Source organism: Microbacterium sp. (genome assembly GCF_047606385.1).
Lineage (GTDB): Bacteria > Actinomycetota > Actinomycetes > Actinomycetales > Microbacteriaceae > Microbacterium.
In genome coordinates this window covers 1-57,671 of sequence record NZ_JASGEL010000062.1, presented here as the reverse complement: position 1 = coordinate 57,671, position 57,671 = coordinate 1, and the positions used below count along the sequence as shown (strand labels likewise).

The 57,671-nt window shown below is 67.5% G+C and carries 45 protein-coding genes and 1 pseudogene (1 of these 46 running past the window's edge); 17 read left to right on the top strand and 29 right to left on the bottom strand.

What is annotated here, in order from left to right; all coding sequences use genetic code 11:
• Together manA and QM626_RS06235 are read right to left on the bottom strand one after the other, a co-directional pair.
• Nucleotides 1-497, bottom strand: partial view of a mannose-6-phosphate isomerase, class I gene (manA, locus tag QM626_RS06240; RefSeq protein ID WP_415075092.1) — the start only. Its footprint begins 637 nt before the window's first position; only the first 497 of its 1,134 coding nucleotides appear in the window; it begins with the start codon at nucleotides 495-497; its stop codon lies beyond the left edge, outside the window.
• 9 nt (nucleotides 498-506) lie between these two features.
• The gene (locus QM626_RS06235) at nucleotides 507-1,895 is read right to left on the bottom strand and encodes an LLM class flavin-dependent oxidoreductase (RefSeq protein ID WP_415075090.1); all 1,389 of its coding nucleotides are present in this window, start codon (nucleotides 1,893-1,895) and stop codon (nucleotides 507-509) included.
• A gap of 141 nt (nucleotides 1,896-2,036) precedes the next feature.
• Between QM626_RS06235 and QM626_RS06230 the strand changes: the two genes are divergently transcribed.
• The 4 genes from QM626_RS06230 (at nucleotide 2,037) to QM626_RS06215 (ending at nucleotide 7,132) form a co-directional block, all read left to right on the top strand.
• Entirely contained in the window at nucleotides 2,037-3,263 is a 1,227-nt protein-coding gene (locus QM626_RS06230) for an acyl-CoA dehydrogenase family protein (RefSeq protein ID WP_415075088.1), read from the top strand.
• 14 nt (nucleotides 3,264-3,277) lie between these two features.
• Complete coding sequence (locus tag QM626_RS06225; RefSeq protein ID WP_415075086.1) at nucleotides 3,278-4,732, top strand: APC family permease; 1,455 nt, start codon at nucleotides 3,278-3,280, stop codon at nucleotides 4,730-4,732.
• A 163-nt stretch (nucleotides 4,733-4,895) separates the two neighbouring features.
• On the top strand, nucleotides 4,896-6,107 hold the full coding sequence (locus QM626_RS06220; RefSeq protein WP_415075084.1) for an O-antigen ligase family protein: 1,212 nt from the start codon (nucleotides 4,896-4,898) through the stop codon (nucleotides 6,105-6,107).
• 44 nt (nucleotides 6,108-6,151) lie between these two features.
• Nucleotides 6,152-7,132, top strand: coding sequence for a glycosyltransferase family 2 protein (locus QM626_RS06215; RefSeq protein WP_415075082.1), 981 nt, complete (start codon nucleotides 6,152-6,154; stop codon nucleotides 7,130-7,132).
• A 196-nt stretch (nucleotides 7,133-7,328) separates the two neighbouring features.
• On the opposite strand, the gene QM626_RS06210 is transcribed toward QM626_RS06215, so the two are convergent.
• On the bottom strand, nucleotides 7,329-8,630 hold the full coding sequence (locus QM626_RS06210) for an alpha/beta hydrolase (RefSeq protein WP_415075080.1): 1,302 nt from the start codon (nucleotides 8,628-8,630) through the stop codon (nucleotides 7,329-7,331).
• 155 nt (nucleotides 8,631-8,785) lie between these two features.
• Here QM626_RS06210 and QM626_RS06205 point away from each other — a divergent pair, with 155 nt between their 5' ends.
• The gene (locus QM626_RS06205) at nucleotides 8,786-10,210 is read left to right on the top strand and encodes a glycosyltransferase family 4 protein (RefSeq protein ID WP_415075078.1); all 1,425 of its coding nucleotides are present in this window, start codon (nucleotides 8,786-8,788) and stop codon (nucleotides 10,208-10,210) included.
• A gap of 9 nt (nucleotides 10,211-10,219) precedes the next feature.
• Here the strand turns inward: QM626_RS06205 and QM626_RS06200 are convergent, their stop codons facing one another.
• Together QM626_RS06200 and QM626_RS06195 are read right to left on the bottom strand one after the other, a co-directional pair.
• The gene (locus QM626_RS06200; RefSeq protein ID WP_415075076.1) at nucleotides 10,220-12,097 is read right to left on the bottom strand and encodes a hypothetical protein; all 1,878 of its coding nucleotides are present in this window, start codon (nucleotides 12,095-12,097) and stop codon (nucleotides 10,220-10,222) included.
• A gap of 83 nt (nucleotides 12,098-12,180) precedes the next feature.
• Nucleotides 12,181-13,119 carry a glycosyltransferase gene (locus tag QM626_RS06195; RefSeq protein ID WP_415075074.1) on the bottom strand — a complete coding sequence of 313 codons (939 nt, stop codon included), beginning with the start codon at nucleotides 13,117-13,119 and terminating at the stop codon, nucleotides 12,181-12,183.
• A 90-nt stretch (nucleotides 13,120-13,209) separates the two neighbouring features.
• Between QM626_RS06195 and QM626_RS06190 the strand changes: the two genes are divergently transcribed.
• A complete protein-coding gene (locus QM626_RS06190; protein WP_415075072.1) occupies nucleotides 13,210-13,686 on the top strand; it encodes a GtrA family protein in 477 nt (158 codons plus the stop codon).
• A gap of 101 nt (nucleotides 13,687-13,787) precedes the next feature.
• On the opposite strand, the gene QM626_RS06185 is transcribed toward QM626_RS06190, so the two are convergent.
• From QM626_RS06185 to glf, 3 genes are read right to left on the bottom strand one after another with little or no spacing between them, the layout of a single operon-like run.
• Nucleotides 13,788-15,815, bottom strand: a complete 2,028-nt coding sequence (locus QM626_RS06185; protein ID WP_415075070.1) for a DUF6541 family protein — start codon at nucleotides 15,813-15,815, stop codon at nucleotides 13,788-13,790.
• A complete protein-coding gene (locus tag QM626_RS06180; RefSeq protein ID WP_415075068.1) occupies nucleotides 15,812-17,641 on the bottom strand; it encodes a glycosyltransferase in 1,830 nt (609 codons plus the stop codon). Before QM626_RS06180 ends, QM626_RS06185 begins: the two co-directional genes overlap by 4 nt.
• On the bottom strand, nucleotides 17,638-18,774 hold the full coding sequence (glf, locus tag QM626_RS06175; protein WP_415075066.1) for a UDP-galactopyranose mutase: 1,137 nt from the start codon (nucleotides 18,772-18,774) through the stop codon (nucleotides 17,638-17,640). The genes QM626_RS06180 and glf overlap by 4 nt, the downstream gene beginning before the upstream one ends.
• Before the next feature lie 227 nt (nucleotides 18,775-19,001).
• On the opposite strand from glf, the gene QM626_RS06170 reads away from it, so the two are divergent.
• Nucleotides 19,002-20,246 (top strand): hypothetical protein, encoded by a 1,245-nt coding sequence (locus tag QM626_RS06170; RefSeq protein ID WP_415075064.1) that lies wholly within the window; start codon nucleotides 19,002-19,004, stop codon nucleotides 20,244-20,246.
• A 46-nt stretch (nucleotides 20,247-20,292) separates the two neighbouring features.
• Nucleotides 20,293-22,272, top strand: coding sequence for a glycosyltransferase family 4 protein (locus QM626_RS06165; protein ID WP_415075062.1), 1,980 nt, complete (start codon nucleotides 20,293-20,295; stop codon nucleotides 22,270-22,272).
• On the opposite strand, the gene QM626_RS06160 is transcribed toward QM626_RS06165, so the two are convergent.
• Entirely contained in the window at nucleotides 22,269-23,522 is a 1,254-nt protein-coding gene (locus QM626_RS06160) for a glycosyltransferase (RefSeq protein WP_415075060.1), read from the bottom strand. The two genes, QM626_RS06165 and QM626_RS06160, sit on opposite strands and share 4 nt — an antisense overlap.
• Nucleotides 23,523-23,678: 156 nt before the next feature.
• Here QM626_RS06160 and QM626_RS06155 point away from each other — a divergent pair, with 156 nt between their 5' ends.
• Nucleotides 23,679-25,517 carry a glycosyltransferase gene (locus QM626_RS06155; RefSeq protein WP_415075058.1) on the top strand — a complete coding sequence of 613 codons (1,839 nt, stop codon included), beginning with the start codon at nucleotides 23,679-23,681 and terminating at the stop codon, nucleotides 25,515-25,517.
• 54 nt (nucleotides 25,518-25,571) lie between these two features.
• Here QM626_RS06155 and QM626_RS06150 read toward each other — a convergent pair whose 3' ends face one another.
• The 5 genes from QM626_RS06150 to rfbA form a co-directional block, all read right to left on the bottom strand.
• The gene (locus QM626_RS06150; protein WP_415075056.1) at nucleotides 25,572-26,810 is read right to left on the bottom strand and encodes an ABC transporter ATP-binding protein; all 1,239 of its coding nucleotides are present in this window, start codon (nucleotides 26,808-26,810) and stop codon (nucleotides 25,572-25,574) included.
• 3 nt (nucleotides 26,811-26,813) lie between these two features.
• The gene (locus QM626_RS06145) at nucleotides 26,814-27,734 is read right to left on the bottom strand and encodes an ABC transporter permease (protein WP_415075054.1); all 921 of its coding nucleotides are present in this window, start codon (nucleotides 27,732-27,734) and stop codon (nucleotides 26,814-26,816) included.
• 54 nt (nucleotides 27,735-27,788) lie between these two features.
• Nucleotides 27,789-29,663 carry a rhamnan synthesis F family protein gene (locus tag QM626_RS06140; protein ID WP_415075052.1) on the bottom strand — a complete coding sequence of 625 codons (1,875 nt, stop codon included), beginning with the start codon at nucleotides 29,661-29,663 and terminating at the stop codon, nucleotides 27,789-27,791.
• Nucleotides 29,660-31,189, bottom strand: coding sequence for a hypothetical protein (locus QM626_RS06135; RefSeq protein ID WP_415075050.1), 1,530 nt, complete (start codon nucleotides 31,187-31,189; stop codon nucleotides 29,660-29,662). Before QM626_RS06135 ends, QM626_RS06140 begins: the two co-directional genes overlap by 4 nt.
• A 228-nt stretch (nucleotides 31,190-31,417) precedes the next feature.
• On the bottom strand, nucleotides 31,418-32,290 hold the full coding sequence (gene rfbA / locus QM626_RS06130; RefSeq protein ID WP_415075048.1) for a glucose-1-phosphate thymidylyltransferase RfbA: 873 nt from the start codon (nucleotides 32,288-32,290) through the stop codon (nucleotides 31,418-31,420).
• A 105-nt stretch (nucleotides 32,291-32,395) separates the two neighbouring features.
• Here rfbA and QM626_RS06125 point away from each other — a divergent pair, with 105 nt between their 5' ends.
• The 4 genes from QM626_RS06125 to rfbD are packed head-to-tail and all read left to right on the top strand — an operon-like array spanning nucleotide 32,396 to nucleotide 35,526.
• Nucleotides 32,396-32,602 carry a type II toxin-antitoxin system VapB family antitoxin gene (locus QM626_RS06125; RefSeq protein WP_415075046.1) on the top strand — a complete coding sequence of 69 codons (207 nt, stop codon included), beginning with the start codon at nucleotides 32,396-32,398 and terminating at the stop codon, nucleotides 32,600-32,602.
• On the top strand, nucleotides 32,599-33,057 hold the full coding sequence (locus QM626_RS06120; RefSeq protein ID WP_415075044.1) for a PIN domain-containing protein: 459 nt from the start codon (nucleotides 32,599-32,601) through the stop codon (nucleotides 33,055-33,057). The genes QM626_RS06125 and QM626_RS06120 overlap by 4 nt, the downstream gene beginning before the upstream one ends.
• A 37-nt stretch (nucleotides 33,058-33,094) precedes the next feature.
• A complete protein-coding gene (rfbB, locus tag QM626_RS06115) occupies nucleotides 33,095-34,096 on the top strand; it encodes a dTDP-glucose 4,6-dehydratase (protein WP_415075042.1) in 1,002 nt (333 codons plus the stop codon).
• A 5-nt stretch (nucleotides 34,097-34,101) separates the two neighbouring features.
• The gene (gene rfbD, locus QM626_RS06110; RefSeq protein WP_415075040.1) at nucleotides 34,102-35,526 is read left to right on the top strand and encodes a dTDP-4-dehydrorhamnose reductase; all 1,425 of its coding nucleotides are present in this window, start codon (nucleotides 34,102-34,104) and stop codon (nucleotides 35,524-35,526) included.
• Here rfbD and QM626_RS06105 read toward each other — a convergent pair.
• Nucleotides 35,511-36,971, bottom strand: a complete 1,461-nt coding sequence (locus QM626_RS06105) for a hypothetical protein (RefSeq protein ID WP_415075038.1) — start codon at nucleotides 36,969-36,971, stop codon at nucleotides 35,511-35,513. The genes rfbD and QM626_RS06105 overlap by 16 nt on opposite strands.
• A 121-nt stretch (nucleotides 36,972-37,092) precedes the next feature.
• Here QM626_RS06105 and QM626_RS06100 point away from each other — a divergent pair, with 121 nt between their 5' ends.
• Nucleotides 37,093-37,353, top strand: coding sequence for a glycosyltransferase (locus tag QM626_RS06100; RefSeq protein ID WP_415075036.1), 261 nt, complete (start codon nucleotides 37,093-37,095; stop codon nucleotides 37,351-37,353).
• A 79-nt stretch (nucleotides 37,354-37,432) separates the two neighbouring features.
• On the opposite strand, the gene QM626_RS06095 is transcribed toward QM626_RS06100, so the two are convergent.
• Nucleotides 37,433-38,200 carry a D-alanyl-D-alanine carboxypeptidase family protein gene (locus QM626_RS06095; RefSeq protein ID WP_415075034.1) on the bottom strand — a complete coding sequence of 256 codons (768 nt, stop codon included), beginning with the start codon at nucleotides 38,198-38,200 and terminating at the stop codon, nucleotides 37,433-37,435.
• Nucleotides 38,201-38,326: 126 nt separating this feature from the next.
• Here QM626_RS06095 and QM626_RS06090 point away from each other — a divergent pair, with 126 nt between their 5' ends.
• Nucleotides 38,327-39,172, top strand: a complete 846-nt coding sequence (locus QM626_RS06090) for a glycosyltransferase (RefSeq protein ID WP_415075032.1) — start codon at nucleotides 38,327-38,329, stop codon at nucleotides 39,170-39,172.
• Here QM626_RS06090 and QM626_RS06085 read toward each other — a convergent pair.
• The 9 genes from QM626_RS06085 to QM626_RS06045 all read right to left on the bottom strand — a co-directional run bounded on the left by QM626_RS06085 (nucleotide 39,169) and on the right by QM626_RS06045 (nucleotide 51,180).
• Nucleotides 39,169-40,521 carry a hypothetical protein gene (locus QM626_RS06085; RefSeq protein WP_415075030.1) on the bottom strand — a complete coding sequence of 451 codons (1,353 nt, stop codon included), beginning with the start codon at nucleotides 40,519-40,521 and terminating at the stop codon, nucleotides 39,169-39,171. The two genes, QM626_RS06090 and QM626_RS06085, sit on opposite strands and share 4 nt — an antisense overlap.
• A 243-nt stretch (nucleotides 40,522-40,764) precedes the next feature.
• A complete protein-coding gene (locus QM626_RS06080) occupies nucleotides 40,765-43,227 on the bottom strand; it encodes a hypothetical protein (RefSeq protein WP_415075028.1) in 2,463 nt (820 codons plus the stop codon).
• Nucleotides 43,228-43,719: 492 nt separating this feature from the next.
• Nucleotides 43,720-44,520, bottom strand: a complete 801-nt coding sequence (locus QM626_RS06075) for a M23 family metallopeptidase (RefSeq protein WP_415075026.1) — start codon at nucleotides 44,518-44,520, stop codon at nucleotides 43,720-43,722.
• A 627-nt stretch (nucleotides 44,521-45,147) separates the two neighbouring features.
• Entirely contained in the window at nucleotides 45,148-46,257 is a 1,110-nt protein-coding gene (locus QM626_RS06070; protein WP_415075024.1) for a glycosyltransferase, read from the bottom strand.
• 50 nt (nucleotides 46,258-46,307) lie between these two features.
• Nucleotides 46,308-47,786, bottom strand: a complete 1,479-nt coding sequence (locus QM626_RS06065) for an LCP family protein (RefSeq protein ID WP_415075022.1) — start codon at nucleotides 47,784-47,786, stop codon at nucleotides 46,308-46,310.
• On the bottom strand, nucleotides 47,783-48,250 hold the full coding sequence (gene purE / locus QM626_RS06060) for a 5-(carboxyamino)imidazole ribonucleotide mutase (RefSeq protein WP_415075128.1): 468 nt from the start codon (nucleotides 48,248-48,250) through the stop codon (nucleotides 47,783-47,785). Before purE ends, QM626_RS06065 begins: the two co-directional genes overlap by 4 nt.
• 238 nt (nucleotides 48,251-48,488) lie before the next feature.
• Nucleotides 48,489-49,622, bottom strand: a complete 1,134-nt coding sequence (locus QM626_RS06055; RefSeq protein ID WP_415075020.1) for a 5-(carboxyamino)imidazole ribonucleotide synthase — start codon at nucleotides 49,620-49,622, stop codon at nucleotides 48,489-48,491.
• A 69-nt stretch (nucleotides 49,623-49,691) separates the two neighbouring features.
• A complete protein-coding gene (locus QM626_RS06050) occupies nucleotides 49,692-50,246 on the bottom strand; it encodes a PH domain-containing protein (RefSeq protein WP_415075018.1) in 555 nt (184 codons plus the stop codon).
• Between the two features lie 139 nt (nucleotides 50,247-50,385).
• The gene (locus QM626_RS06045) at nucleotides 50,386-51,180 is read right to left on the bottom strand and encodes a biotin--[acetyl-CoA-carboxylase] ligase (RefSeq protein ID WP_415075016.1); all 795 of its coding nucleotides are present in this window, start codon (nucleotides 51,178-51,180) and stop codon (nucleotides 50,386-50,388) included.
• Between the two features lie 285 nt (nucleotides 51,181-51,465).
• Between QM626_RS06045 and QM626_RS06040 the strand changes: the two genes are divergently transcribed.
• A complete protein-coding gene (locus QM626_RS06040; protein WP_415075014.1) occupies nucleotides 51,466-53,055 on the top strand; it encodes an acyl-CoA carboxylase subunit beta in 1,590 nt (529 codons plus the stop codon).
• On the top strand, nucleotides 53,052-53,270 hold the full coding sequence (locus QM626_RS06035; protein WP_415075012.1) for an acyl-CoA carboxylase epsilon subunit: 219 nt from the start codon (nucleotides 53,052-53,054) through the stop codon (nucleotides 53,268-53,270). The genes QM626_RS06040 and QM626_RS06035 overlap by 4 nt, the downstream gene beginning before the upstream one ends.
• 746 nt (nucleotides 53,271-54,016) lie before the next feature.
• On the opposite strand, the gene QM626_RS06030 is transcribed toward QM626_RS06035, so the two are convergent.
• The 4 genes and pseudogenes from QM626_RS06030 to QM626_RS06015 form a co-directional block, all read right to left on the bottom strand.
• On the bottom strand, nucleotides 54,017-55,072 hold the full coding sequence (locus tag QM626_RS06030; RefSeq protein ID WP_415075010.1) for a hypothetical protein: 1,056 nt from the start codon (nucleotides 55,070-55,072) through the stop codon (nucleotides 54,017-54,019).
• The gene (locus QM626_RS06025; RefSeq protein ID WP_415075008.1) at nucleotides 55,069-56,295 is read right to left on the bottom strand and encodes a sensor histidine kinase; all 1,227 of its coding nucleotides are present in this window, start codon (nucleotides 56,293-56,295) and stop codon (nucleotides 55,069-55,071) included. Before QM626_RS06025 ends, QM626_RS06030 begins: the two co-directional genes overlap by 4 nt.
• Nucleotides 56,285-56,950 carry a response regulator gene (locus tag QM626_RS06020; RefSeq protein WP_415075006.1) on the bottom strand — a complete coding sequence of 222 codons (666 nt, stop codon included), beginning with the start codon at nucleotides 56,948-56,950 and terminating at the stop codon, nucleotides 56,285-56,287. The genes QM626_RS06025 and QM626_RS06020 overlap by 11 nt, the downstream gene beginning before the upstream one ends.
• A gap of 9 nt (nucleotides 56,951-56,959) precedes the next feature.
• Nucleotides 56,960-57,671: pseudogene (locus QM626_RS06015) on the bottom strand (class I SAM-dependent RNA methyltransferase); the annotation flags it as partial.

The following is a 57,671-nucleotide window of genomic DNA, read 5'->3' as shown; positions in this document are numbered from 1 at the left end:
GTCCGCAGCGCCTCGGCCTCGTCGTCGCCGGCCAGGTGCGCGGCGACCTCCGCCCCGCCGCGGCCCAGCAGCGCCAGCAGCCGCGCCGTGTCCGCGACCGTGCGCAGGCCGGCGAGGGCCTCGAACCGGTCGCTGAGGGCGACGATGACCTCGGGCTTGTGGTTGTCGTCGCGGTAGTTGCGGGTGGCCGCGTCGACGGGCACTCCCGCATCCTGCTCGGCCGCGTAGCCCGCCTCCGCCTGGGTCTTGGACGGGTGCACCTGGATCGACAGCGGCGAGGCGGCCGCCAGCAGCTTCAGCAGGTACGGTAGCGACGCGCCGGTGAGGTGCGCGGCCAGCGTCGTCCCGTCCGGCAGCCGGGCGGGCGAACCGGGATGGTCCCCGAACCAGATCTCCGCCTCCGGGCGGCCGGAGGGCTCGCGGCCCTGCAGCCCGGGGATCAGCGTCGTCGACCCCCAGGCGTAGTCGCGCGGGTCGTTGTCGAGAGGAGCGAGCACGCGTCCAGCCTAGAGCGCGGCGAGCGTCGATCCGACGCGGTACCGCGCGCCACGGTGCTCGTCGGGCAGCCGGTCACCCCGGCCGTGCAGCTTCTGCCGCAGCGTGCCCTCCTCGTATGCGGTCGGGTAGACCCCGCGACGCTGCAGCTCCGGCACGACGAACGCGACGACGTCCTCGAACGTGCCCGGAGTGATCGCGTAGCTGAGGTTGAAGCCATCCAGATCGGTCTCGGCGACCCACTCCTGCAGCTGATCGGCCACCTCTTCGGGCGAGCCCACGATGCGCACGCCGAAGCCGCCGATCTTCGCCCGCTCCGCGAGGGTGCGGACCGTCCACTCGTCGCCGGCGTCCGCCTCCTCGCGCAGCGAGGTGACGAGCGACTGGATGGCGTTGCTCTCGACGTCGCCGACCGGGTCGTCGAGGTCGTACCCGGACAGGTCGGCGCCCATCCAGCCCGACAGCAGCACGAGGGCCGCCTCGTCGCTCGCGTAGGAGAGGTACTCGGCCTCCTTCGCGCGTGCCTTCTCGGGCGTCTCGTCGACGATGATCGTCGCCATCGCGTAGATCCTCGCGGCGTAGCGGTCACGCCCGGCCGCCTCGAGCGCGTCGCGGATCTGGCGCACCTGCGAGGCCACGGTGCGCTTGCTGGGGGCGGCCACGAAGATCGCCTCCGCGTTCTCCGCGGCGAACGCGATGCCGCGCGACGAGGCGCCGGCCTGGTAGATCACCGGCGTGCGCTGCGGCGACGGCTCGACGAGATGGATGCCGGGAACGCTGAAATGCTCGCCCTTGTGACCGATCTCGTGCACCTTCGCCGGGTCGGTGTACACGCCGGTCTCGGCGTCACGGACGACCGCGTCGTCCTCCCACGACCCCTCCCACAGCTTGTACAGCACCTCGAGGTACTCGTCGGCGACGTCGTAGCGGTGATCGTGCTCGAGCTGGTCCTCGTGGCCCATGTTGCGTGCCGCGCTGGGAAGGTAGCCGGTCACGACGTTCCAGCCGACGCGGCCGTCCGTGAGGTGGTCGAGCGTCGAGAAGCGCCGGGCGAAGGGGTAGGGATGCTCGTACGCCGTGCCCGCCGTGATGCCGAAGCCGAGGTGCTCCGTCACCGCGGCCATGGCCGAGACCACCAGCAGCGGGTCGGTCACCGGCACCTGGGCGCCGTGCCGGATCGCCGCCTCGGCGCTGCCGGCGTACACGTCGTAGGTGCCGAGCACGTCGGCGATGAAGATACCGTCGAACACGCCGCGCTCCAGCAGCTGCGCGATCTCGGTCCAGTACGAGATGCGGTTGTACTCGTGCGCCCGGTTCTGCGGGTGCCGCCAGGTGCCGGCGGAGATGTGACCGACGCAGCTCATGTCGAACGCGTTGAAGCGGATGGGGCGTGCGGGCATGGCTCGGCCTTTCCTCGGAACCTCGACATCGTGGCCCGCGATCACGCGCGCGCCAACTCAGCCGACACAGATCGTCACGAGATGTCGCCGTGTGTCGCGGGACTGGCAGGCGGAGGCGGCGCCGCGTCAGGATCGGCGCTCGTGACCTCCGCAACCCCCCTGACCCGGACGTTCTGGCACGGCCGCGCCGACGCCGCCGAGCTCGCCCGCTGGACCGACGTCGCCGAGCGGGTCGCCGCCGAGCTCGCCGTCGACGTCGTCGCCCGGGACCGCGCGAACGCCCTGCCGGTCGCACCCCTCGAGCTGCTGCGCGCCTCGGGGCTCGCGGATCTGCTGGTGCCCGCCGAGCTGGGCGGCCACGGCGCGCACTGGGAGACGGCGTTCGCGGTCGCCCGCATCCTGGCCCGGGTCGACGCGTCGATCGCGCAGATCCTCGGATACAGCTGGCTCAACCAGGCGTGCGTCGTGTTCTATGGCACGGATGCCGAGACCACCGCGCGGTGGCTCGCGCGCAGCGCCGCCGCGCACTGGGTGTGGAGCGACTCGTTCAACCCGGTGAGCCCCGATCTGTCGCTGGCGTGGGACGGCGAGCGCTATCTCCTGAACGGACGGAAGGCGTTCGCGACCGGCGCGGCCGTCGCCGACGTCGTCATCGCCGGGGCGGTCGCTGGCGGCGGCGCGTTCAACGGGCAGCTGGTCGTGTTCGCCCTCGACGCGCGGCGCGACGGCGTCCGGCACCTCGGCGACTGGGACAACATCGGCTACCGCGCCTCCGCGAGCGGCGGCGTCGAGTACGCCGACGTCGCGGTCACGGCGGACGACGTGATCGGCGTGGACCGGGACGAGCCGTTCTCGGCCGTGGTGACCCCGGGCGTCCAGCTGCTGTTCGGCAATGTGTACCTCGGCATCGCGCAGGGCGCGCTCGCACAGGCGCGCGAGCTCACCCGCGCCCGCCGCAACTCATGGTTCCTCTCCGGCGTGGACCGGTACGCCGACGACCCGGTCGTGCACCGGGTGTTCGGCGACCTCGTGGCGCGCACCGCCGCCGTCGAGGCTCTCGCCGACCGCCTGGACCGCGACTTCGACGACACGGTCGCCCTCGGTCACGACATCACCGCCGATGACCGCACCGCCATCGAGCTCTCGGTCGCCGCGCTCAAGATCGTCGCCACCGACACCGCGCTCGAGGTCTCCGCCCGGGTCTTCGAGGCGACCGGCGCGAGCTCGACCCGGACGGCGACCGGCCTCGACCTGCACTGGCGCAACATCCGCACGCACAGCCTGCATGACCCCGTCGACTACAAGCGCATAGAGGTCGGTGCGCACTACCTTAACGGCACCGTCCAGCCCGTCAGCCTCTACACCTGACCCGAGGAAGCACCATGAGCACCACCCCCGTCACTGCACCGTCCGCTGAGGCGCCCGAGGCCGCCGTCGTCCCGCCGGCGCTGCGAAAGCTCCGCGGCTCGCTCGGCGTCGCCAGCATCGTCTTCATCGTCGTGGCCGCGGCGTCGCCGCTGGGCGTCATCGGCGGTCCGGTGCCGCTGGGCATCGCCTACGGCAACGGCGCGGGCTTCCCGTTCACCTTCGTCGTCGTCACGGCGGTGCTGCTGCTGTTCGCGGTCGGCTTCACGAACGCGACGCCGTTCGTGACATCCGCCGGCGCCTTCTACGCCTACGTCGACAAGGGCCTCGGGCGGAGCCTGGGCCTGGGCGCCGCCTTCGCCGCCCTCGCCTCCTACGTGGCGCTGGAGGCCGGTGTGTTCGGCCTGTTCGGTCCCGGCGCGAGCTCGCTGCTGACCAGCTACGGGCTGCCGGAGATCCCCTGGTGGGTGTACGCCGCCGTCGGCTTCGTCGTGGTCTCGGCACTCGGCTACTTCAAGATCGAGCTCTCCGGGCGGGTGCTGGCCGTGCTGCTGATCGCCGAGGTCCTCATCGTCCTGGCGCTGGACGCGGCCGTGATCTTCTCCGGCGGCGGCCCCGAGGGCTTCTCCACCGGCATCGTCACACCCTCGCAGGTCCTCTCCGGCGCGCCCGGCTTCGCCATCCTGTTCGCGATCCTCAGCTTCATCGGCTTCGAGGCGACCGCTGTATTCCGCGACGAGGCCCGCGACCCGGAGCGCACGATCCCGAAGGCCACCTACGTGTCGCTGCTGCTCATCGGCGCCTTCTACACGCTGTCCAGCTGGGTGCTCGTCTCCGCGAACGGCGAGAGCACGATCGTCGAGAACGCGACCGACAACGCCGGCACGATCCTGGCGACCACCACCGAACAGTACCTCGGCGCGGTCGGCGGCCACATCATCCAGGTGCTGTTCGTGACGAGCCTGTTCGCCTGCATCCTCTCGTTCCACAACATCGTGTCGCGTTACGTGTTCACCCTCGCCGGCCGCGGCGTGCTGCCGACCGCGCTCGGCGACGCGCACGAGCGCCACGGCTCCCCCGCCCGTGCCTCGCTGGTCACCTCGGGCGTCGTCGCCGTGCTGGTCGTCGTCGCCGTGGTGCTGAACCTCGACCCGATCACGCAGTTCTACACGTGGCTGGGCGGCATCTCGTCGGTGGGCATCGTGCTGCTGCTCGTGCTGACCTCGGTCGCGGTCATCGCGATCTTCCGCAAGACCGAGCACAGCCTGGGCCGCTGGAAGACGCTCGTCGCGCCCGGTCTGGGCCTGATCGGGCTGGCCGCGTTCACGGTGCTCGTGTTCGTCAACCTGCCGGTACTGGTGGGCGAGGAGGGTTACGGCCCGTTCTCGTGGGGCATCATCGCACTGTTCGTGCTCGCGTTCGTGCTCGGCACGATCGTCGCCCGGCGGCACCGCGCGACCCGACTCGAGTAGCCTTCGCGTCCCGCTCCGCATCCCACGATCGCGACGATTTCGTGCATCTGCGCTGCATATATGGCGTCGAGATACCCGAAATTGTCGCGGTCGTGGGGCGAGCGCGCGGTGCGAGCGACGGAAGGGCGGACCGCCGGACGCCGGGTGGCTACGCTGAGCGCTGATGACCGCGCACACGACCCATCCGGCCTGGCCGGTGCCCGCCGCCCCCGAGCGGGAGCGCACCGGCCATCTGCTGCTGCGCGCCTGGTGCGTGTTCGTGCTGTTCGCCGCGTTCGCGGCGCCCGCGTGGGTCGAGGCGTTCGGGCCGGTCGTGGCCGGTCTCGTCGCGGCCGCCGCCGCGATCGTCTCGGCGGCCGTGTGGATGCGGGTGCGGCCGGCGTTCAACGGCCGCCGGCTGCCGTGGTTCGTGCTCGCCTATGTCGCGTGGGCCGGGCTGTCGCTGCTGTGGTCCGGGCAGCCGGCGACGACCTGGGCGCTGCTGGCCCTCACCGCGGGTCAGGGGCTGTTCGTCGCGGCCGTGCTCACCTGGCGTGAGCTGGTCGCGGCGGTCGGAGCCGCGCTGAAGTGGATGCTCGGCCTCTCGCTCGTGTTCGAGCTCGTCGTCGCCGTGGTCGTCGGCGCTCCGCTCGGCGCGGGATTCGCCGTGCCCGCGGATGCCGCGTCCTCGCCGTGGTCGCTCGGCGGCCTGTTCCGCGGGGGCCCGCTGCTGGGGCTCGCCGGCGACGCCGCTGCGCTGGGCGCGGTGAGCGCCGTGGCGGTGATCGTCTTCGGCATCCGCGTGGCCTCCGCCATCGCCCGCGTGCCCGCATGGCTCTGGCTCGCGCTCGCGTTCTTCCTGCTCGTGCGATCGGAGTCCGTGATCGCCTCCCTGGCGCTGGGCGCCGTCGCCGCGGTGCTGGTCACGGTGCTGCTGATGCGCACCGCGGGCCGTGCCGGCGAGCGCACGAAGTACTACCTGCTGTTCACGGCGCTGGGCGCCGTCGCCGGGGTGCTGCTGTGGTGGTGGCGGGACGTCGTGTTCGCCGGCGCCCACAGCGTCTGGGCGGATGCCGCCGCACGCACGGGGTGGGTCGGCGTCGTGCTCGTCGCCGGCATCCAGCTCTCGTTCGTGTGGCGCGCCTGGTTCTTCGCGATCGACCGGCCCCGCTGGGACCTGCGAGCCGACCGCCCGTACACTCCCCTCACCCTGCTTCCGACCCTGACCGCGACCGTGCTGCTGGTGCAGGGCCTCGCGGATGTCGGGCCGCTCGGCCTATGGGGGTGGCTGCTGATCGTGACGCTCGGCACGAAGATCACGCAGGCCCCGCTGGTCGGCGTGGGCCCGGCCGAGCAGTCCGCCGCGCTCGAACGCGGGGAGGCCGTCACGGCCTGACGGTCAGGTTCGCCCACCGGCCGCAGGGTAGGATCGGGGGCGCTATGGCCGCCGCATCCGCATCACCCGACGTGCCGTCCGCCGACTTCGACCCGCGCTCCGCGACCATCGCCGTGGTCACCTACAACCGTTCCGGACTGCTGACGAGGCTGCTCGAGTCGATCGTGGCGATGGACCCGAAGCCCGGCCATGTCGTCGTCATCGACAACGCGTCCTCCGACGACACGACCGAGGTGGTCGCCTCGTTCCGCGATCGGATCGGCGCCGAGCTCGTGTACCGGCGGCTGGAGACGAACACCGGCGGCTCGGGCGGGTTCAGCGAGGGCGTGCGCACCGCATACGACCTCGGCTCCACCTGGATCTGGCTCATGGACGACGACGTCGAGGTGCTGCCGGACGGCCTGGCCCGGATGGGGGCATGGGCCCCCCGCTTCCAGAGCATCCAGGGACGCCGCTACGACTACGACGGCAGCGCGTTCTACTGGCAGTACCGGATCGCGGAGCGCATGGGCATCCCGATCCCGTTCGCGCCGGCCGGCTTCGACGAGTCCGGGTTCAAGGAGATGAACTCCGGCTGCTTCGAGGGGATGTTCATCCACCGCGACATCGTCGCCCGGATCGGGCTGCCCGATCCGCGCTTCTTCATCTACTGGGACGACCAGACCTACGGCTGGCTCGCCTCGCGCGTGACGACCTCGGTGATCGTCGACGAGTTCGTGCTGCGCCGCACGCGCGAGATCAAGCAGTGGGACATGGGCATCCGCCACATGAACGCGTCCAGCGACGCGTACCGGTACTACATCATGCGCAACCGCGCCCACATCAAGCAGTACTACCGCGTCCACCGGGCCTACAGCCCGATCCTGTTCGGGCTGGGGACGGCGCTGACGTTCGGCAAGGAGCTCATCCGGCTGGTCGTGGTCGAGCGCACCGTCCGCGGCACGTCGAACCTGTTCCGCGGGCTGCGTGACGGGGGGCGCATCGCGCGCGACCGCACCTGGCGCCCGATGCCGCCGCTGGCGTAGGGCCCGGGTCCGCGCGGCGGCTCTGAAGCTCTCGCGGCGGCTCTGAAGCGGAGGAGATCCCGGATTCTGAGGAGTCTCCGGGCGGGAAGGTCCTCAGAATCCGGGATCTCCTCAGTTCCTGCGGTGCGCGATGCGCGCACGTTCCTGCGGTTCGCGATGCGCGCACGGCGCGCGGCCCCGGCCACGAAGGCCCGCCTCACCCGGCGGACAGCCCGAGCACCGGGTAGAGCGTCTCGAAGGCGTGCAGGAGGCCGCCGCTCAGCGCGTCGTCGCCGTGCTCCGCACCGGGGACGGAGTACAGATCGACGGCGAAGCCGGCATTCGACGAGAGGAGTGCCGAGCGTTGCTGCCCGGGGCCGAACCCCGTGTCCTTCTCGCCGTAGGTGAAGGCCGCGAGATGGCCGCTGAACTGTCCGGCGTTCGTCGTCAGGAAATGGACGGGTGTCGACGCGTTGTAGAGATCCTGGTCGCCCCCGAACACGGTCGCGATCATCGCGCTCACGTTCTCGGAGCCTTGCTGCTCCTCACCCGAGATCGAGATGAAGTTGTGCCAGACCGTGGGGTATTCCGCTCCCCAGAGATAAGCGCAGGTGCCGCCGTTCGAGTATCCGGCGATGGTCCAGTACTGCGAGTCGGAGAGCACGTTCAGGTGCGAGCGGATGTATTCCGGGATGTCGACGTTGAAATAGGTGCTGACCCCACCGTAGGTCGTGGAATCGACGCAACCAGGGTTGCTCGCGGGATCGCCGAGCTGGTCGGCGACGATCACGATCGGTGCGAGGCCGTCGTTCTCGGCCGCCAGCTGATCGAGGGCCGTCTTCACGAAGCTCGCGTCCGGGTTCCCCGGCTGGCCCATCATCATCACCACGACCGGGAGCGCGGGCGGATCGTCGACGAGCGCGGCCGGCGGCAGGTAGATGGAGGCATCCCGCGGGGCGAAGCCGGCGGTGGACGGGATGGCGTCGTCGCCGCTGAGGATGCCGACCGTCCCCTCCGCGGGCATATCGTCCGGCGCAGTCCACGACTGATAGATCGGCCCAGACGGCGTGGACACGGAGGTCGGCGTGGGCAGTTCGATCGCGTCGCCCACGACGATGCCGAACAGCGCGCCGACATTCCGGTCGATACCGTACACGGCGTTGATCCCGAGGACGCCGGAGACCGCGGACAGCAGCACGAGCAGCATGCCCAGCGCCTTCGCCCACCAGGCTCGGTCGAACAGGCAGAGCGCGCCGAAGGCGATGCCCGCGAAAGCGATCGCCCCCCAGACGGCGACGGTGCCCGGCAGGACGCTGCCGAACACCCCCGTCACGACGGCGACCACGTATCCGACACAGCCGAGGACGGCCCCGACCAGCAGAGTGATGACCGAGCGACGCCACCTGCCCCGGCGCACCTGGTGGATGCCGAGGGCCATCACGACCGCCGCGGTGAGCGCCCAGACGATCCACGGCAACGGCCCGTCGATGATCGGCAGCGACAGCAGCCAGTTCCGCATCGGATCGCCTCCTGTCGCAGCGACGCCGCATCAGCGCCCGGAACATCCTGACACCCACCAGCCGAACGTCCGCCGATATCGTGCCGCGCGCCGCCCGAGCGCCGCACAACGGTCCGGCTGTTAGGGTTTCCCGGGCAGCAGAAGGGAGCGTTGGAGTGCAGACAGCCACAGGCGGGGCCGGCGCCGGCACGCGCACCCGCGTCCTGATCGTCACGGGAGACCCGATCCGCACGAAGATGGCGGGTCCCGCCATCCGGGTGTGGAACATGGCCGAGCTGCTCGCCGACTTCTGCGACGTGCGCATCGTGTCGTGGAAACGCATTGAGCGCATGAGCGACCGGTTCGCTCTGCACTACGTGCACGAGGCGGACGACGCTGCAGCCGCCGCGCATGAGCGGTGGGCCGACGTCATCGTGGTGCAGGGCATGTCGCTGCGCATCTTCCCGTCCATCGCACGCACGACCAAGATCGTGGTAGCCGACCTCTACGATCCGTTCCAGCTCGAACAGCTCGAGCAGAACAAGTACGAGGATGCCGCGACCTGGGCCGACGAGATCCGCAAGGCGGTGTCGCTGCTGAACGAGCAGCTGGCGCGCGGGGACTACTTCCTGTGCGCCTCCGACCGCCAGCGCGACCTGTGGCTGGGCAACCTCTCGGCGCTCGGACGCCTCAACCCGGCGACCTACACAGCAGATCCGACGTTCGACTCGCTCATCGGTGTCGCACCTTTCGGGCTGCCCGCCGACCCGCCCCAGCAGTCGCGGCACGCGATCAAGGGCACGGTCCCCGGCTTCGGGCCCGACGACAAAGTGCTGATCTGGGGCGGTGGGATCTACAACTGGTTCGACCCGGTGACCCTCGTCGAGGCGATGGGCCTGCTGGCGGAAGAGCACCCCGAGATCAAACTGTTCTTCCTCAGTGCGCGCCACTTCAACCCCGAGGTGCCCGAGATGCAGGCGATCGCCGACACGGTCGCCACCGCCGACCGGCTGGGGCTCGTCGGCCGCACCGTCTTCTTCAACGACTCCTGGGTCGACTACGACGACCGGGTCAACTACCTCTTGGACGCCGACCTCGGGGTCAGCACCCATCCGATTCACGCCGAGACGCGGTTCTCGTTCCGCACCCGCATCCTCGACTACCTCTGGGCGGGGCTCCCGGTGGTCTCGTCGGCCGGCGACGCGTTCGCCGATGTCATCGCAGAGACCGGATGCGGACGGGTCGTGCCCGTCGGCGACGCTGCGGCGCTCGCCACCGCGATCCGCGAGCTGCTGACCGAGCCGGACGCATACGCCCACGCGCGGCAGGCCGCGATCGCGCAGCGGGAGAGCTTCGAGTGGAGCCGGTCGCTACGACCGTTCCTCGACTTCTGCGCGGCTCCCCGCGAAGCCGCCGACCGGGAGCTGATGGCGACCTCCCGCACCGCACTCGGCGGCAGCCGCTTCGAACGCATCCTGATGATGCCGAAGGGACGCCGGCGCGACCTGGCGCTGCTCGTCTACTACTTCCGCCGTGGCGGGCTGTCGTTGGTGCGCGAGAAGCTCGGTGAGCGCACCGAACGGCTCACGACCGACGGCTGAGAAACGAGCTCAGCCGTCAGAGAGGTTCACGTCGTAAACGACGAAGGTCTCGCCGCTCCACTGAATCTCTGTCACTTCGCGTAAGCATTGGCCGGCGAGCGCATGGGAACTTACGATCCGTCGAAGCTCCGGTATCCGCGCTGCGACGGTGCATGGTGATCCGCTCATGATCACCGTGTCGGGCGCCGGTTGCGAGAACTCGAGTCCCGGCTCATCGACCCAGTCGAACTCGATGTGCAATCCGCCGCGATTCCACATGTCCCGATACTCCCCTGCCGGGTCCAACTTCAGCCAAGCGGCCTCATCTGGTCCGATCTGCTGTCTGGCGCTCAGAGACGGTGTGCCCGTCGCGGTCATGAGCGAGTCGATATCGAGCGAGTCGCTTGCCCACACTGTTCCTGCTTGACGTGCTTGCGCACCCCACGTCATGAACTGCTGCGCCGTAGCACTGGCGCGAAGGTCTCCGAGGCCGAAGATGATAGGCACGGTCGTGGCGGTGAGCGCGCATGCCGCAACGGCCCCGATGCCCAAAGACCAGAACGCGTGAGGCCAACGGACGAGGAAGAACACGACGGCGGCCGCAATCGTCGCGCTCGCCCAGATCATGGCTGCCGTCAGACCCGGAAGCTGCCCCTGCTGCAATGCGCTTCCGCCATACGCCGACACGAGAGCCGTAACCCCAGCAGCGAGAATCGGAACCGCGAGCCGGCGGGAAGGTCTCCACTGCGACATGAAGAGACAAAATGCGATCGTACCGAGAAAGCCCACGCTTTCTGCCGCCCGGCTCGGCGGCACACGATTAACGAGCGGCATCGAGGATCCGAAAGTTCCCCAATCGACGAGGCACCAGGAAAGCCAGAACGCCGCGCACACCGTCATAGGGATCAGAGCTGCGGCGAGCAAGCGCCCCCCTCGCCAACGCTGCGTGGCCGCAAGCAATCCGACGACGAGGATCAGCACTGTAAAAGACGAGGACACCTCACTCGGGTTGAGGGGAGCAGCGTCCCCGATCGACTCCAACCATCCCAGGCTGGTCGCACCGAAGACCTGGCCAGCGGGCAAGGCCGACCCAGAACTCTGCCTCTCCCCGGGATAGACCGTATGGAGTCCAGCCTGGACCGCATCCCAGTTCTCCCAGAACAACAGTCCAGTCCATACGATCGCGGAGAGCGCTATGCCCCCGAGATCCGTCAGGCGCCGCCACCACGGCAGCGACCGGGTAAGAAGATAGACGGCGGTCGATAGAACTACGGGGACGCCGAGCACGATCGCCCATGGCTGGTAGTACGTCGGGGTGCGTGCAAGCAGAACGCCAGATGCGATGATCGCGCCGATGCCGAGCGCCCGCGGCGCCCACCCGGGGCACGCCAGCCGGTTCACACCCAACACCGCGAGAGCGCAGCCAGCCGACACAAATCCGAGCGTGTTCACTGGTCGCCCCGACCACCACATGCTGGTAGGCGCGACAGCAATAAGAATGGCGGCGAGGTACCCCCATCTCAAGCGAGCCGTCATCTGCCGGAACCACAGTGGCATTCCGATGAACAGCAGCAACGTAGGCAGCCACCATTTCGCCGCGAACAGCATCGATTCGGGGATCCACGGGCTCAGCGCCAGCGCCGAGCCGTCGAAAAACACGACGGCCGAGACGGGCCCCTCAGGAAGCTGAGCGAAGAAGTCGTTCGAGGCGCTCAGCGGTGTCTCCCCCTCAGCGCCTGCGCGTGCCGATTGTCCGAGCCAGAGCGGCGACTCGGTGCCATATTCGTCGCTCCGAATAGTCTGAGATTGACCGATCTGCAGTCCCAGTGGCGACTCTGGATCCTCTCGCAGCGACGCCGTGCCGATGCTTGAGGTCGTGACGCCGAGCAAAACCAGCACGAAGTACATGACCAGCGGAACCGCTATAGCGAGAACAACAGTCCCGCGATCCGACCTCGCCCAAGCGCCGACGCGACCACCACGCCAGCGCACTAAGCAGCCTTCGGCGCGGCGTAGCCCAGATAGCTAAGACGACTCAATTCTCGACGGGATTTGAGTACCCCATCGAGGATGAGCCCGATCATCCATGACATAAACGCGAGCAGCACGATCCCGAGAGCAAGGATCACCGTCGGCAGACGAAGAACGAGACCCGTCTGGGCGTATTCGGCGACGATGGGAATACCGAGGATCACGCCGACCAAGGCAAGAAGTCCGCCGATCACTCCGTAGAACATGAGCGGCCGCTCGTGACGAACGAGACCGATGATCAGCGAGAGGATCCGAAAGCCGTCATGATAGGTCCGCAGCTTGCTCTCACTTCCCTGTGGACGGTCCTTAAACCCAACAAGTACTTCGGACTGGGGTACACGAAGACTCATCGCATGTACGGTGAGTTCGGTCTCGATCTCAAACTCACGAGAGAGAGCTGGGAAGCTCTTCACGAACCGCCGCGACAACACGCGATAACCGCTCAGCATGTCGGTGACAGAAGACTTGAAGACCCGTCCGACAAGCCAGTTAAACGCGCGGTTGCCAAGCTCATGGCCGGGACGGTATGCGCTGTCTGTCGTCTGCCGACGTACACCCAGCACGTGGTCATAAGGGCCCGCGGCCAATCTGTCTATCATGATCGGCAGGTCCGCTGCCGCGTATGTGTCATCCCCGTCGATCAGCACGTAGATGTCGGCATCGACATCGGCAAACGCGCGCCGCACCGCGTTCCCTTTGCCTTTCATCCGCTCGTACCGCACGATCGCGCCCGCGGCACGCGCCACCTCGGCTGTCGCGTCAAAACTGTCGTTGTCGTAGACGTAAACATCTATGCCCGGCACTGCGGCGCGCAGATCAGCGACCACCGTACCGACGGAAAGCTCTTCGTTATGACAGGGAACGATCGCGACGATCCGCTGCACCTGGGATGTCGACACTGTCGGGCTCCTCGTGTTGCGTCCTCGCCCTCAACGGAGCAATACGCGGCCTCCAAGCTATCATGGCGGGTCTCCACTGATCGGAGGGCCATGCCTGAGAAGTCCCGAATCGGCGACATGCTGCGACACGGCGGCGCGTTTCTCATCGTGGGCGGAGCCGCGTTCGTCGTCGACGCCGCGGTATACAACCTGCTCGTGTTCTGGGTTACCGGAATCGGACCCTTATTCGACGCGCCAGTTTTCGCAAAAGTCATCGCGATCGTCGTCGCGACGATGGTCACGTACGTCGGAAACCGATTTTGGACATTCAGCAAACGTCGTTTGCGCCCGCGGCTCCTCCGATATCTGCTCTTCATCGCCATCAATCTGGTCGCGGTGTTGTTGCAGCTGGGTTGTCTCGCGTTCTCGCGTTACGTCCTCGGACTCGACAGCGTGCTCGCCGACAACATCTCGGGGACTCTCCTGGGGCAGGCGATCGCCACAATGTTCCGCTTTGTCGCGTACGACCGTTGGGTGTTTCCTGACGAACCGGGCACCGGCGACCGTATGGCTCTCGAACAGGCCTGATCTCGATACGTAGCGCACCGGAAACGGGCTTCGAGGTGCTCCGCGACATTCATACGACGATGAGCTCCATCTCGTCCTGCGGCTGGAGATACCGTGCGGATCTATCCGGGCAGCACGCCGCACTGGTCGATGCGATACAGCGTCGAGTCGCCGTCGGTGGCGACGGGCGTGAACAGGCCCGCCTCCACCGCCGTGTGAACGCCGATGAAGTGGTTGCCGGACGGGTCACCCCCACCGAAGGCGTGCGGGTTGTAGAGCACATAGCGCACCTGCAACGCGTCGAGCGCGGCGCATATCAACGGGTCGGTGTCGATGTCCTGCAGGCGCCAGGCGATGAGGGCACGCTCGGCGTCCCACTGCCCGTTGACATGGGGAAAGACCGGTTCGCGTCCCGCGTAGAGTAGCGACAGCGCGGACCCGTCCCACGGGTCGCCGAGCACGCGCTGGCCCGTGGGGACGATCCGCGCGACCTCCGCCATGAAGTCGATCTGCGCCTGCGAAACCACCTCGGACGAGGCCGCGGTCTGTGGCAGGCGGAACACGAACGCGACAGTCGAGCTGACGCCGCCCAGCAGCATCCCCAGTGCCGCCGTGACGGTCGCCGCCCAGGCGAGCGACACGGCCAGTATGGCGGCGGTCACTCGTCGACGCCGCGCCAGCCAGGAGGATGCCGCCAGCACGCCCAGCGTCGCGAGGACCACCCCGAGGACCGGGAGCGCCGAGCCGAGCCGGTAACGGTCCTTGTACCAGAGGGCCGTGGCGAGCTTCGCGAAGAGGTCGTCAGAGCCGGCCGCGAGCGCGAAGAGCACCGCGAGCGCGGCGTATGCGACGACGACCCACCGCAGCCCACGGGTGCGGGCTGCGGTGAGGATGCCGACGAGCACGGCCATCGCGACCATCACCGCGACGACAGTGAACACCCCGGCAAGCCCGAGCGGCCACGACTGTGACAGCACCTGCCAGAGCCCGGCGAGCACCGACTGCGTCGCCAGCGCCTGAGGGCCGGCCAGACGGGCGTCGAGCGGACGGTCGAACAGGCCGAGCCGGAGGACGAGATACGCGAAGCCGCCCGCAGCGGCCGCGACCAGCAGCGCCACGAGCCCGATCAGCGACCAGCCGGCGATCCGGCGCGCCCGACCCCCCGCCTGCCGTGCCCAACGATAGGAGCTCACCGCCTCCGCGATCGCGAATGGGGCCAGCAGCACCGCCCAGGTGACAAGCACACGTGGCTGCGAGAAGCCGATCGCCACCAGGGCGACGAGCAGCGCAGCGGCACCCGTGACCAACGGCAGCGCCGCCTGTCTTCCGCCGGGACGGCGGGGCGCCCAGGTGGCGACCGGGATCGCGACAGCAACCGGTAGGGCCGACGTCGCGAGGAACGTGGGGTAGAGCGTGCCCCAGGTCAGCAGCGCGTAGGGCATCGCGCCGAAGGCGGCGGCCAGCGGCATCGCGATCAGCGCCACGCCCCCGGGCTCGTAAGCGCGCAGCAGCGCCTGCGCGAGCCACGCGACGCCGGGCACCCATACCGCCGTGCAAACCGCGATCCAGGCGGCGTTGACCGCCACCGGGACGGAGACTCCGGTCAGCTGGACGACCAGTGCAGCCAGCGAATGCCAGGCCGCCGGGTAGAAGGCCCAGGTGCGGTCGGTCTCGATCAGCGTGCGCAGGGTCAGGGAGGAGGCATCCCCGGTCTCAAGGATGTGGGCGATCGCGGCGAGGTGGAAGACGTTGTCGTAGGTCTGGCTGATGCGATCCGGCGTCGGGACCGCGGCGAAGGCGACGACGGCGATCACGGCGGATGCCGCGAGCCAGGTCAGCACGAGCCACCACCATCGCACCCCCTCCCGCGGCGGCCGCGCCGGCATGGTGCGGCGCCGCAGCGGCGACGCCAGCGCGGCGATCACGATGGCGACCAAGAGCGGCTGCCAGAACGCGAAGCCGACCCCGAGAAGGCCGAAGAGGACGCCGGCGGCGCCGATCGACGCGATCCCCACGACCGCGGACACCGCAACCCGGGCCACGCGTGCCAGCGGCAACGGCGCGGTCGCGACCAACCCCGGCACGAGCAGCACGAGCACCGCGACAAGGATCGCCGGCACGGCACCGAGCCACGCGGCGAGAGCGCTCATGGTCCGAGCACCTCGGCCCAGGACACGGCGGAGGCCAGGCGCGGCGCGGCGCGGCGCCAGCCGGTTGCGAGCCAGGGCCAGTGCAGCCACAGCCGCGCATGCAGCCGCATGCTGCGGCGCAGGGCGCGCACGCTCTCTCGACGATCGCGGCGATAGCGCACCATGGCACGGCCGTCAGCGGTGTCGACGAGTGCCGAGTCCACGTCGGCGAAGCTCCACCAGCCCAGGCGCGATGCGGTGAGGTGCACCTCGGGCCGGTCGGCGGCGAACGGCCGGGCCGGCACGAGCAGGTGGCGCGCCCCCACGCGGAGCAGGGTCCGCACCTGCGCGATGCGGCCGCGCGGCTCGTCGGCCCCACCCTCCGGTGCGATCAGTCCCGTCACCGGCGTCGCATCAGGATATTCCTGCCAGAGATCGCGAATTGCGCTGGCCCGCGTGCCGAGCCACCGCGGCAGCCGTTCCGGGCCGGACAGCACGTCGACGATCGCCTGGGCACGCAGCCGCACCGCGGAGTACTGCAGCGTCAGCAGCGGCTTCAGATCCCCGAGGAACGAGTGGAGGATCACGCCCGTCGGCCGCCGACGCCGGGCGTGCAACAGCTCGGTGATGAGCCGGTTGCGGTGCAGGAAGTACGCCTCCCAGGTTCGGGTGGGAGCCTTTCCGCCCCAGCCGAGATGCCACAGTGCGATCCCTGTCGGGCTGACGGTGCGCACGCCGTGCTCGCGGGCGCGCAGCGCGAACTCGACGTCGTCGCCCTTGAGGAACAGCGGCAGCGACAGGCCCGCCTCGCGTATCACCGGGATCGGGATCAGGCACATCCACCACCCGTTGAAGTCGGACCGCTGGTGCGCATGGAAGTACGGGGCGTCCCGAAAGGGCGTCGCGGCGAAGTCGTGATCGTAGGCACCGGGACGGTCCAGCCGCACCCACCCGATGCGCGGATCCCACTGCTCGCTCTGCGTGTAGAGGACGGCACGGTCGTCAAGGTGCAGCATCCCCCCACCGACGACGAGCGGCTCGCGGGCCGCGGCGGCGAAGCGTATCGCTCGCGCCACGGCCTCGGGCTCGGTGATGGCATCGTCGTCGAGCAACAGCACGTAATCGCTGTCGCCGGCGCGCAGCGCCTCCAGCATCCCGCGGGAGAACCCGCCGGAACCGCCGAGGTTGGGCTGGCGCACGAGCTGCAATCGGTCGCCGAGACGCGCGGCGACGGCCGCGAAGTCGGGCTGACCGGCGACGAGGTCGGTACCCTGGTCGACGACCACGACCCGGTCGACGAGATCGTCGAGGCGGGCATCCTCGACGATCGTCCGCAGCTGGGCGAGGCAGTCGACGGGGCGGTTGAACGTCGCCATGACGGCGGTCGCGGATGCCGTCATCGCGCCGGCGATCGACCAGTCGGCGTCGCTGAGCTCCAGTGTTTCACCGTCGGCGGCGATCAGGTCGAACCACAGGACGCCGCCGTCCGCGAACCCGTCGAGGGGCAGCTCGACCTCAACGCCGGCGACGCCGTCGACCTCGCGGCTCTCGACGAGCACGGCCGACGCCTGCGCATCAGAGCGGAACACCTCGATGCGGCCGCGACCGGTCAGCCGCGCGGTCAGCCGTACCGTCGTGACGTCCGTCTCGGCGCGCCAGTACGACGCCGGGAAGGCGTTGAAGTACGAGCCGAGCGAGACGGTGCCGCCGGGCAGGACGCGCACGCCGTCGCGTCCGAGGAGCTCGGCGTGCGACGCATCCCCGTCGACGTACAGCGGCAGGACCGCGTCCACGTCCGCCACCGGGAAGACCACGCGTGCCACGGCGGTGCGCTCGGCCACGGTCACGCCAGCTTGTTGTTCCACATGGACAGGGCGGAGCCGATGGCCATGTGCATGTCGAGGTACTGATAGGTGCCGAGGCGCCCGCCGAAGTGGACGTCCTTCTCCCCCGCCGTCAGGTCGCGATACGCGAGCACGCCGGCGCGGTCCTCGGGGGTGTTGACCGGGTAGTACGGCTCGTCGTCGCGCGTCGCGAAGCGGGAGTACTCCCGCATGATGACCGTCTTCTCGCGCGGGTAACGGTCGGCACGCTCGGGATGGAAGTGCTTGAACTCGTGGATGCGGGTGTAGCGCACGTCGGCGTCCGCGTAGTTCATGACGCTGGTGCCCTGGAAGTCGCCCGTCTCCAGCACCTCCTCCTCGAAGTCGAGCGTGCGCCAGCCGAGCTCGCCTGCCGCGTAGTCGAAGTAGCGGTCGACCGGGCCGGTGTACACGATCGGCAGCTGGCCGACGGCGTCCTTCTTGTTCAGCGGCTGCGCGGTGTCGAAGAAGTCCGTCGACAGCTTCACCTCGATGCGGGGGTGGTCGGCCATCCGCTCCAGCCACGCGGTGTACCCGCCGGTGGGCAGACCCTCCCACGTGTCGTTGAAGTAGCGGTTGTCGTAGGTGTACCGCACCGGCAGGCGGCTGATGATCTCGGCCGGCAGCTCGGTCGGGTCGGTCTGCCACTGCTTGCCCGTGTAGTCGCGGATGAACGCCTCGTACAGCGGCCGGCCGATCAGGCCGACGGCGCGCTCCTCGAGGTTCCGTGCGGTCTTCGGGTCGAACTCCCCCGCCTGCTCGTGCACGAGCGCCCGCGCCTGGTCGGGCGTGTACGCCGACTGGAAGAACTGGTTGATCGTGCCGAGGTTGATCGGCAGCGGGAACACGACCCCCCGGTGGGTGGTGTACACCCGGTGCACGTAGTCGGTGAACGCCGTGAACCGGTTCACGTACTCCCACACGGTGGGGTTCGAGGTGTGGAACAGGTGCGCGCCGTACCGGTGCACCTCGATGCCGGTGGTCGGCTCGTCCTCCGAGTACGCGTTGCCGCCGATGTGGTGACGGCGATCGATGACCGTCACCCGACGACCGGATGCCGCGGCCCGCTCCGCGATGGTCAGGCCGAAGAAGCCCGAACCGACGACGAGAAGATCCATGTGGACTTCCATTCCTTCCACGACGCCGACGACCGCTCAAAGCTTACGTGGTCAGGATCGGTCATCAGCGGCAGTCACTGACGTGATGTCGGGTCTATGCCCAGGATGCCTCGCTCCCGAGAACCCGCGCGCAATGCGGTCGAGCATGCCGTCGCCCGTGCACGAGACTGGACCACATGCCCTCCTTCCCAACAGCCCGGCACGCCTGGCTACAAGCACGCGTGCCTGTGGCTGTGCTCGTGCTCGGCACGCTGGCGGCGTGGTTCCGACTGCCGGCGAGTGCTCGCAATGCAATGTGGGGCGAGGACGCGGCGATCTTCTCTGATCGCGCCTTGCACCCAGAATTGGCACCATATGGTCCGCTCACGGCGTACGACGGCTATACGCACCTCTTACCCCAGTTGTTGGCCGACTTTCTCTGGCGCGTGGCCCCAGCTGAATACATGGCGCAGGCGTTTACTGCTGCGGCGTGTCTGGTCGCCGGCGCGGTCGCGGTAGGCATCTTCCTTCTCACGGCGAGGTGGAACCTCAATCTGTTGGGCCGCATACTGCTGGCCTCGCTCACCGTACTCACCCCAGGGCTAAGTTTCGAGGTTCTGGGAAACCTCGCGAACCTCCATTGGTTTCTGTTGTGGCTCACGCCTTTTCTCTACTTCTTTCGGCCCCGCCGGTGGTGGAGCGCGATCGTTGCGGGATGCGTGGCGTATATAGCCACCGCGACCGAGGTCCAGTCTCTGCTCTTCGCGCCGCTGCTTCTCTGGCGCATTCGCGATCGCCGTCGTTGGCCGATGATCGGAGGCGCCGCGCTGGGCACGCTCGGCCAGGCGTTCGCCTTGGCTGGAGGTAGCCGCGAGCGGGGTGACGGTGTCGCGCTGCTCGACACCGTCTTCGGGTACTTCTTACAAGTGCCCCTAGCCGGCCTCACAGGCACCGGGCAGGCGGCGTCCGCGATGGTGGCCTACTCCGGCTGGATCGCCGCTTTCATCGCGATCCTGCCCTTCGTCCTGTGCGCGATCTGGTTCGCCTGGGGCTCCTGGCGACGCATGGCGGTCGTGGTCATCTTCGGGATGAGCTCGGCAGTGATTTGGAGCGCCGGCTTCATCATCAACTATGCACCGACGTACGCGTGGCGCTCCGAGGGCGCCCAGGATCTGATCGATGGCGTCCCTCTGCTCAGATATGCGGCGATCCCAACGATGTTCCTCTTCGGCATCGTCGCCCTCGCCATCGGACGTGCTCGACGCTCCGCGCTTGGCGCCAGGGGGATAGCGCTTGGCGTGGCCGTCGTCTGTCTGGCGGTGCTGGCGGTCGGATACCGTGTGCCGATCGCAGGCTTGCGCGCACAAGGTCCCGACTGGACGGCCGGGTATCAGAACGCCGAGATCGCTTGTGAGGAGGGTGCGGCGTCCGTCGCGATTCCGGCCGCCCCATCAGGCTGGGAGGTCTCCTCATCATGCGACGTACTTCCCTGAGAGCAGTGAGAACCGGCGCAGTAGCTGAGGCCGTAGGATCGTACGGATGTCGCATCCACCTGAAGACCGTCGCACGTACAAGATCATCCTGCTGCGACTGTTGTACCGGGCGGCCCGGATCTTTGACCTCATAGGTCGCGGATTCGGAGATATCGCGACACTCATCAGAATCGGACCGCGTGACTACGGAGTGTTCGCCCGCACACATCGGCTGAGTCGACGTCGTCCCGGCTCAACCTTCCCGAACGGCGTGACCACGGCGCTCACGCCATCTCGGGCACTCGGGTGGCACAAGGCGCACTGGCGACACCTTGTGGTCGTTCTCGTCGGTGAGCCCACGAGCGACACCGCCGAGTGGATGAGGCTCGCGCATGGCCTGCTCACGTGCCACTTCATTCTCGCCAAGCCGGTCACCGGCCTCAGCGCCAAGATCCCCACTTCGGCCATTACCTATGACGACGGACTTGCCGCGAGCTCCGCCGACCTGGGCGACCTTCAGTTGTGGATGCTGACCCACAAGCGCCGATGGGATCTCGTCCTGCTCGATCTCGCACACCCAATGCCTTCGCCAACGGCTCTGGTCGAACTTCAGCATGCTGCCGACCAATACCACTATGACCGTGAGATCGGGATCGTCGTTCCCGCCTATCGCGACGGCGCGGGTATTGTCGCCGGTTTCGACTTCGACCGACGCGCGGCGCGTCTGGCACCCGTCACGGACGCAGTCCAGGACTACGGGCAGATAGCGATCCCTCGCTACGTCCTCGCCGCTGCGGCCCACGGCGTCTATGTCACCTCGAGCGCCCTGGACCGCTTGGACTTCCGAGACCCGGTTGTCCGCGGGGAAGGTCTCGACGCCCAAGTTGCGAGCTTGGTCCGACGAGCTTGGCAAGTCAACACACGCACGCTCTGCCTCAGCACCACGGTGCTCGACGTAGAGAAGCTGCCTGCGCCACCGCATGATCCGCGGCTGCTTCATTGGCAGATGACCCGCGCGACAAGTGCCTCGAACAGAGCGCCCCGGATCATCTTCGTCCTCAATGCGACCTCGGTCAGCGGTGGCATTCGGATTGTCTTCGAATTGGCCAATGGGCTCTCTGAACGCGGCTTCGATGTGGAGATCTGGTCGTTGGAACCGCATCCGACGTGGTTCGACCTCCGCGTGGCGGTACGTCGCTTCTATTCTTACGAAGACCTGCTTCTTGCGCTTCGCGAGGTGGACGCCATCAAAGTGGCGACGTGGTGGGAAACAGCGGAGATCGTCTGGCTGGCCAGCGCCAACCGGGGGATTCCGGTATACCTGATCCAAGAGTTTGAGACGTGGTTCTACCCTGACGACCCCGTCGGCCAAGCTGCGGTCGTCGCCAGCTACCGGCGCGAGTTCCTCGCCCTCACAGAGGCGACCTATCAGCGTGAGGAGCTCATCGAGATCGGCGTCCACGCTGAGCTCATTCCAAACGGATACGACTCGCAGACCTTCCGTCTCCTTCCCGACGCGAACAGGGATGAGGACACCGTTCTCGCGTTGGGACGGTCGTTCTTCCAGAAGAATTTCGCCATGACGCTGCGCGCCTGGCGCTCCCTTGGGCGCTCGCGCCCGAAGCTTCTCCTGTTCGGGACAGAACCTGAGATCGTCGACGACGAGCGGGCTGAGTACCATCTGCGTCCCCGCGACGCGGCCGTCAACGAGCTGTACAACCGAGCAACGCTTTTCGTTCAGACCTCACGCCACGAGGGTTTCTGCCTTCCTATTCTCGAGGCGATGGCAGCAGGCTGCCCGGTGATCACGACGGACTCTCACGGCAATCGGGACTTCTGCGTCGACGGTGAAAATTGCGTCATCGTCCCCCAGGACGATGACGCTGCTCTCGCGGCTGCGATCCGCCGACTGCTCGATGACCCGGCCGAACAGGAGCGACTCCGTGTTGCCGGTCTAGCTACCGCACGACGTTTCGAATGGCCGCTCGTGCTCGACCGGGTCGCGGAATTTTACACACAAGCGGTGGACCGGCATGCGAAGAACTAACGACGCCGCATTCTGCGATATATGGTCCCGAGAGGAGACCCGGAGAGACGGGATCTGATCCATCGCCACCTGGTATGCCGCGTGGTCGTTGGCCGAAGCGACGTACTCTCAGCACCCGCAGGAATCACGCGAGGTTTCAATGCTCGCCGCCAGTCCTGGACGATCTCGACCAGGTCGCCCGTTGTCGAACTCCATCGCCAATCCTCGCGAATGGCTCTGACGTTGTCCACGAGATGCGATCTCGCGGTCTCGTCTCGGAGCTCGAGGATCGCCGCTGCGGTGGCCTCCACGTCCGCGTACGCAACGACCTTGCCCAGGCGGTTCGCGTCGATATAGTCGGCAAACCAGTCGCCCTCTGTCACGACGCTCGGAAGCGACGCCCAGAAGTGGTCCAGAATCCGAGTGCGGAAGGCATAGCGCGTCTCAAACGACTCTCGATGTGCCGACAGCGCCACATCCGCATCCAACAAATAGTCCGCACGTCGATCCGCTGGGATCCAGCCGTTGATGAAATGAACGCCGTTATCCAGGATTCCCAGGTCAGCGGCCAACCTCTTCGCGCGGGCGACCGCCGCCGGCTCTCCGATGAGGATGTTCGGGTGCGTCGTGCCATAGAACACCAGCCGGATCTCGGGATGCGTCTTGCGCAGACGTGCTACGGCGCGGATCGGCGTCTCGGCATCGAACCAGTCCCAGATCCCCCCCGCCCATACCAGGACGAAATCCTCCGGTGAGATCCCCTCCACGCTCCGGATTCCATGACTACGCGCCTGCGGTTCGCCATCTTCCATGCCGAAAGGGACGAGTCCGACGATCTGCGAGGCGTGACGACCATCCAGCTCGCTAGGGCGCAGCCCGTCCGCGGCCGTCATGTATCCGATCCAATAATCCCTCTGACGTTCGTTGGACGTCACGAAATAGCTGCCCGCCTTCATGCAGAAACGGAAGAAGTCCACCACCTCGGCGAAGGCGTCGTCCTTCTGGGGCTGCCCGTCGAACCCGCCGATCTTCTCGGCGCCTACTGCTTCGGCGGGAAGTGCGTTGTAGAGGTCGAAGATGAAACGGCATCCGGCAGCCATCCCGCGGCGCACCACCTCGGGATCGATGAGCTGACAAAACGCGATGTCCGCTCCGGCAACCAGCTCGACCAATGCCTCGCGGCCCTGATAGGGCGCCACCGCGAATCCGCGCCCCCGCAACGCGTCCGGGTCGCTTCCCTCGATCCCCACCGCCAAGGTCACGTCGGCCACGCGACTCAGCTGCCCGGCGATCATCACGAACCTGAGTCCGGGACCCGCCATCTGAGCGCCGACCACGTCTGGGGCGACGAGAACGACGCGCGGACGGGTTGGTTCTTCGGCTCCGGTTAGCATGAAGGGTCACTGACTCCTTGGATAGTTCTGCAAATGATGAACAATGTTCTCCGGCCCATCGCTCGACGCGCCTACCAGAGGCTACCCGAGCGTTGGCGACGTGCCCTCGATGCTCGGCTCCTCACGCACAGGTATCGCACCAACACGGACGGGCTCGCCGCGGATGTTGAGGCTGAGCGTTGGTTTGCACAGCATGGCCGCCCCGTATCGATCGTCATCCCGAGCTATAACGATCTCCCCTTGCTGCGCGAGGCGGTCGCGAGCATCCGCCGTACGTGCGCGGACGTGGACTACGAAATCATCGTCGTCGATGACTACATCGATCCCGCAGTGCAGAAGGAGCTGGAGAACCTACGCGCCCGCGATCTGCAGGTGATCCTCAAGACGGAGCGCCTCGGGTTCTCGGGCACAGTCAACGTCGGCATGCAGGCCGCCGCTCACGACATTGTGCTTCTGAACAGCGACATCGTCGCTCAGGACGGCTGGCTCATGGCTCTTCAGCGCTCGGCCTATGACATCGATCCACGGATAGGACTGGTCAGTCCCAAGATGACCTATCCAGACGGTCGGATCCAGTATGCAGGCACGTATTACGCGCGGCTTCTCGCACCGCAATGGTTCGGTCATCTTCACGTGGGGTCGTCCGCGACGAAGCCAACGGCGAACGTCCCCGGATACAACGTGTCCATCTCGGGGGCTTGCGTCTATATCACTCGGACCGCATACGAGCGTCTCGGCCCACTCGATGACGGCTTCTGGTTAGGCTTCGAGGACGTCGACTACGGTCTACGCGCGTGGGCGAACGGGATCCGCTGCTACTACGAGCCACGTGCACTCCTCACGCATCACGAATCCGCGTCCCGCGGGTACAGTCAGGGGCATCGCGAGCTCTCCTCCATGCGGCGATTCTGGGGCCGCTGGGGTGATCGCTTCCTCACCCGACACCGAGCCGAGCCGGTCACCACGGATATCGTTCTGGGAGCCGCGCCCATCCCGATGTGGCACGAGTACGCGCGCGAACTCGGATCAGCGCTAAGCGATGCCGGCCACGACGTGGCAGTTCATCATGCAGACGTCCTTGATCGCTCGGCCCCTCCCGACGAGGGTCTCATCGAGGCCCTCTGCTCTCGCGACGGCGTGCTCGTCGCGACGGACTGGACCGTGGCCGAGACGACGTGGCTCGCCGCTGCCGCAGGGTCCGGCATTCCGGCCTATCTCGTGCCCGCCATGGAAAGTGGGCAGCATCCGCACGATCCCGCACTCCAGGCCGAGATCGTCGCGGGCTATCGGTCGGACTTCGACTTGATCGCGCCGAACAGGCATGTACAGCGTCAGCTCCAGGCGGAGACAGCTTGGGAGAGCCGTGCCCGTATCGCGCCTGCCCTGACACCACCGCCGCTGAACGAAACCGAGCCATCCGGCGGCATTGCGACGATCGGAGCCTCCGCCTCCGAACGTAGGCAGGTGGACACGCTCGCCTCCGAAGTCGGCGTCCACGCCGTGCACCACGATGATCCCGCAGATAGACCTCGGCTCCAGGAACTCGCCGCGGAATCCGCGCGGGTCGTGATCGACTTCGTGCGGCGGCCGAACTCGCTGAGCCCTTACGCCCTGATGTCCATCGGCGCGGCATATGTGGCGCCCCGTAACGAGGAGCTGAGACATGAGGTGCTCGACGGCTATAACGCACTGCTGTTCGACGCCGGCTCAGAGCAGAGTTTGAGAAGGTCTGTGATCGATGCCCTCGACCATCCGCAGATCCTCTCCGAGCTGCGCGTCAACGGACATGCAAGTGCGGCGCGCGCTGCAGCCGAAGCTCGAGGCGCGTTCATTGACGCGATTCACGACCTTGCGCGCAGTTCGGTCGGCTGATGCCTGCCCGGACTCCCGAGGAGGGGGCCGGGACCGTCGCGCGAACGCGATGGATCAGGCGGAATAGCTGATCGTCGTAGACGTGTAGAGCATCCCGGTCGAACGCTGCTTCTCCTCAACCGAGAACGAAGCAGCCTGCATGAGATCCTGGATGTGCACGTTGTCGACGTCCATGAGCGAGGCGTTGATGAAGTACTTCCCTGCACCGAACGAGGTCTGTTCCAGATGGAACTCGACACTGATCTCGCCATTCAGAGGTGGGAGGACGTAACCGATCTTGTCCGTCGCAACGCCGAACACGTTCTGTCCCATGGGGTTATCGATACCGATCGCGCAGGCCCAATCTGCCAAGCCTTCATGGGAGCGCGCCTTCACAGTGACGATGAGATCATCCCCCGGCATGGCTGGCTCACCTACCAGCCTGCCTGCCGCGACGACTTCCACCGAAACGACCTCTGCCGTGCGCTGCTTCGGCGGGACGTTAGCTACCGTCGCACGCGACGCAGCCTTGCTTTCTTCCTCGAGCCGACGGTCATCCAGGATGTCCCGAAAGCGGGCAACAGCGATGATCGGCTCGCCGTCGTACACGACGTAGCCCTCGTTCATCAGCACCGCCCTGTCGCACAGCTCCGTTATCTGACCGAGCGAATGGCTGACGATGACGATGGTTCGACCTTCAGCCTGGAACGAACGGATCTTGTCTAGACACTTCCGTTGGAAGGCTTCGTCGCCCACGGCCAGGACTTCATCCACGAGGAGAACATCCGGGTCGGTATGCACGGCCACCGCGAACGCGAGTCGCACGTACATCCCAGAGGAGTAGAACTTCACCTGCGTGTCGATGAACTCCTCGATGCCCGAGAACGTGACGATCTCGTCGAATTTCGCCTCGGTCTCCTCGCGGCTCAGCCCGAGCACGGACGCATTGAGGTAGACATTCTCCCGACCAGTGAGATCAGGGTGGAAGCCCGCCCCCAACTCGAGCAGCGCCGCTAGGCGCCCCCGTCCCTCAACCGTGCCGGTTGTCGGCTGAATGATGCCGCCGATCACTTTCAGTAACGTGCTCTTGCCGGAGCCGTTGTGTCCGATCAGTCCGATGGTGGTTCCGGCGTAGATATCAAGGCTGACGTCGCGCAACGCCCAGAAGTCTTCGCGGTGGGCCCGTCCAGCACGTCCGAGCGTCACGATCCGCTCCTTGATCGAAGAGTCCTTGCGCACCACGAATCTCTTGGACACGTCCGCCACGCGGATCACAGCGGGGGTTCCGTTCGCGGGATATCTGAAGTCGGCCACTGATCACAGCTCCTGAGCGAAGTTGCCTTGCAACCGCAGAAATGCGCGGTGGCAGAAGAACAAGGCGATCAATCCCACGACGATCGCCGCGAGCAAGCGGAGCAGCATGTGACTCGGCTGCAGCACGTCGTCGCCGGCAACCCAAAAGGCATGCTGGAATCCGATCACGGCAAGAGTCAGTGGATTCGCGGTGTACAACTCCACAATCCAGTCGGTGTGGACCAGTTCTCGAACCATCTGCCAGGAGTAGAGCACCGGGGTCGCCCAGAACAGAAGCATTGTCCCGACCTCGACAAGATACTGCACGTCTCGCAGGTACACGTTCAGAGCGGCGAACAGCAAAGCGAGCGCGGTACCCCAGATAACGATCACGAGAAGGGCCGGGACAAAATACAGCAGTTGCGCGTGCAACGGCGGGCGCCCGACGAGGAATGTCGCAAGCAGAAGCACTACTAGCTGGATGACGAAATTGAAGATGGCGGACCCGACGCTCGCGAGAGGGAACACCTCGCGGGGCACATAGACCTTCTTGACCAAACCCGTATTGGCGAGAATCGAAGACGTTCCGCCGACGACGATGTCGGTGAACAGACCCATCGCCGTCAGACCCGCGAAGATGTATACCGCAAAGTCTGGGATGCCACGGGCTGCGCCCAGAAACTGACCGACGACGACAAAATAGATCGCCAGCTGGAGCAACGGGCGAGCGAGAGACCAGAAGAAGCCAAGCGTGGAATCTTTGTACCGCGCCTTGAGGTCCCTCCGCACAAGGAGGTCCAGCATCTCCCGCTGACGAAAGATCTCCCGAACCGGAGTGATGATGTCTCGGGGTCGACTTCCGACAGTCGCGCCGATCGAGCGCAACGGCGTCTCGGCGAGGCGGTCGAATCGTTCCCGCGCTTCCGGGCTGGGCGGTCTAGGCATCCTCTCAATACTACAGAGCGAAATCCGCTGGCCGCACAGGCGGCGGGCATCCGTTCAGCGACGGCGCCAGCGGGTCCATGCGTTTTCCAGCCACGCGGGCATCGAGTGACGCACGCGGGTGACGAGGCCCGGGTGGTTCAAGCGGAGATAGGCCCGCGCGACGTCGCGAAGCACACCTCGCGACGGATCGCCCAGGCCGCGGATCGCATCGATCCTTCTCAGCGCTGGCCCGTCAACGTTACGCAGGAGACCATCGAGGATCGTCTCGAGCGCTGAATAGCTGTGTTCCACGTAGGTCGAGGTGGCAATAGTCCTCGTTGTCATCCCGACTTCGGCTGCGGCGTAGGCGGGCATCCGCTCTAGTACGTGGGCGAGGCCGCCATCGCGATACTTTCCCGCGTCGGCGAAGTCAACGTAGTCCCAGCGTCTTGCGATGAGCGGGTGTAGGGCGGACGGACGCACGATGAACATGGAGCCGTACGGTGCGAGCGGCGACTCCTCATCGACGGGGATCGCAATGCCGAGCCGCTCCGCCAACTCGGCGAATGCTCGCCGGTTTGCCCACCAGGCGTGGCCGAGCGTCGGGTAACCGAAGTGAACCATCGGTGGGAACACGATACCGAGTTGGGGATCGGCTTCGAACAGTGACAGCGCCACGTTCGCGACGTCAGGATCGCCCAACAGATTGTCGAGCTGTTGGGATCTGAACTCCCCGCCGATCGTTGGCCCATCCTGGGGCGTGCGCTTCGAGTGGAGCTTGACGACGAGATCATATTCTCCTCCCGAAAGGATGTCGTCGCAGGCGACATAGAACGCGCTCTGGTCACGCCCATCGTTGGAGGCGACGACCCGGACCTCGGTCCTTCCTGCGGACAGCGACCGCTCGTTCAGCGTCCGCCCGATCTTTTCGGCCTTCTGCGAGTCGGAGGTGGTGACGATCAAGTCGTATCCGCCGGGAAGGTTCTCAAGGCGATCGAGGAGGAGATCAGTCATCTCGGGGTAGAACACGTGCGCGAGCGCAGCGATCCGGGTGCGAGACGATCGTGGTCGCGAAGGAACGCCTGTTGTCACGACAACTTCGAGCGCGGCGAGATTGGTGTGCATCACCCGCGGCTGGCTCCGACGCACCAGGTCCGTGAGCATCACCTCCCGCGGATAGCCTTCAGCGCACGCTTCGTCCACCACCCATTGTCCGATGACGGCGTGATGCTGCAGGAACACAGGCCATTGGAACAGATTCCTCCGCTTGAGCAACGGGCAGCCGGCGCGGATGAGGGCATCGGCTTCAAGCAGAGAGGGATTGTCGGTCCTTCCCGGAAAGGCGACGCCCGCGCGGAATCCCTCGCGCTCGAAGTGATCGGTGAACACAGTCTCATGGAGACGGATCGCATCTAGATAGGTCGAGACGGGAGAGAGCTGATCCCAATACTCGCGCCACGCCTGTGACGAGAACATGCGTCGGCGAACGACGACCCAATACGTTTGTAGGTGCGCGGGGAAAGCACCTCGGCCTGTGAAAGGGTCGACCGGAAGGGCTGCGTGCTTCGTCATCCCCCAGAAGTCACACGACTCGACATCCATCCGATCGAATACGGGTCGGAAGGCGCGCACGGGGCCGTACCAAGTGTCGTTCAGGAGCATCAGTTCATCGAAGGCGTCCAGGTCTTCGCCTAGGCGTTCGAGCCCTGCCTTGTACGCCCAGGCATCGAAGCCGGTGTTGTCGCGGTACAGGACGTCGTCGCCGAGCGCCGCAAGACGATCCCGCCCTTCACGGTCGAGGTCGCCGTTGACGATGACCCGCACGCTGTCGACATGCTCCCGCAGGGCGCGCAATGCGATGGAGACGTACTCCGGAAGGTCGCCGCGAGGACTCCAGACGACGTAAAGGAGGACACGACGCGGCCGTCGTCTGCCCTCATCACGGATCATCGTTTCTCCAGTCGCGCGAACCGCGCGCGTCGACGACGGGGCGACGGGATCACCCGCGCGAGCTTCTCGACCACGCCCGCGCCTGCTCGCGACCGGATCCGGAGCGCCGCCGCCAACAGCGCCAGCAACCCGGAGGAGCCACGCCACCCGCTTCGCTCCAGCAACGCCACCTGATCGACGGGATACCCGGGAAGCGCCGTCATCACGTAGTCCAAGTCGTACTCGATCGCCGTGTGGTTAATCGCGATATGGGCAGCGGAAATAACGGTGCGCACGTCGTATCCGGCGCTGGCGAGGCCCGGCGCGAACAGGATCGTGAACGCCTCGCGGCGCGCGACGACCAGACGAGACGCCGCCGCTGCCATATCCGTAAGGACTCGAAGGGCCGCTCCCTTAGCCGCCCACCAGCCGCTCATAGGCCCCAGCGGCATCCCCCGGTCGAGCGGCCCGTGCACCCCAGAGGAGTCCGCGAAGGCCCTCACCTCGGCCGCGAGCGCTCTCCAATGGGCGTTGAAGGCAAGGTCCCCCACGAGCGGAGTCGGCGGAAACACACCGCCCACCTCGCTATCCTCTAGCGGCCGCACCCCCGCCCGCAGGAAACTATCCAAGGTCTCGGAGAAGTAACGCCGCAGATAACGCGCGATGTTATCTTCCGCCCGCGAACTGCCGGTGATCGCTACCACGATCTCGTCTTCATCGGACGGATTGTCCCGCAGGAGCAAGAGCGTCGACCACGGATCAACGGGCTCCTCTGTTCTCACCGATATCACGCATCGATCGCCGATGCCGGCAGGGAGTCTCGCCGCCGCGAGCGCGCGCTCGACGTCGACGCGGGCTTCGGGAACGGTCGAGACGAGAAGCCGCCCGCTACTGCCCCGCGGCAGCATACGGATCGCATCATCGAACTCATCCGCGTTGCGGCACTCGATCACGAACGTCGCGCGCGTGCCGCACGGCCTCTCCTGATCTTCTCGTGGCCGATCTGACAGAATCCTCGTTCCGCTGAGGTTCGCGTGGATCGTCCATGGGGCGGCCTGGCGTCGGAGGTCCGCCCGAACAGCGGTCACCGCCCCACCTTGATGACCAAACGTATCGAGCACTCGGCGGCCGTCCACGGCCAGACGATGCAGCACGAGCGGATCGCTGAGCAGGAGCTTCCTTGCGAGCACCGGGTATCCCAGGGCCATGAGCATGAGCGGATGCTCACACTCCGGGTCGCCCTCCGCGAACGAGGGGTCATCGAAGACCACGCGGAGATCGTCACGGACGCAGCTGCGGGCCAGGGTGCGTAAGCTCGTGGCTTCCGACCTTTCGGCGATGAGTGCCTGTGTGAAGCGGTTTGCGGCCACCGAAAGCCATAGCGAGCTCGTGCGCGCGTCGCCTGCCTCGCCGAGGCTGGAGGCGAGCAACGTCCAGTTCGCGGACCGCTCTGCTTCGGCATGGAGAAGGCGCTCTAACGCATCCGGAATCGGATACCAGCTGTCGTCAACGAGGAGGACTTCGTCGACCAGGTCGTCGAAGCCCATGCGGACCCAAAATGTCGGGAGATCGGCCAACGCGACTCGCTCGAAGGATCCTGCATCCTCATGACGCGTGCGACCTCGGTCCTCGGCTATCACGACGACCCGCCCATGACCGGACAGAACCCGAAGGGCCTCAGCGACATGAGCAGCATCTCCAAGCTCCGAGGAACGCGAGAGCCCGAAGAGGATGCAGCGACGCGGCATGGATCGGTGGTGGTCGGTTTCCACGCGCTAGCGATGCCCCTGCTCAAGTGCGGTGAGTAGGTATCGCCCGTAGCCGCTCTTGATCAATGGCTCCGCAAGCAGCCGCAGCTCAGCGTCGGTCAGGAAGCCCATGCGCCACGCGACCTCTTCTGGGCAGCCGATTGACAGGCCCTGACGCTTCTCGACCGTGCGAATGAAGTCGGTCGCCTCGCTGAGCGAGTCGAACGTTCCCGTGTCCAGCCAGGCCGTGCCGCGCGGCAGGAGCTCCACCTGCAGCCGTCCCCGCTCGAGGTAGGTCCGGTTGACGTCGGTGATCTCCAGCTCGCCGCGCGGCGACGGCTCGAGGTTCTTCGCGATCTCGACGACGTCGTTGTCATAGAAGTAGAGTCCGGGCACCGCGTAGTTGCTCTTGGGCTGTGCGGGCTTCTCCTCGAGCGAGACGACACGACCGTCCGCGTCGAACTCGACCACGCCGTAGGCGGTCGGATCATCGACCCAGTAGCCGAAGACGACACCGCCCGAAAGAGAGCTGTACTGGCGCAACCGGGTTCCCATCCCCTGTCCGTAGAAGATGTTGTCCCCGAGCACGAGCGCGACGGAGTCGGAGCCGATGTGCTCCTCGCCGAGGATGAACGCCTGCGCGAGCCCGTCGGGCGAAGGCTGCGTCTTGTAGGCGATGGAGACGCCGAACCGCGACCCGTCACCGAGCAGGCGCTGGAACTGCTCCGAGTCGTGTGGCGTGGTGATGACCAGGATGTCGCGGATGCCGGCGAGGATCAGCGTCGACAGCGGGTAGTAGATCATCGGCTTGTCGTAGACCGGGACCAGCTGCTTGGAGACGCCGAGGGTGATCGGGTGCAGCCGGGAGCCCGTGCCCCCGGCGAGGATGATGCCGCGCATGGTCTTCAGTCTCCCGGATGACGCGGCATCCGGCCAAACCTTCGGCCACCCGCCCGTGATATATACTGATGCGCGGAAATAGATATATCCGAGCGGGAGAGTCCGATGAGCAAGACATTGATCGACATCGATGACGACGTGATGACCCGCGCGCAGACGCTCTCACGCATCCCCACGAAGAAGGGTGTGATCGCCGCCGCCCTGGAGCAGATGGTGCGTCGTCTGGAACTGGACGAGTACACCGAGTTCGCCGCCTCCGGCGCGCTCGCCGATCTCGCCGATCCCGAGGTGATCCGGTCGGCTCAGCGGTGACGCTGTTCCTGGTCGACAACTCGGTGATCCAGCGGATCGACAAGCCGCAGGTGCGGGATGCCTGGATGCGGTTGCACGATCGCGGGGAGATCGCCACCTGCCTTCCGCTGCTGCTCGAGGCGGGATATTCCGCGCGTTCGAAAGACGACTACGAACGGCTCATCGATCTCGAGCAGCGCGCCAAGGTCGTCCTTCCCCCCTCCCCCGAGATCGTCGAGATCGCACTGGATCTGCAGCACGCGCTGTTCGGTGCCGGCATGGGTCGCGCCGTGGGCGTCAGCGATCTTCAGATCGCCGCGACAGCCCTGTATCACTCGACCGGATCACAGCCGGTGGTCGTCCTCCACTACGACGCAGACTTCGACCACCTCGTCGCGGTCGCACCGCGACTGCGCGTCGAATGGATCGTGCCGCGCGGCGCCATCGACGAGCACGGCCGCGCAGACCAGTCCTGACCAGGACCGGGCGACGCGGACCGGTAGCCTGGTGGCCATGCCTCGACATCTGCTCGTGACCGGTGGCGCCGGTTTCATCGGTTCGAATTTCGTTCACCATGTCCTCGCGCACACGGATGACCATGTCACGGTGCTGGACAAGCTGACCTACGCCGGGAACCTCGCCTCCCTGGACGGCCTGCCCGAGGACCGGTTCCGGTTCGTGCACGGCGATATCGCCGACGCCGCCCTGGTCGACGCCCTGTTCGGCGAGGTGGACGCGGTGGTTCATTACGCGGCCGAGTCTCACAACGACAACAGCCTGAACGACCCGCGCCCGTTCCTGGACACCAACATCATCGGCACCTACACGCTGCTCGAAGCCGCCCGCACGCACGGCCGCCGGCTGCACCACATCTCCACCGACGAGGTGTACGGCGACCTGGAGCTGGACGACCCGGAGCGGTTCACCGAGACCACCCCGTACAACCCCTCATCCCCGTACTCCTCCACGAAGGCCGGGTCCGACCTGCTGGTGCGCGCCTGGGTGCGCTCCTTCGGGGTGGCGGCCACCATCAGCAACTGCTCCAACAACTACGGCCCGTACCAGCACGTGGAGAAGTTCATCCCCCGCCAGATCACCAACGTGATCCGCGGCGTCCGTCCCAAGCTCTACGGCGCCGGGCTCAACGTGCGGGACTGGATCCACGCCGACGACCACTCCTCCGCCGTCCTGACGATCCTGGAGAAGGGACGGATCGGGCAGACCTACCTCATCGGCGCCGACGGCGAGAAGGACAACAAGACCGTCGTCGAGCTCATCCTCACCCTCATGGGACAGCCCGCCGACGCCTACGACCACGTCACCGACCGGGCCGGCCACGACCTGCGCTACGCCATCGACTCCACGAGGCTGCGCACCGAGCTGGGCTGGACCCCCCGGTACCGCGACTTCGAGGCGGGCCTCGCCGCCACCATCGACTGGTACCGAGCCAACGAAGCCTGGTGGGCCCCCAGCAAAGACGGCGTCGAGGCCTTCTACGCCGCCAAGGGACAGTGACGACGGTGACCGAGTACGGCAAGAAGCTCGCCATCACCGAGACGCCCATCCCCGGGCTGGTCGTCTTCGACCTTCCCGTCCACGGCGACTCCCGCGGGTGGTTCAAGGAGAACTGGCAGCGCGAGAAGATGCTTCCGCTGGGCCTTCCGGACTTCGGGCCGGTGCAGAACAACATCTCGTTCAACGACGCCGTCGGCACGACCCGCGGCATCCACGCGGAGCCGTGGGACAAGTACGTGTCGGTGGCGACCGGGCGCATCTTCGGCGCGTGGGTCGACCTGCGCGAAGGCCCGTCGTTCGGCGCCGTGTACACGACCGAGCTCGACCCGTCGAAGGCGATCTATGTGCCGCGCGGGGTGGGCAACTCCTACCAGACGCTGGAGCCGGACACGGCGTACACGTATCTCGTCAACGACCACTGGTCCCCCGACGCCGCGTATTCGTTCCTGAACCTCGCGGACGAGACCGCGGCGATCGAGTGGCCCATCCCGCTGGACCGGGTCGAGATCAGCGAGAAGGACCAGAACCACCCGCGGCTGTCAGGCGTCACCCCCATCCCTCCGAAGCGGATCCTCGTCACGGGCGCGAACGGGCAGCTGGGGCGCGCGCTGCGGGAGGAGTTCGGCGACGTCCCGTGGGTCGAGTACGCGACGCGGGACGCTCTCGACATCGCCGGCACCGAGCTGGACGGCGCGCGCCGCTGGCGCGACTACGGCACGATCATCAACGCCGCCGCCTACACCGCCGTCGACCGGGCCGAGACGGCGCAGGGCCGTGCCGAGGCGTGGGCGGGCAACGTCACCGCGCTCGCCAACCTGGCCCGCGTCGCGACCGCCCACGGCATCACCCTCGTGCACGTCTCCAGCGACTACGTCTTCGACGGCACCAAGGAGGGCCCCTACACCGAGACCGACCCGGTCAGCCCGCTCGGCGTCTACGGTCAGACCAAGGCCGCCGGCGACGCCATCGCCGCCACCGTGCCGCGTCACTACATCATCCGCACCAGCTGGGTCATCGGCGACGGCAACAACTTCGTGCGCACCATGGCGTCGCTGGCCGAGCGCGGCGTGGATCCGAAGGTCGTGGACGACCAGACCGGCCGTCTCACCTTCACCTCGACGATCGCCGCGGCGATCCACCACCTGCTCGACGCGCGCGCGGCGTACGGCGTCTACAACGTCACCAATGACGGCGAGCCGCAGAGCTGGTACGACATCGCCCGCGCCGTGTTCGAGCTCACCGGTCACGACGTGCGACGAGTCAGCCCGGTCAGCACTGCCGACTATTTCGCGAACGCCGCCGGCCCGGTGGCTCCCCGCCCCGCGAACAGCGTGCTGGATGTCTCCACGCTGGTCGCCACCGGGTACACGCCGACGACCGCGGGCGACGAGCTGTCGCGGTATCTCCGACCCGGTCACGAGCGCGGGTAGCCGGCGTCGATCTGAGCGCAGGTGAACGTGACCGACCATCCCTGAGGGAACGACTCCCAGGTCAGCGCGGTGTCCTCCGGCAGAGCCGCACACGCGGCACGCGCTGTCGCGACGTCGTCGGCCCAATCGGGGGATCCGTCGCGGTCGCTCGGATGGTTGCCGAGGAACGCCATCCCGAACACCACCCCTAGGACGACCAGTGGCGCCACGGTCATCCGGCGCCGTCCGCTGCGCCACAGCGCGTAGGCCGCCAAAGGCAGCGTCGCCAGCAGGAACATCTGCGGCGCGACAGCATACCGATGAGCGGCGAAGATCGCGATCGGGTCCTGCGTGAGGGAGACGATGAGGTCGTAGCCCTCCCACCGGCTGTAATCCGCGTAGTCGCTCCCGCCGCCCTTGTTGACGAGGTAGGGGGTCGCGAACGTCCCGATCGACGCCGCGGTCAGCGCGACGAGGAGGAGTCTGGTGGCCGCCGTGCCGCGCAGCACGACCACGACGGCGGCCGCCACAAACGGCAGCAGGGCGACCACCGCGACCCACCAGCCCGACCCCACGATCATGTCGGCCGCCGTGCCGTCGGATGGCACCCAGAGCCGCAGGACCGCGTAGAACAGCCACCCCCTGAGAACCGAGACGAAGCCGAGATCGATGTCTCCGCTGATGACGCGCGGAGCGATCACGGACACGACGATCTGGACGATGCCACCGATCAGGGTTCCCGCCATGACGAGAAATCGACGTCGCCGATAAGGCGGCACGAAGATCAGCGGGACGAACAGCAACACCTGCGGCTCGGTGAGGGCCGCCAGAAGGGCTGCGAGGAAGAAGACGACCGTCGTCCCCCTCCCCTTCGGCCGCGCCAGCAGGAGCCAGGGGGTCAACCAGACCGCGAACCAGTGCAGATTCGTCGGGTTGCCGAGCACCTGCACCGGCAAGAGCGGTGCCATCACCGTGATCAAGGCGACCGCGACCCGGGCCGGAGCCCACGGCAGCACCGCGCCCGAGCAGACGAACACGAGCCCCGCCGTGATACCCGCGACGATGCACGAACCTGCGGCGAGCCCGAAGGCGGCGAGGTCGAGCGGCAGGAACTGCACCGTGAGCGCCGTGACGATCCGCGGCACCACGTGCAGATATCCCGCGTAGGGCGTGAACACGCTCGCCCACGGGCCGTTCGCCCAGGCTTCGGAGAGGAACGGCTGAGCGTCGTCGGCCCAGATCGCGCCGAGCGCGTCCGTGGGCAACCTGATCCACGCGACGCCGGTGGCGACGACGACCAGTGCCAGCGCTGTGAGGATCGGCGCCCGCCGCAGCCAGCGGACGGCCCTGTGCCGGCCTGCGGAACCAGTGGCGCGTGCCCCGCCGACGATCGTCGGCGTCCGGCGCCCGGAGGCTGCAGTCCCGATCGTGCACTGCCCGACGTGCGCGTCCGGTATCAACTCCACGACCACCGTCTTATACGGCGAAGCTATCGGATCGAAGGACAGGACGCTCAGCTTCGCCTCCTATGGTGGAGGGAGAATCGTGCAGCGGCACCCCGTGCTGAGCACGGGAAAAGAAGGACACATGGCAACGGAACTGACCGTCGTCGTCCCGACGTCCAATGAATCACCCAACGTCGCAGAGCTGATCCGTCAGTTCGCGGACTCGACCGGGGACCTGGAGTGCGAGATCGTGTTCGTCGACGACTCGACCGATGACACGCGATCCGCCCCTCACCGGCGACGCGGGATCCATCATGCGGAGGACATCTTCGCGAACGTCGCCGGTCCGGTGCTCTCCCGCCAGGCCTACAGCGTGCTGAGGTTGGAGCTCGCTAAGGGTTAAAACAAAGCCCCGCACCCAGACGGACGAACTCAGCCGCTACGTCGCGGAATGAGGTGTCCTCCGACGCGAGAATCTCATCTCACGAAGACGAGCCGCTGATCGCGATCGACTTCCACAGATCGAACTGGCGGTCATTTCCCTCCAGGGTCTTGGAGACAATCGACTCCGCAGCCGACACCTCTTCGTTATCCTGAAGCTGACGAAAATATCCTGCACCAATAATAGCGATACCACGGTTTGGCGCACTGATTCGAATCATCTCATCGCTTTCAAATAGTTCGGCGACTGGCGCCGGTGTATACGTTTCATTGTATTCCCAATGCCATGCTTCTGGATGAGCGCCTCCGGGTTCGGCCCAGGAAGGATGCACCCATCCGTAACGAGATGCTTGCGCTTTCAGCCACAGGTAGGCGGTGCTACCGAAAGCGATCGTTTGGTGGCTAGGTGTACCGATATCCACTGCCAAAGCCCAGCCATGATTCGACGTTCCAGGCGTAGCCGCATTCCCACAATTTCCTTGTGCACACCAATATGCGCGAGCTTCGACTTGCCCCTGATAATCGCGGTACGCCGAATTAATCGGTATATTATAGCCAAAACTTCCTACGAATTCCGCATTCATATCCTCTAATGCAACTAACGCATCCGAACGAAGAAGTTGGACACCATTGTCCGACCACGGGATCTCAGCAAGCGCAGATGTCGGAATGTAGCCGTTCGCATAACTGCCCCATGCGTTGTCGGCTCTCGCAGCCGCGGTTTGGAAAACAACATCGACACCCGCCAGCGCACCACCAAAAAGCAGGCCAGACATGAGAATGGATCGTCGCGTGAGATCGGGCGGCACACAAATTATGCTACCGGAACGAATTGCGGATGTGCAAGGTAATTGAAGATCGATTTTAGCGGCTTTCTCTGAGATCGGCCGATGAGGAACGCGCGGAGGCGGTGATCCCGCAGCCAAGGAATCATCGTGACGCCCCCGGCAGCGGTAACTCAGTCGGGGTTTGGCGCGGACACAGCTTCATCCCGTAATGTGGCTCGTAATGATGCGCCCAGCGGGCGCCCCGTGCTGAGCACGGGAAAAGAAGGACACAGCGCAATGGAACTGACCGTCGTCGTCCCGACGTTCAACGAATCACTCAATGTCGCAGAGCTGATCCGTCAGCTCGCGGACTCGACCGGAGACCTCGAGTGCGAGATCGTGTTCGTCGACGACTCGACCGATGACACGCCCGACGTGATCCGCTCACTGGCCGACGGCGCAGTCTTGCCGGTCCGCGTCATCCATCGCGAAGTGGGCGTGGGCGGCCTGGGCGGAGCCGTGGTCGAAGGGTTCCGCGCCGCTGAGGCGCACATCTGCGTGGTCATGGACGGCGACCTGCAGCATCCGCCCCAGGACGTCCCCAAGCTCGTCGAACGGTTCCGCGCGGGCGGCGCCGATGTCGTGGTGGCGTCCCGCTACACCGGCGCCGGCACGGCGGACGGGCTCTCCGGGGCGGTACGCAGCCTCGTCTCCCGCGCCTCGACGGTCGTCGCGAAAGTCCTGTTCCCCCGGCGTCTGCGGCAGTGCTCCGATCCGATGACCGGGTTCTTCCTCGTGGACACCCGTCAGATCGACCTGCACACGCTCCATCCGCGCGGCTTCAAGATCCTGCTCGAGATCCTGGTGCGTCAGCCGTTGCGAATCGCAGAGATCCCGTTCCACTTCGCCGAGCGGCACGCCGGCGAGTCGAAGGCGTCTTTCTGGCAGGGCGTGCAGTTTCTCACGCAGCTTGCAGCCTTGCGGTTCCGCAGGACGAAGAGTTCGCGTATTTAGACGCTTTGAGGAATCACAACGGCGTCATGTTTCTGGCCCAGCCAAACGGGCTTGGTTCTCATCGCAACGAAGAAGAGGACGAACAGTAGGACTGCTCTCCCCCACACGCCCAATATGAAGATCTGCGGCCAGACTGACGCTTCGATCGAGGCGGTATTGGCGGCGGCGCGCGCAAAGAATCCGACGCCGGTGAATACGTCGGCAATGTAGTAAGCGACGATCCAGGGCCACCCGATACGCAGTAGGACGAAGAACGGAATGAGCCACAGGACGTACTGTGGCGAATGCACCTTGTTCAGCAGGAGATAGGCCATGAGCATGGCGGCCGACACTTCGAGCCAGGGAAAATCTGCACGACGCCACCAACGGATCGTCCCCCAGACCACCGGCGCGAGAATCCCTATCAGGGTCGCGAAGGTGACGACGGGACGCAGCAGCGTCTGCACGTGCTGGCTGTCGATGTAGGGCCGTAGCCCCCAGTACCAGATCGTGTTCGTCGACCCATCGATGTCCCGGCTCCATTGGAAGCGGATTCCCGCGACCCATCCGTCGAAGTTGATGAGAACGAACGGGAGGTTGAGGACGAGCACGACAGCCACGGCCGCGCCGACAACGGCGAGAAACCGTTGCCACCGCAGACTCTGCCAGAAGCCCTTCCCATCCTGCCTCGTCCGCGGCAGGAGCGCCCAGAGCCCGATCGGCGCCACGAACAGCAACGGATATAGTTTCGCGCATCCACCGAGCCCGAGCAGCAGACCGGCCGCTGTAAGCCAGACCGTCGAGTGACCCGTCGATCGGCAAGCACGCCACGTGGCCCACAGTCCAGCGGTCGCGAGCAACACGACGAACATCTCCACGTTGTACGTCGCATAGAGGAACACACCCGACGCGAGCGACCACCACAGAGCGCGCCATCCACCTAGACGAACGAGAAGCACCGTGATCCCCAGGCTGCAGGCGCCCAGAACGATGGCGAACAGCGTATAGAACTGTTGGTCGGTCGATACCGGCAGCGCGACCAGCCAAGTCAGCAACCCTGATAACACGGGATACTCGAGCGTGCCGGGCAGCAAGACACCATCTGAGCCAGTGCCGCCGTTGACATACGGCAACAGATGCTCGAAAAGGCTGCGACCTGCCCACAGGGCCTGAAAGTCGGTATAACAGCCTTTGCCATACCACGAGGCGACGAGGTCGCCGCTGGTCGCCCCGTTCGCTTCATAGGTCGGGCCGAAACACGGCAACCGGTACAGGTACGCGCCCAGGACGACAACGGCGGTGAGGATGAGGTTGACGACGAGGCCGAAAGCGCGACGACCCTGACCACGCAACCAAACGATCGTTTGCACGATGATCCTCCATATATGTGCGCTGTGGTCGCGCCGTTGCACGTCGCACTTGAGCAAGAACATTCAGCGAACGGAATCCGCAGCCGCTCTTGCGAGGCGCCCCGGTGTGGGCGCGAGGCCCGGGTTGCTGGCAACACTCGCTAACGACAGGTCCCGGCAGCGAGGACGACACCGCACGATTGCCAGTCTCCCGGATGGAACGACGCGGCAGCAAACCCGCCGTCCCGCTTCTCGCGGATTACCTCAAGGCACGTCGACTGTCTTGCAACTGCGTGAAGTGTCCGCCCCCGCGGCGACATTCACCGTGGAGACACAAATCGTGTGCCGGCCCGAGCCGAGTTGCAGGTTCTGCACGTAGCCATGGGCGGTCCCGTAGGCCGGGTAATACGAAGCAAGATCCGGACGTTCGGCCTCGGCGACCAATCGTGCATTTTCCGAGCCATCGACGGTGACGACGACGGTGACGGGGTCGACTGTGTCGGGGTCGATGGCCCAGCCGGTGATCGTCGTCGTGCCGCCCTCGACACGGACGGTATCGAAGGATCCGATCGGAGAGCCGCTCATGGCGTTGACGCTGACGCACTTCAGCAGCGTGTGCTGATCAGGATCCGTATCGATCGCAAAGATGCATATCTGAGTCGTCCCACCGCCGTTCGCGTTGATCGTCGCGCTGAACCCGTGCGCGGCGCCGAACGTGGTGAAGGCTGCCGCCACATCCGGTCGATCACCGTCCGCAGTCACCGCAGTGGCGGAGTTGCCGATCCAGATGTGCACGGGTATCGGATCGATCGTGTCGGGGTCCGCTGCCCATCCCCTCACCTGGAATACTCCAGGCGAGACCTCAACGGCATCGACCGACCCCACGGGCAGCCGGTTGGCGATCACGCCCTTCCGGTTGCGACAACCGAGGTACGTGTCCGCGCCATCGGTATTTATTGCGGTGACGCAGACCTCTGCGTCGGCGTTCGGAAGGTCGATGGTCTTCTCGAACCCGTGCTTTGCGCCATAAGCCGGGTATACGGCGCCGACGTCAGGACGCGTGAACGAGGCTGTGTACGTGGTCGCGACGCCGTTGACCGTCACGCGGTACGCGATCGGGCCTGTCGTATCCGGGTCGATCGCCCAACCCCGTATGAGCGCTGAGGTTCCGCTGACACTCATCGTATCGAAAGCCCCGAACGGCGCCAGACCTTGGTCGTCGGCGATCTCCACGCTCGCACTACGGCAGCCCAGGCTCGTATCGCTTCCCGCACCTACGTTCAACACGGACACGCACACCTGATGTGTCCCGGGCGGCAGCACGACCGTTGCGCTGTACCCGTGCGCAGTGCCGTAAGCCGGAAAGTAGGGAGCCAGATCGGGTCGGTCCGAGCTTGCGATAACATCCGTGTCCTCGTCGTCGACAGCAACCCGGACAGTGACCGACCCCGTCGAATCCGGGTCGAGTGCCCATCCAGAGATCGTGGCGCTCGATCCTTCCGTCGTGAACGAATCGATGGACCCGGTAGGGGCACCAGTCATCGCATCAAGCGTGCGACATTGAAGCAGCGTGTGCTGGTCCGGGTTCTCAGAGTCAATTGCGAAGACACAGACGTCAACGGGGCTCGACCCAGTGGCGCTTACGACAGCCTGGAAGCCGTGATCCGACCCCAGCGTCGGATATACCGCCGCGACATCCGGGCGTTCCTGGTCTGCAACGACACTGGTCGCGCTGCTTCCGACGTAGATGTGCACCGAGATCGAATCGGCGGTGTCAGGGTCTGCCGCCCAGCCGCGTACAGTGAACGACCCGGGAGAAGTCACCACCTCATCGACGGAACCGATGGGGAGCACTGAGCCCTGCGTCGAGCCGAACCAGTCGGTGAAGTAGTTGTAGAAGTTCCGGTTGCCGTAGGCCGAGCAGCTGTCGCCCGTGCCATAACCCGCGGCGAGCGCGGCGGCGTTCGGCTGATAGGGCGTGTAGTAGTACAGGTTCGCCGTGGCCTGGTTCTGGATGTAGACCGCCGACGAACCACACGAGGTACTCGGGTTATACAGGATGTTCCAGGTGTTCCCCGGCGCGTACCAGGTGAAGTACTTGCTCGTCCCCGTGGGGTTCGAGTAGCGCTTGAGCATGTAGGCGCCGCCGTACACCTGCGTCGCGAAGCCGAGCCCGTCGGAGGTGCAGCCGGTAGTGTCGGGGCAGTTGTAGCCCATCGCGTAGTTGTAGGCGTAGGTCGACGGCGCCGTCGAGGTCACCAGGCCCTGTTCTTTCTGGATCATCACCAGCAGCACCTGCGGGTTGATCCCGCACGCCTGTGCCACCTTGTAGATGAGAGACGCCGCCGTCTCACTCGAGCTCCCGCTGAACGCGGAGCACATCGCATTGGCCGACTGCGACGAGGAGGGCCCGGTCCAGCTCTTCAGACACGTGTAGCCGGACTTGCAGGAGCTCACCTTCGAGTTGAGGAACCCCTGGACCTGAGACTGGCTCATCGTGCTCGAGTCGTAGAAGACCGTATCGCTGATGATGTTGCCCGCCTGGAACTGGCTCAGATCGGCCGTCTGGACGATCCCGGAGGCTGCCGTGGACGCGGTCACGGAATCCGCTGTCGTCGCCTGCGCAGCAGAGCTCGTGCCGATAAATCCGGCGATGACGACGGCTGCGATGCCGACGACCCCGAGAACCCCGCGCAGACGATGTGATGAGTTCGGCCTGCGATGCATGTGAACAGTGTGACGGATGTTGCGCGTGAGTAGCAAAGTTTCTTCAGTTTTTGCAGACGACACACCGCGCTCTACGGCTGCTCTCAGCAACTTCCGCCGCGCGCACGCGTCTCGCTAAGCGGGTGGCATCGTGGACCAGAAGCTTTCGATGAGCGCGTTGTCGGCGGAGGATGCGACTCCGTCCGCCGAGAGCCCGAGCAGGCCTGCCACGACAACTCTGAGCTTCCCGAAGGGTCAACGCCGAGGTCTATTCCCGCAGGAAGTACGGGGTAACGATCAATTGATCGTTCTCGTTCGGATCGCGCTGCGCTGGTCCGCTCGGATTGCCTACAGAGGCTACTCAGTGCCAGGAGGAGCCCGCAGCTCCCATATCGGGTACGATCGGCCCACAACGGCGAAAGCGCGAACGGAGTGACCCGTGTCGCCTAGGTCAACACCGAACCTACGTCATAGCCCACCTGGTAAGTCGCCTCACAGAAGCCACAACTTGTATTAGATTGCGCTGGCCTGAGTATAGATGTCGCGGATTACGTCGAAGTCACGGTCGTTCACCGGAGTCACTACCGTCATACCCTCACGGAGCCCGTGCGCATTGAACTGCGTCCACTCCTCACCCGTGAACATATGCCAATATCCGGGGGCGGCGAGCCAGATTCCATTATAGGAATCGGTCGAGGATGAGACGATCACGGCCATTTCTTCGTACCAGCTTTCATTCGATTCAGCGGTGGCTTCACCGGGGAGAGGGGCATTCTCAACACGAGGCTGCGGATCTACCCATGTACTTCCAGTTAAAATCTCAAGGTGAAGGTGCGGCCCTTGCGCGTTACCCGTGCTTCCGATATTAGCGATCTGCGTGCCACGCGACACTGATGTGCCGACGGCCAGAATTGCGCCACTCGGGGTGTGCGCGTATCGAGAAGACCATCCGTCCGCGTGAGTTACGATAACCAGGTTGCCGTAGTCTCCAGAACTACCAGAGAAGCTGACATATCCGTCAGCCACCGAATAAATCGGATCGTTGACACGGCTTCCCGCAATATTGTTCCAGAAATCGATTCCGTCGTGGGTCGGACGCTCCGCCGTGCGGAAACCGGAACTCACTGTTCCTCGCGGATTTAGCGGATGACCCCAGGTCGGCTCAGAGTCCGCCTGCGCAGGCGTATTTCCTACGGTCAACGCAACGATCGCCCCAACGGAAAGTCCGGCCAGACCAAGCGCTGCGCGCCGCGTGAACATAGCCTTTGGCATCCCCGCAGCGAGCGGGGTGCTTACGTCCTCTGGATGATCCATCACGCTATGCAACTTATGGACCAGTGGTGTGACTTGTCTGTAGGCCAAAAGGGGGACAGACTTTTCTGGACAATTGCGCTACTTTTCCGTTCGGCAGCCGTTCTTTCAGGCACTCGGGCATCGCAATCAACGGGTACGGCGCCGCTAGCTGGTCGCCGCGCATGGCGCTCGCGGGCGCCCCCTAGATCTTTCATCGTGTCGCTGATGCACCACGGCCGGTGTCATTACCCCGAATTGTGGCGTTTTATAATCGGTGCGAGGAGAGTTCCGATACTGCTGATCACGTGAGGGGCGCGTACAGCATGTCGGACTCGGTCGGTCACGTGTACGGTGAGGCAGCTGCTGTGGCCACGCAGGCTGCCGTGCCGCGCGAGCTCTACCCACGGCACATGAACGGCGACCAGTCTGCCCGACGACGCGGCCAACTGCTCGACAACGCCGCTCACGCTCGCGGAATAATGGGATCAGAGTTCTAGGGCCGTCATACGGCGAACGCTCAGCTGCTCGACGCTTCTGATGAATGGTGATCACGCACGGCGAGGTTGGCTGGATCGATGCCGATAAACCCCGGGAAAGCGCACCAACCGGCGGGCAGCTCCTCACACGATCGGCATCCACCCGACGGTGTCACAGCTCGGCGTGCAGCGCCCAGACCCGCTCGGCATGATCGCGCCACGAGAACGCGCGTCCGCGATCGGCCGCGCGAACGGCGAACCGGCGGCGGCTCTCCTCCGAGTCGACGACGAGGTGCAGCGCCTCCGCCAGCCCGGCGGCCGGCACGAACAGCCCGGCGTCGACCAGCACCTCCCGGTGGACGTCGGAGGCGACCGCGACGATCGGCACGCCGAGGGCCAGCGCGTCGACCACCCGCCACGGGAACCCGCTGAGCGTCGACGGCGCCAGCAGCGCCAGCGCCGCGTCCAGCACGGCGGCTCGATCCGCCGGCTCGAGCGGCGGCAGCACGTGCACGCTCGTCTCGGGCAGGCCGGCGGCGTCGGCGACGCCGCGGACGCGCGACGCGTTCTGGCCCGTCACGTCGGAGACGACCACCTCGACGTCGTCGAGCGGCAGCGACCCGACCGCGGACAGTCCCGCGGCGAGCGCGTCGTCGTCGCATCCGCCGCCGGCGATGACGACCACCCGGTCGGGCACGCCGAGATGACGACGCCGGCCGACCGCATCCGACGGCACCGCGAAGCCGGCGGGAGCCGCACCCGGGATCACGCGGACGCGTCCGCCGAGCCGGCTGAGGCCGCCCAGCCGCTCGGCCATCGCGTGGGTCGGGACCACGACCGCGTCCGCATGCTTCTCGGCGCGCTTGAGGAGGGCGCGCTGCGCGGCCACGACCGTGCGCGGCAGCGAGCCCGCCGCCTCCCAGGCGCACAGATCCCACAGCGTCACCACGGTCTGGTCGTTCTCGTTGACCCGGTCGTGCCGGACGAGCGGCGCCACGAGGGACCCGGCGTGGATGAGGCCGCCACCGACCCCGGGAGCGATCCCCAGCTGCCAGCTCGCCGTCAGCTTCGCGCGGGCGAGGGGAGCCCTGGTCACGCCCGCGAGGTCGGCCACCGCCGCGGTCGCCGCGCCCTCGTCACCGGCGGGGACGATCGCCGTCACCTCGCAGCCCGACGGTGCCGTGGTCGCCAGGGCACGGGCAATCTCGGCCTCGGCCTCGGCGACGTCGGGATCGACCTGCTGCGTGAGCTGATCGAGAACCATGCGCAGCGAGACGACCATGCGTCGAGCCTAACCAGGCTGCCTGCGGCTGCGCCCAGCGGCGCGGCGCGTCAGGACGACGGGCTGGCGGTGGCGGGGTGCAGCGTGTTCTGCACGTAGTCATGGATCCACTCGTAGTCCGGATCCTCGTCGTCGACGCCGATGCCGCCGGCCGAGGTCGGCGTCAGCTCCACCGTCGTGACCGTCTGGGTCTTCGCCTTGATCGCGAGGTCCATCAGCGTCGGCAGCAGCCCCTGCGGCACGTCGGTCTCCAGGAGGTTGGTGCCGGCCGCGGCGACCTCGTTGAAGTGCACGAGCACGTTCTCCGGGGTGAACTGGGCGAGGATCGCCTCCTGCAGCTGGCGCTGGCGCAGCATCCGGTCCCAGTCGCTCGTCGTGTACCGGGAGCGCGCGTACCACTGCGCGGTGTCGCCGTCCATGTGCTGCTGGCCGACCTCGATCCAGCCGATGGCCCAGTCCTCCGCCGGCTCGCCGGAGTAGGTGGGACCCCATCCCTCGGGCAGGCGCTCGGTCACGTTGATGTCCACGCCGCCCAGCGCGTCCACGAGCTGCGCGAAGCCGTCCATGTCGATGAACACGTAATACGGGATCTGGATGCCGAGCACGCCCTCGGCGGCATCCTTCGTCGCCTCGATCGCCGGCGTCGACGAGTCGGCCTCGGCGTCCGGGTACAGGCTCGTGCCGCCGTCGGAGCGGCACACCTCCACGACGTTGGTGAGCTGGTTGATGGCCGAGGTCCACCCGCACGTGCTGGAGGAGTAGCCTTCGAGCCCGTCGGGGTAGAGCGCGTACATCGGGCTGTCCTCGGGGAACGGTGCGTTCGGCAGGTCACGCGGGATGCCGAAGATCGTGACCGCGCCCGTCTCCGCGTTCACCGAGACCACCGAGATGCTGTCGAACCGCATCGAGTCCCGGCCCTGACCGCTGTCGGCGCCCAGCAGCAGGATGTTGTAGTAGCCGTCGACGGGGTCGACGACCGTGCCCGTGGAGGCGAAGATGTCGCTGATCGCGGAGCGGGTGCTTCCGGTCACGTTCGCCGCCCACACCGCCGAGCTGCCGGAGACGAACATCGAGACGATCGCGGCCACGACCACCACGACACGCATGATCGGCGCCATCTTGACGATGCGGACCATGCGCAGCGTGTCGATCGTGAGCACCACCCACAGCACGGCGTACGCCACGAGCACGGCCTGCAGCAGGTACAGCAGGACCGGGCGCAGCAGCGCGAGCCAGTCGGGCAGCCAGGCGCCGGTGAGGATCGAGAATCCCGCGATCGGCCACAGCAGGGCGAACAGGAGCGCGACGACCAGCAGCACCCACATCAGCAGCGTCGCGCCGAGCCCGATCCGTGCGAGCCGCCGGCTTCCCGCCGCCGCCTGCGCGGAGCCGGGCAGGAGGAAGTTCAGCGCGAGCAGCCACCACGCCCGGCGGGTCATGACCCGCCGCGACCCGTCGGGGTAGCGCATCGGGTACGGGTTGACCAGACCCGCCGGCGCCTCGCGCCGCGAACTCGTCGCGGCGCTCACAGCGACTCCTTCAGCCGCCGGTTCTTCTCCTCGACGGCGACCTCCAGGTCGCGGGCGTACGCCTCGACGCGGTCGGCGATCGTCGGATCGGCGGCGCCGAGGATGCGTGCGGCCAGCAGGCCGGCGTTGGTCGCGCCGCCGATCGAGACCGTGGCGACTGGGATGCCGGCGGGCATCTGCACGATGCTCAGCAGCGAGTCCATGCCGTCCAGCGTGGACAGCGGCACCGGGACGCCGATGACCGGCAGCGGGGTGACGGAGGCGAGCATGCCGGGCAGGTGCGCCGCGCCGCCCGCGCCGGCGATGATCACCCGCAGTCCGCGCTCCCGGGCGCCACGACCGTAGGCGACGAGCTTGTCGGGGGTGCGGTGCGCCGAGACGACCTCGACCTCGTGCGGGACGCCGAACTCGGTCAGCGCGGCGGAGGCGGCGGCCATCACGCGCCAGTCGGAGTCGGAGCCCATGACCACGCCCACGAGGGGCGTGTCGGAGGAGTGCAGCGGCCGGGTCACCTCGACAGGCTACGGCCGGATCCTGGACAAGCCCCGCACCGCCACGCCCGCCCGGCGCCCCCGCCCCCTGAGCCCCGCCGCCGCGCCCCCCATTCCGCGAGACCGCATCTGCGCGCCGAGAGGGTGGGATGACCCCACGGTCTCGGCGCGCAGATGCGGTCTCGCGGAAGGAAGGGTTCCCGCCGCCGCGTCAGTCGAACGCGGCGGCGGCGGCGCGCGCCTCGTACACGACGTCGTCGAGGTCGGCGCCGGCGACGTTGACGTGGCCGACCTTGCGGCCGGGGCGGGGCGCCTTGCCGTAGGTGTGGATCTTCGCGCGCGGGTGCTCGGCCATCGCCTGGGCCAGCCGGTCGGTCATCGCGGCGCCCGCGGGACCGCCCAGGACGTTGATCATCGCCGACCATGCGGCGGTGGGCTCGGTCGAGCCCAGCGGCAGGTCGGCGACGGCACGCAGGTGCTGCTCGAACTGGCTGGTGACAGCGCCGTCCTGGGTCCAGTGGCCGCTGTTGTGCGGACGCATCGCGAGCTCGTTGACCAGGACGCGTTCGTCGGCGGTCTCGAACAGCTCGACGGCCAGCATCCCGGTCACCCCGAGCCCCTCGGCCACCGTGACGCCGATGCGCTCGGCCTCGTCGGCGACGCGACCCGCCGAGCGCGGCGCAGGCGCGATCACCTCCGCGCACACGCCGCCGCGCTGCACGGTCTCGACGACCGGGTAGACCGCGATCTGGCCGCTCGGCCGGCGGGCGACCTGCTGGGCGAGCTCACGCGTGAAGTCGACGAGCTCCTCGACCAGCAGGGACCCGCCGTTGGCGTCCTCGGCGAGGGCGGCGAACCAGTCGGCTGCCTCCGTGCCCGCCGAGACGACGCGCACGCCCTTGCCGTCGTACCCGCCACGCGGTGTCTTCACGACGGCGCGGCCGCCGTGGTCGTCGAGGAACGCCTGGAGCCCGGCGGCATCCGTGACCGCGGCCCAGTCCGGCTGGGGCAGGCCCAGCTCGTCGAGCCCCGCGCGCATGACGAGCTTGTCCTGCGCGTACTGCAGCGCATCCGGTCCCGGGTGCACGGCGACCCCCGCCTCGACGAGCGCGCGCAGCACCGCCTGCGGCACGTGCTCGTGGTCGAAGGTGAGCACGTCGACGTCACGCGTGAAGGCGAGCACGGTGTCGAGGTCGCGATAGTCGCCCACGGCGACCGCCGCCAGCGCGGCGGACATCGCCGGCTCCTCGGCCAGCACCCGAGGCTCGATCCCGATCTCGACCGCCGGGCCGATCATCATGCGGGCGAGCTGCCCGCCTCCGACGATTCCGATGCGCACCGTCATCCTGGCTCCTCTCGCCGCCGACCATTCTCCCCCACCGAGCCGCGCGCTTCGGCGACCCGAGTAAGGGGGTCAGGCACCGGGCGGCGGGATCGGCGGCGACGCCTGCGCGTCGCGGTGGGCGAGGATCTGATTCACCTCGACCTGGTCGACCAGCACCTCGTGCACCAGCTGCACGTCCGGCACGTCGCGCAGCACGAGCCGGCCACCGGCACCGTCGTCGAGCGTCAGGGTGCCGATGCGCCACAGCCGCTGGATCGGGCCGCGGCGCATCGCGATCGTGTAGCCGCGGACGTGGGTGAGCTCCTGCCGGCGGCGGGCCAGCATGCCGCTGCTCTCGATCACCCGCCGGGTCGTGATGGTGTACGTGTGCGCGGCCCACCGCCCGTACGGCAGCACGACCACCAGCAGCACGATGACGCCCGCGGCGCTCAGCAGCATCCAGTCGGCGAAGGGAGCCGGCAGGTTCCCCAGGTAGTAGCCGACGGCGCCCGCGATCGCGATCAGCACGAGCGCCGGCCAGAACAGCCGCCGCGCGTTGCGCCGCACGCGCACGACGCGCCGCTCGGGGTCGGGCACGCCGGGCGCCGGCATCAGCGGACGCCCGAGCGAGTTCGGCTGGGTCATAGAGCCATTGTGCGGGTCGGGCGTCTTCCGGAGCGTGCCGCAACTCCGCCTGGCGCGATCTTTCCAGGTTGCCGGGGCCCGGGATCACGCGGCACGGCACTCCGCATCGGTCGTCTCAGGCGGAGTTATGACACGCGCCTCACCGCACGTGCGTGACGTCGCCGGCGGCGACGACCGCCTCCACGCCCTCGCGCGCGACGACGAGCCGGCCCTCGGCGTCGAGGCGTGCGGCCGTGCCGGTGAGCTGCGAGCCGTCCGGCAGCGAGACGGTGACCTCGGCGCCGAGCGTCGCGCACGCCGCGCTCACCGCGTCACGGATGCCGGCCGCCTCCGCGTCGCCGCCGGCGTCGGTCAGCGCGGCCAGCAGATCGCGCAGCTGCGTCAGATAGTCGGCCAGCAGCCGGTCCTCGTCGGCCTCGTGTCCGAGGGCTGCGAACGAGGTGGCGGTCGTGACGGGCAGGTCCTCCGGACGCATCCGGGTGTTCACGCCGGCGCCCACGACGACGGCATCCGGATGCGCCGGCACGGCCTCGGCGAGGATGCCGCAGATCTTCTTGCCGGCCACCAGCACGTCGTTCGGCCACTTCACCGCCACGTCCAGCGCGGCGGGCCCGAGCTGCGCGCCCACGGCGCGGGCCATCGCGGTCCCCGCGATCAACGGGATCCACCCACGCGCGTGCACCGGCAGGCCGGGCACCCGTGCCACGACCGAGACGGCCAGCGCCGTGCCCGCCGGGGCGGTCCACGTGCGGTCGAGGCGGCCTCGACCGTGCCGCTGATCGGTGGTCAGCAGCAGCGACAGGTGCGGCCAGCCGCCGGGGTCGGCGGCTGCCGCCGCGACCACGTCGGCGTTGGTCGAGCCGGTCGTGTCCACGACCTGCACGCGCGGACTGATCTGCGCGACGAGCGGGTAACCGTGTTCGGGGGTGCTCATGACCGCCACCCTATGCCGTGGCGTCGCGGTCGCGGCAGCCGTTCGCGCGCCGTCCCTGCGCCGCGCCGCCCCGGACGCCCCGGCAGCGATGGCGCCGCTTCCTGGCGATGGCGCCAGAAACTTCAGACACCATCGCCAGGAACTGTAGCCATCGCGCGGGGAAGAGGAGGAGGCGGCGGCGATGACGAGCGGCGCGGATCCATGACGGTCCGACACAACGGATGCCGGACGGCGCTGTGCGCTTCCTCCAACGTCCGCGGAAATCGCGCCGATAGGGTGGAACGCGTGACGGACAAGCCCGACTTCTCGACGACCGCCGGCAAGCTCGCGGACCTCCGCGCCCGCTACCAGGAGGCGGTGCTCGACGCGGAGACCACCGCTCACGCCAAGCAGAGCGCGAAGGGCAAGCTCACCGCCCGCGAGCGCATCGAGCTGCTCGTGGACCACGGGTCGTTCTCCGAGATGGACGAGTACGTGCGCCACCGCACCACGGCGTTCGGCATGGACCGCTCGCGCCCGTACGGCGACTCCGTCGTCACCGGCGTCGGCACCATCCACGGGCGCACCGTCGCGGTGTACTCGCAGGACTTCTCGACCTTCGGCGGGTCGCTGGGCGAGGTCGCCGGCGACAAGATCATCAAGATGATGGAGTTCGCCCTGCGCGGCGGCATCCCGATCATCGGCATCCTGGACTCCGGCGGCGCCCGCATCCAGGAGGGCGTGGTCGCCCTCGGCAAGTACGGCGAGATCTTCCGTCTGAACACCGCCTCCTCCGGGGTCATCCCGCAGGTCTCGATCATCATGGGCCCGGCCGCGGGCGGCGCCGTCTACGGCCCGGCGCTCACCGACTTCGTGATCATGGTCGACAAGACCAGCCAGATGTTCGTGACCGGGCCGGATGTCATCAAGACGGTCACCGGCGAGGACGTCGGCATGGAGGAGCTCGGCGGCGCCTACACGCACAACACGCGCTCGGGCGTCGCGCACTATCTCGCCGAGGACGAGGACGACGCGATCGACTACGCGCGCACGCTGCTCGGCTACCTCCCCGACAACAACATGTCGGACCTGCCCGCCTACGAGGGCGTGTTCGAGTTCGAGACGACGGATGCCGACCGCTTCCTCAACACCGTGATCCCCGACTCCCCCAACCAGCCCTACGACATCCACCAGGTCATCGAGCACGTCGTCGACGACGGCGACTTCCTCGAGGTGCAGCCGCTGTTCGCCCCGAACATCGTCATCGGCTTCGGCCGGGTCGAGGGCCGCTCGGTGGGGATCATCGCGAACCAGCCCTCGCAGATGGCGGGCACGCTGAACATCGACGCCGGCGAGAAGGCGTCCCGGTTCGTGCGGTTCTGCGACGCGTTCTCGATCCCGATCGTGACGCTGGTCGACGTGCCCGGATACCTGCCCGGCACCGACCAGGAGTGGACCGGTGTCATCCGCCGCGGCGCCAAGCTGCTCTACGCGTACGCCGAGGCGACCGTGCCGCTGGTGACCGTCATCCTGCGCAAAGCCTACGGCGGCGCCTACATCGTGATGGGCTCCAAGCAGCTGGGCGCCGACATCAACCTGGCGTGGCCGACCGCGGAGATCGCGGTCATGGGCGGCCAGGGGGCGGTCAACATCCTGTATCGGGGCGAGCTGAAGCGCGCCGAGGAGGCCGGCGAGGACGTCGCCGCGGTGCGCACGCGCCTGGCCAACGAGTACACCTACAGCGTCACGAGCCCGTTCCTGGCGGCGGAGCGGGGCGAGCTGGACGGCATCATCGAGCCGGCCCAGACACGCGTGGCGGTGGCGAAGGCGCTGCGCTCGCTGCGCGGCAAGCGCGCGAATCTGCCGCCCAAGAAGCACGGGAACATCCCGCTGTGAGCGAGGACGCCGCCCCCCGCATCGACGTGCTGCGCGGGAACCCGACCGACGAGGAGCTCGCGGCCGTCATCGCCGTCGCCGGCGCCGCCTATGCGCAGGAGTCCTCGGCCGCGCTCGCGGACGAGCCGTCGCGGCCGAGCGCCTGGCGGATCTCGCAACGCGGCCTCCGTCAGCCGCTGCGCCGCGACATCGGGTGGGGACGCTTCGGCCGGTAGAGCGCCGTGTCCCCCAAAATACCTACAGACATCGTCATCGCCGTCACACAGACTGGATGAGCTAGGACGCATCTCGCGTCCGACCGGCCCCGGGATTTTCCAGGGTTCCCCCCGGGTTCGGTCACGCAGGTGATTTTCGGGTAATCACCTGCCAGGCGGGGGGCTGGCGGAGACGCCGCCCCCCGCCTCTTCCGTTGTCCGCGCTTCAGCGGCACGCAGACCGATGCCAGAGCGCGATGGATGCGAAAGCCCTGCCCTCCTCGGGTCCTTCGCGTCGGCGGCGGTCTCGTGCGTTCGGACGCCCCATATGGTGTCGTGCTGCACGAGGACGTCGCGGACGTGTGACCACGGTGGGCGGCGCGCGCCACCCGCAAGCGCGCCGCGTCAGCTACTCCGTGGCCCCGCCGGGCGCGCCGCGGCGGGGGGAAAGTCTTGGTTCCCCTGTCGCGGACTGGAGCGCACGGTCCCGGGTCGCGTCGGATCTTTGCGATGCGGCGATGCGCGTGCGTCGCCTGGTCGCCGGCGTGGATGTCGGCGGCCGCCGGTGCGTGCGACGCCGCATCCGCGGGGCAGGAGAAATCGGCTGCGCAGGACGGTTTCGGCGATCTTCGTCCTGCTCGACGGATTTTTCCTGCACAACGGAGGTAGCGGGAAGCGGATGAGAGGCGCGAGGGCCACGAGAGGAAGGGGAGCGGCACGGGACACGGGCGTGAGCGGTCGGCAGACACGTACCCGAGACCTTCGCGTCAGGCGCCGGCCGGCGGGCGGGGGATCTCGCGCCAGAGGTCGACGCTGTCCTCGTCCGAGAGGCCGAGGGTGGAGGGGGCTCGCCCGACCACCGTGACCGCGACGTCGCTGTCGGCGGACGTGCGGATGTAGAGCCGCTGCGAACGGGCCGCGCGCAGCGTGGCGGCCAGCTCGGAGCGCACCGCGAGCAGGTCCGCCTCGGCGAGCCCCTCCAGGCCGCCGTCGTCGAGGACGGTGACCACCGCGCCCCGACGGCGGGTGCTGTCCAGCGCCTCCCGCACCTCGTCGTCGAGCAGGCGCGGCCCGCGCAGCTCATCCCGCAGCCGTCCCTCCGCGATGCGGGCCTCGAGCCGCCCGTCCGCGCCCAGCCGCCCCCCGCTCGCGATCGTGCGGGCCAGCACCGGGCCGGCCACCGCGAGCGCCCGCTGCACCTGGATGCGGCGCTCGCGCTGCTGCCCGCCCTGCGCGGCGTGCACCGCGGAGGCGCTGCGCTGCAGCTCGCCGAGGTGCTCGGTGTCGCGGTCGGCGCGGTCGAGCGCGTAGACGATGAACTGCGCCGCGGCGACCCACATGACCGAGCCGACCAGTCCGAGCCCGAGCGCGGACCACGGCCCGAGCAGGAACATCGACCAGCCGCTGAGCAGCGCGATGCCGCTCCACGCCGGCCACGGCCGCCGCCGCACGATCAGCACCACCATGAGCGCGCCGATCCCGCCGATGTACCAGGTCGCGTACCCGGCCGTCAGCGCGTCGGGACCGACCGCGTAGGCGACGGTGGGCGGGATCAGCAGCGCGGTGAGCAGTCCGACCGCGCACGCCCACATCGGCAGCCGGTCGCGGCTCTGCACCGGGCGATTGCCGATGTGGCCGGTGAACATCCGCCCGCCGGAGTACCCCCAGAACACGCACACCCAGGTCGCGGCCGCGTACAGGGCGAGCGAGAGCAGGATCAGGATCGGGGCCGGGACCGGCGCGGTCCACAGCAGGCCGCGGCCGATGTGGTAGCCGGTCATCGCGAGCGCGAGCACCGTGAGGACCAGACGGATGCTGATCATGCGCCCGCCTCCCGCCACTCGAGCGTGACCACGGTCCCGTGCGGGCCGGTGTCGATCATGGCGCGCCCGCCGAACGCCGACACGCGGGCGACGATCGAGGCGCGGATGCCGAGCCGGTCGGCCGGCACGGCATCCATGTCGAACCCGGGACCGCGATCGGAGACGCTCACGGTCACCGACGCCGGCCGCGACCGGGACACGACCTCGACGCGCAGGCCGACGGCATCCGCGTGGGCGACGGCGTTCGAGATCGCCTGCGTCGCGGCGAGCACGAGCGCGCGCGCGACGCGGCCGGGCACCTGCGGCCCGTCGCCCCGGCGGTCGCTCTCGACCGTGACGCCCGGCGGCAGCGCGGCCGCGAGAGAGTCGATGAGCGTCTGCACGTCGACCGGGGCGTCGCTGCCCTCGCTCGCGTCCCGCTCGGTGTTGGCCAGTCGGGTCAGCGCCTCACGGGCCATCGTCACGGCGAGGTCCTGCTCGCGCGGGCTGTCGGCGCGGGCGGCGGCGATGAGGGCGGCCAGGACGCTGTCGTGCATGAGCGCCGCGACCGCGACCCGCTCGCGCTCCGACGCGGCGACGCCGGCGGCGCGCGCGTAGCTGCTGACGGCGCTGACCCGGCGCTCGTCGAGATCCGACGCCGCGGAACGGAACGTCCAGGCCAGGGTCAGCAGCACGCCGCCCAGGATGACCGAGTAGAACACGTCCAGCCCCACCGACAGCCAGGCCGACGGCGCGAAGCCGAGCTCGGCCATGCGGACGGTGCCGTAGAGCACCGGGATGCCGACCGTCACCGTGACCTGCAGGGTCATCCGCAGCACGAGCACCGCGGCGACCGTCCCCACGTTCAGCAGGAAGTACACCCACGGCTGGGTCGCGCTCGCCGTCCCCAGGGTGGCGAAGGGCCACGCCACGAGCACGAGCGTGAAGGCGACCATGAAGCCGATCGACGTGGCCCGCACGAACCTGCCGAGCAGGTAGGACGCGACCAGGAGCACGAGCGGCAGGAAGGCGAGCAGCATGAGCCCGATGCGCCACGGCGGCAGCACGCTGTCATCGCTCAGGGCGACGAAGAACGCCTGCGCCCCGATCGCGGCGCAGCCGAAGCCGACGGAGACGAGCATGACCCGCTCGACGCGCTCGCGGGTGAAGGCGGCGACCTCCACCGTCGGCAGGTAGTCGCCGCCGTCGAAGCGGCTCGCCGGGCGCGTCGCGTCAGCCGGCACGGTTCGTGCCCTGCTCGGAGGAGAGGATGCCGTCCTCGAGCGCCCGCCGGTGCAGGTCGAGCTTCGTGGGCGCCGGGCGTCCCACATCCGTGTACTTCAGGCGGATGCGGGTGATGTTCTCCTTCGCCGTCGAGAACGCGATGCCGAGCCGGTCGGCGACGAGCTTGAGCGGGAGACCCGCGGCGTAGAGCTTGAGCACCTCCCGCTCACGGGCCGAGAGCTGCGCGGCGGCGAACTCGCGGTCGCCGTCGACGGCGGTGGCCCATTCGACGTTGCTCAGCACCTCGCCGCGTCCCACCGTCGCGATCGCGCCGACGACGTCCTCGATGGGCGAGGACTTCGAGATGACCCCGGCGGCGCCGGCGGCGAGCGCCTCGCGCACCGACGCGGCGCGGTCGGCGACGCTGTAGATGACGACGCTGGACCCGTCGGCGATCAGGCGGGTGACGTTCTCGGTGACGGTGGTGCCGTCGCCGAGGGTCAGGTCGAGCACGACGGCATCCGCCGGCGGGGTCGCGGCCGCGGCGCGCCAGGTGAGGTATTCGGTCACCGTCGCGCCGGAGAACACGACGTCGACACCGCCGGCGCGCAGGCAGGCCGCCTCGACGCCGAGCCGTACCGACTCATGATCGTCGATGAAGGCGACACGGGTCATGCGCACATGCTATCGGCGCGCATCGGAACGGATGAGCGTGGTCACCGCCTCGACGTGGTGCGAGTGCGGGAAGAGGTCGAAGGCGCGTACGCGTGCGGCCTCGTAGCCGTGCTCGTGGAACGCGGCGAGGTCGCGGGCGAGCGCGACCGGATCGCACGCGACGTACACGATCGCCGCCGGTGCCAGCGCGGCGATGTCGCGCGCGACCTCGAGCCCGGTGCCGGAGCGGGGCGGGTCGAGCACGACGACGCCGGCCGCGATGCGGGCGCGCTCGGCGGAGGGGTCCGCGGCGTGACGCCGCAGCCAGTGCTCGACGCGGGCGGTCTCGGCGCGGGCGCCGAGCCATCCGGCGAGGTTCTCCCCGGCGTGCTCGGTCGCCCGGGGATCCGACTCGACGCTCGTGATGCGGGCGGCGGGGCCCGCGACCTCGCCGATCGCGGTCGCGAACAGCCCGACCCCGCCGTACAGGTCGAGGTGGCGGGCATCGGGGTCGAGGCCGCCGAGGCCACGCAGCTCCGCCAGGACGACGCCGTGCAGAGTGGATGCCGCCAGCCGGTGCACCTGCCAGAACCCGCCGGCGTCGACGCGGAACTCGCGGCCCGCGACACGCTCGATCACGCTCTCGTGCACCGCGGGGTCCGGTGCGGTCGCGCGCTCCGGCCGCGGCAGCACGCGCACCCGCCCGTCGGCAGGCTGGACGAGGTCGAGGCGGCCGGGGCGG

Excerpts from the sequence above, each read along its gene's own strand:
- QM626_RS06235 (WP_415075090.1), bottom strand. The coding sequence starts at position 1,895 with ATGCCCGCACGCCCCATCCGCTTCAACGCGTTCGACATGAGCTGCGTC.
- QM626_RS06225 (WP_415075086.1), top strand. The coding sequence starts at position 3,278 with ATGAGCACCACCCCCGTCACTGCACCGTCCGCTGAGGCGCCCGAGGCC.
- QM626_RS06220 (WP_415075084.1), top strand. The coding sequence starts at position 4,896 with ATGACCGCGCACACGACCCATCCGGCCTGGCCGGTGCCCGCCGCCCCC.
- QM626_RS06215 (WP_415075082.1), top strand. The coding sequence starts at position 6,152 with ATGGCCGCCGCATCCGCATCACCCGACGTGCCGTCCGCCGACTTCGAC.
- QM626_RS06210 (WP_415075080.1), bottom strand. The coding sequence starts at position 8,630 with ATGCGGAACTGGCTGCTGTCGCTGCCGATCATCGACGGGCCGTTGCCG.
- QM626_RS06200 (WP_415075076.1), bottom strand. The coding sequence starts at position 12,097 with ATGTACTTCGTGCTGGTTTTGCTCGGCGTCACGACCTCAAGCATCGGC.
- QM626_RS06190 (WP_415075072.1), top strand. The coding sequence starts at position 13,210 with ATGCCTGAGAAGTCCCGAATCGGCGACATGCTGCGACACGGCGGCGCG.
- QM626_RS06185 (WP_415075070.1), bottom strand. The coding sequence starts at position 15,815 with ATGAGCGCTCTCGCCGCGTGGCTCGGTGCCGTGCCGGCGATCCTTGTC.
- glf (WP_415075066.1), bottom strand. The coding sequence starts at position 18,774 with ATGGATCTTCTCGTCGTCGGTTCGGGCTTCTTCGGCCTGACCATCGCG.
- QM626_RS06165 (WP_415075062.1), top strand. The coding sequence starts at position 20,293 with ATGTCGCATCCACCTGAAGACCGTCGCACGTACAAGATCATCCTGCTG.
- QM626_RS06155 (WP_415075058.1), top strand. The coding sequence starts at position 23,679 with ATGATGAACAATGTTCTCCGGCCCATCGCTCGACGCGCCTACCAGAGG.
- QM626_RS06145 (WP_415075054.1), bottom strand. The coding sequence starts at position 27,734 with ATGCCTAGACCGCCCAGCCCGGAAGCGCGGGAACGATTCGACCGCCTC.
- QM626_RS06140 (WP_415075052.1), bottom strand. The coding sequence starts at position 29,663 with ATGATCCGTGATGAGGGCAGACGACGGCCGCGTCGTGTCCTCCTTTAC.
- QM626_RS06135 (WP_415075050.1), bottom strand. The coding sequence starts at position 31,189 with ATGGGCTTCGACGACCTGGTCGACGAAGTCCTCCTCGTTGACGACAGC.
- rfbA (WP_415075048.1), bottom strand. The coding sequence starts at position 32,290 with ATGCGCGGCATCATCCTCGCCGGGGGCACGGGCTCCCGGCTGCACCCG.
- QM626_RS06125 (WP_415075046.1), top strand. The coding sequence starts at position 32,396 with ATGAGCAAGACATTGATCGACATCGATGACGACGTGATGACCCGCGCG.
- rfbB (WP_415075042.1), top strand. The coding sequence starts at position 33,095 with ATGCCTCGACATCTGCTCGTGACCGGTGGCGCCGGTTTCATCGGTTCG.
- QM626_RS06100 (WP_415075036.1), top strand. The coding sequence starts at position 37,093 with ATGGCAACGGAACTGACCGTCGTCGTCCCGACGTCCAATGAATCACCC.
- QM626_RS06080 (WP_415075028.1), bottom strand. The coding sequence starts at position 43,227 with ATGCATCGCAGGCCGAACTCATCACATCGTCTGCGCGGGGTTCTCGGG.
- QM626_RS06075 (WP_415075026.1), bottom strand. The coding sequence starts at position 44,520 with ATGGATCATCCAGAGGACGTAAGCACCCCGCTCGCTGCGGGGATGCCA.
- QM626_RS06070 (WP_415075024.1), bottom strand. The coding sequence starts at position 46,257 with ATGGTCGTCTCGCTGCGCATGGTTCTCGATCAGCTCACGCAGCAGGTC.
- purE (WP_415075128.1), bottom strand. The coding sequence starts at position 48,250 with ATGGGCTCCGACTCCGACTGGCGCGTGATGGCCGCCGCCTCCGCCGCG.
- QM626_RS06055 (WP_415075020.1), bottom strand. The coding sequence starts at position 49,622 with ATGACGGTGCGCATCGGAATCGTCGGAGGCGGGCAGCTCGCCCGCATG.
- QM626_RS06050 (WP_415075018.1), bottom strand. The coding sequence starts at position 50,246 with ATGACCCAGCCGAACTCGCTCGGGCGTCCGCTGATGCCGGCGCCCGGC.
- QM626_RS06045 (WP_415075016.1), bottom strand. The coding sequence starts at position 51,180 with ATGAGCACCCCCGAACACGGTTACCCGCTCGTCGCGCAGATCAGTCCG.
- QM626_RS06030 (WP_415075010.1), bottom strand. The coding sequence starts at position 55,072 with ATGATCAGCATCCGTCTGGTCCTCACGGTGCTCGCGCTCGCGATGACC.
- QM626_RS06020 (WP_415075006.1), bottom strand. The coding sequence starts at position 56,950 with ATGACCCGTGTCGCCTTCATCGACGATCATGAGTCGGTACGGCTCGGC.